We start from the raw sequence: 55,580 nt of genomic DNA on the forward strand, positions 1-55,580 counted from the left end.
CCTTGGGGTGTGACAATTTTCCCTCGAAACCACTTGCGACGGCAACCGGGGTCCCCTATTTAGGAGTCGTTGCGTTGCGGCTCCCCTCATGGCCCAGCGTAACTGGTGCACCTTCGGTGCACCTCCTCCCTGAACCTTGGCCACCTGGAGCACGTCTCCAGGTGGTTTTTTCGTGGCCAGTCCGAAACTTGCTATTCAGCGGCAGCGCGCCAGCGCCCGCGATCGGACGTGCGGCCCATGTCGGCCACATCAACCGCAAGCCTGCGCACCAGTCCGATCAACAGGTCGACCGTCGCGCCAAATCCGGCCCCAGGCTCGGCGAGCCGTGCGTCCAGATAGCAGGTGCGGTCGATCTCAAGCTGAAGACAATGGAGGCCTTCCAGCCGCCGGGCATGCCGTTCCAGCACATAGCCGCCGGCATAAGGTTGATTGTGAGCGGCGCGACGGGCCGATTCGGAAAGAACGGTGAATGCCGTGCCGATGATGCCGCCGTCACATGAAGCGCCGAATCGGTCACCGATAACGAACTCCGGCGCCCCTTCCCCCGGCGATCGGACTGCGAGCGGCGGCATCGAGTGCAGATCGATCAGCAGCACTGCCCCCCAGCGATCGCGAATCTGTTCGAGCGTGGTGGCAAGCGCGCTATGATAGGTCTGGTGAATGGCGCCAATGCGTTCCTGAAGTTCTGCATGGTCCATGCGTCGCTTCCACAATTCCCCCAAGCCCGGCAGACGGCGTGGCACCAGCCCCAGGCCACTGCGGGCACGGCGTCCGAACGTGCTTGGCGTGGCCGAAGCGTCCGCCGGCAGACCGCCCATCATCTCCCAGTCAACATCGTCACACGACCGGTTGAGATCGAGCATGGCGCGCGGTGCATGTGCCACCAGCAGCGCGGCGCCAGTCTCACGCGAGACGGCTTCGCCCAGCAGGTCGGCGTAGCGATCTTCAAGACGGGGCGCTGCAAATGCCGGGTGGCGCATCCGGTCGAGCAGCGATTTGGCATAGGCCCGTCCGGCGTGAGGCACGGCGATCACGACCGGTATCGGGGATGGATCGCGTGTTTTCAATGAATAGGCCGGGACACCGGGATTGCCGGGTATCCACCCGCCTTGCACCAGCGTCGAATCTCCCGCTTGCTTGCCAAACTCCTGCATGACCAAATCGTGCAACCGATTCGCGCCGAAGTCAAAAAAGTGCGATGCCGAAGACTGCAGAATGTTAACCCCGTCAGGTTATGACGTGTTGCTCAGGCGGCGCGCAGATGCCGCGATGTGACTCATACAAACATGCAAAGGTTGGCCATGATCCGGATCCTGCTCGCCGAAGATGAAGAGGCGATGCGCACTTACCTTTCACGCGCGTTGGAAAATGCCGGATTCTCCGTCGCTTCGGTGGATCGTGGTACGGCGGCAATCCCGCTTCTGGAACAGGAGCACTTCGACCTCCTGCTCTCGGACATCGTCATGCCGGAAATGGACGGCATCGAACTCGCGCAGCGCTGCGCTGAAATCAGCCCGACCACGAAAGTCATGTTCATCACGGGATTCGCGGCGGTAACCCTGAAGGCGAACCGCGAGGCACCGCAGGCGCGCGTATTGTCCAAACCGTTCCATCTCAAGGATCTGGTCCTGGAGGTTGAGCGCATTTTCGAAGATGCCGCCTTTGCGGGGTCGCACAAGCCGTGAATTGCAGCGCATCGGAATGTTCCACGCCCGAAGGTTGCAAATACCCCCTTGCCTTGGCCAGATGCCGGGGCTAATGGGCCGCTTCCCGAAGGCGTCAGGGACAACCTGTCCGCCACCGGGACGCATGATGGTGCGGGCGTATAGCTCAGTGGTAGAGCACTATGTTGACATCGTAGGGGTCGCAAGTTCAATCCTTGCTACGCCCACCATCGGCACGAAAACCCCGCTACGGCGGGGTTTTTCATTTGCGGCCCGCTGGAACGATCCCGCCCTGCCCGCCCCCTCGGCCAAGCGCTGGCGCTTTACCCGCCGCCCATACCATTTTAGCGCGGCTTCTTGCGCAGACGCGCCTCTCTGCTAAGGGAAAACGCAACTTATCTCCCCAGCTTGAAAGACAGGACGGACATGGCGAAGATCAAGGTAAAAAACCCGGTCGTCGAAATCGACGGCGACGAAATGACCCGGATTATCTGGGAATGGATCCGCGAACGCCTGATCCTTCCTTACCTTGATATCGATCTCAAATATTACGACCTCTCGGTCCAGAAGCGTGACGAGACGGGCGACCAGATCACGATCGATTCCGCCAATGCCATCAAGCAGTATGGCGTAGGCGTGAAGTGCGCCACGATCACGCCTGACGAACAGCGCGTCGAGGAATTCAATCTCAAGTCGATGTGGAAGTCGCCCAACGGCACGATCCGCAATATCCTTGGCGGTGTGGTGTTCCGCGAACCGATCGTGATCCAGAACGTGCCTCGCCTGGTTCCGGGCTGGACCGATCCGATCGTGGTTGGCCGTCATGCCTATGGCGATCAGTATCGCGCCACCGATTTCCTCGTGCCCGGTCCCGGCAAGCTGCGCCTCGTCTGGGAAGGCGACAATGGCGAAGTCATCGATCGCGAAGTGTTCAAGTATCCTTCGGCAGGCGTTGCCATGGCGATGTACAACCTTGACGATTCGATCCGCGACTTCGCGCGCGCCAGCCTCAACTACGGTCTCAACCTCGGCTGGCCGGTTTACCTGTCGACCAAGAACACCATCCTCAAGGCCTATGACGGCCGGTTCAAGGACCTGTTCCAGGAAGTGTTCGACACCGAAGGCTTCAAGGAAAAGTTCGCCGCAGCCGGCATCGTCTACGAACATCGCCTGATCGACGACATGGTCGCATCGGCGCTCAAGTGGTCGGGCAAGTTCGTCTGGGCATGCAAAAACTATGATGGTGACGTACAGTCCGATACCGTGGCGCAGGGCTTCGGCTCGCTCGGCCTGATGACTTCGGTGCTGATGACCCCGGATGGCAAGACGGTCGAAGCCGAAGCGGCTCACGGCACCGTCACGCGTCACTACCGTCAGCACCAGCAGGGCAAGCAGACCTCGACCAACCCCATCGCGTCGATCTTCGCCTGGACGCGCGGCCTGATGTATCGTGGCAAGTTCGACGAAACCCCCGAAGTGGTGAAGTTCGCCGAAACGCTGGAGCGCGTCTGCATCGAAACCGTCGAAAGCGGCAAGATGACCAAGGATCTCGCCCTGCTCATCGGTCCAAGCCAGGCCTGGATGACCACGGAAAAGTTCTTCGAGGCCATCGTCGAGAACCTCGAAGCGGAAATGGCGAAGGGGGCGTAACCGGCTCTCACCGTCACACACAAAAGGCCCCGGTTCGCGCCGGGGCCTTTTTGTTTTTTGATAACAGTTCTAAACGCGTTTCACCGTGACACACGCGACCCCCTTCCCTAACCTTCGGGTATGGCAGGCAATCTCGAACCGACTACCGCACTTTCCGACGTACTGGTGGTTCTTGGAGCAGCCGGAATCGTCATCCCGGCCTTTGCCCGTCTGCGCATCACGCCGATCATCGGGTTCATTCTGGTCGGGCTTGCCGTAGGACCTTTCGGGCTTGGTTCGCTGGTAAGCCAATATCCCTGGCTCTATCATGTCACGATAACCGATCAGGCCGCGATCACGCCATTTGCCGAATTCGGCATCATCCTGCTCCTGTTCGAGATCGGCCTCGAACTGTCCTTCAATCGCCTGTGGGACATGCGCCGCCTTGTATTCGGGCTGGGCGCGATGGAACTGGGCCTATCGGCGCTGCTGCTTTCCGGCGCGCTGATCGCCACGGGGCTGCCGATCAGCGGCGCATTCGGTCTTGGGCTGGCGCTTGCGCTTTCCTCGACCGCGCTTGTCCTGCCGATTTCCGGGACCCAAGGCCCGGTCGGTCGTGCCGCACTTGCGATGCTGCTGTTCGAAGATATCGCGCTTGTCCCGATCATCTTCCTGCTTGGTGCGTTCGCGCCATATGCCATTGCCGACGCTGGTCCCAGCCTGGGCGAGACACTGATCTACGGCGCACTGGTGGTCGCAGCGCTGCTCGTGTTCGGCCGCATGCTCCTGCCGCGCCTGTTCGCGCAGGCCGCGCAGACGAAAAGCCCGGAACTGTTCCTGGCGGCAACGATGCTCGTGGTCATTGCCTCGGCACTGGCCACGTCGATGGTCGGCCTCTCGCCCATCATGGGCGCGCTGCTGGCAGGCCTGCTCATCGCAGAAACCGAATACCACACCGAAGTCGAGGCGATTAGCAAGCCGTTCAAGGGCCTCGCGCTTGGCGTATTCCTCATCACTGTCGGCATGGGAATCGATCTGCGCGTGGTCTGGGCGCAGATCATGCCGCTCACCGCTGCGGTGCTCGGTGTCGTGGTACTCAAGTCTCTCGTCACCGGCTTTGCCCTGCGCGCGATGGGCAAGAACCGCGCGACCGCGCTCCAGACCGGTATCCTGATGGCCAGCCCATCGGAAACGACACTGATCGTGCTGACCGCCGCTGCAGAAGCCGCACTGATTGACCGCGAGACCGCGCAATTCTGGCAGATCGTCACCGCAATCGGCCTGACGATCACGCCGATGCTGGCCAAGCTCGGCGAAACCTGGGCCGGTCGTCTTCACAAGGAACCGGCCGATGCCGGGCAATCGATGCCGGTCGCCGAACCGGAAGGGGACCGCGTGGTCGTCATGGGGTTCGGCCGCGTCGGCCGCCTGATTTCCGACATGCTGACAGTCCACGGCGCGACCTGGCTTGGCATCGACAGCAATCCGGCGATCGTCAAGGCCGCGCGCAAGGAGAGTCTCCCGGTCCTGTTCGGCAATGTCGACAGCGAGACCGCAATCCAGCGTCTGGGCCTGGACAATGCCCGCGCGATGATCCTGACGATGGACGAACCCGTCCTGATCCTGCGCATGGTCAAGCGCCTGCGCAACGCCCACCCCGATCTGCCGATCATCGTGCGCGCCCGCGATGCCGCCCACGCCGCCGAACTCTACAAGGCCGGGGCCAGCCACGCGGTGCCCGAAACGCTCGAAAGCTCGCTGCAATTGTCCGAGGCCGTGCTGGTCGATCTTGGGTTCCCGATGGGACCCGTCATCGCCTCGATCCACGAAAAGCGCGACGAATTCCGCCAGAAGATCAAGGAAGAGGGCGAATTGAACTCGCTGCCAAAGCTGAAATCTGCGTCTCTGCGAGAACGCGCCTAAAACGAACGCGGCTCGAAAACACTCCACCCGGTGCGCTGGACGAGCCGTTCGAGCGCCAAAGTGCCCAGTTGCGAATTGCCGCTGGCGTTGAGGCCGGGTGACCATACTGCAATACTGGCGACGCCCGGCACGACCGAGAGAATGCCACCGCCCACGCCCGATTTTCCCGGCAGCCCCACATGGAATGCGAAATCGCCCGAATTGTCATAGTGTCCGCATGACATCATCAGCGCGTTGATGCGCCGTGCACGACTGGCCGTAACGATGGAGTGGCCGTCCACGCGCCCGCCGTCCATCAGGTAACGCCCGGCCATGGCCAGCTCGCGGCAGGTCATCGCGAGCGCGCAGAAGTGGAAATAGACGCCAAGAACCCGCTCCACCGGCGCGCGGATATTGCCGAAAGCGCGCATGTAATTGGCCAGCGCCATGTTGCGAAATCCGGTGTCCTGTTCGGCATGGGCCACCGCTTCATCGATCGTGATCGATCCTGCCTCGTCGCCCGCCAGCATGCGCACGAAACGCAGCATCTGCCCGATCGCCTCGCGCGGTTCATGCCGCCCAAGCAACACATCGCACAGCACGATGGCCCCGGCATTGATGAACGGATTGCGCGGAATGCCATGTTCCGTTTCAAGCTGGACGATGGAATTGAAGGCGCTGCCCGAAGGCTCGCGGCCAACGCGCTGCCACAACTGGTCCCCCACTGCACCCAGCGCCTGAGTCAGTGCGAAGACCTTGGAAATCGACTGGATCGAAAAGGCTGCGTCCGCATCTCCGGCCACATGAACCGCGCCATCGGCCATGACCACGGCCATGCCGAACCTGTCCGGCGAAACCTGCGCCAGCGGCGGAATGTACGTTGCCACGGTGCCCCGCTCGGAAACGTCACGCATTTCCGCAGCGATGTCGGCCACGATGCTGGCGATGTCTGGGGCGGCGATGGCGTCCATGGGATTTACCATCGCACGAAGCCCTTCACCCTGCCAGCACAGCCTTCGCCGCGGCAACCGCATCGGCAGCCTTGGCCCCATCCGGCCCGCCGCCCTGCGCCATGTCTGCACGGCCACCGCCGCCCTTGCCGCCCAGCGCCGCGACGCCCGCGCGCACCAGATCGACGGCGCTGACCTTGCCCACAAGGTCCTCGGTCACCGCAGCGGCAATGCTCGCCTTGCCCTCGTTCACCGCGACGATCACCGCCACGCCTGAACCCATGCGCTGCTTGGCCTGGTCGAGAAGCCCGCGCAGGTCCTTGGGGTCCAATCCTTCGAGCACCTGCCCGGAGAACTTCACCCCGCCCACGTCTTCGTCGGCGTGTTCGGATTTGGCCGAACCACCGCCCAGTGCCAGCGCCTTCTTTGCCTCGGCAAGTTCGCGCTCCAGCTTCTTGCGTTCGTCCATCAGCGCGGCCACGCGCGCCTCGACATCCTCAGGCGTCGTGCGCAGAAGCGATGCCGTGTTTTTCAGCGCCTCCTCGCGCGCGATAAACCATTTGCGCGCGCCTTCGCCCGTCAGCGCCTCGATACGCCGCACACCCGAAGATACTGCGCTTTCCGACACTATGCGGAACACCCCGATATCGCCCAGCGCACGTACGTGCGTGCCGCCGCATAGCTCTACGGAATAGTGCTTGTCCGTCGCACGCCCCATGCTGAGCACACGGACCTCATCGCCGTACTTTTCACCGAACAGCGCCATGGCACCCGCCTCGATGGCATCATCCGGCGTCATCAGGCGCGTGGATACGGTCTCATTGGCGCGGATTTCCGCGTTCACTTCGGCCTCGATCGCAGCAATATCGTCGGCGGTAAGCGCTGTCGGCTGCGAGAAATCGAAGCGCAACCGTTCAGCCGCGACCAGCGACCCCTTCTGCGTCACATGCCCGCCAAGACGGTTGCGCAGCGCGGCGTGAAGCAGGTGTGTGGCCGAATGGTTCGCGCGGATCGCATCGCGGCGCTCCACATCGATATCCAGTTTCACCACATCGCCGACCTTGATCGTGCCTGCGTCAACTTTGGCATTATGCGCGTGAAGACGTCCGAGAGGCTTGGCCGTATCTGTGACAGTCAGCGCAAGGCCGTCTGCTCCGGTGATCGTGCCCGCATCGCCGGTCTGGCCGCCACTCTCGCCATAGAATGGGGTCTGGTTGACGATCACGGTGACGGTTTCGCCAGCGCCGACGGATTCGACTTCCTTGCCGTCCTTCACCAGCGCGACGACTTGCGCCTCTCCGGTCGTCGCGGTGTAGCCGGTGAACTCGGTCGCGCCGACGCGCTCGGCGATGTCGAACCACACGTCGCCGTCGGCAGCCTGGCCCGACCCCTTCCACGCAGCCCGCGCCGCTGCTTTCTGCTGCGCCATGGCCGCATCGAAGCCTTCACGGTCCACGCTGATTCCGCGCGCGCGCAGCGCGTCCTCGGTCAGGTCATAAGGGAAACCGTAAGTGTCATAGAGCTTGAATGCGGTTTCGCCGGGAAGTTTGTCGCCCTCTCCCAGCGCGCCCGTGGTTTCGTCGAGCAGCTTCAGGCCGTTCGAAAGGGTGCGGCGGAACTGCACTTCCTCGCGCAGCAGCGTTTCTTCGATCAGCGGCTGCGCACGGCCCAGTTCAGGGTAGGCGGCGCCCATTTCGGCAACCAGCGCCGGCACCAGACGGTGCATCAGCGGATCGCGCGCGCCCAGCAAGTGCGCGTGACGCATCGCGCGGCGCATGATCCGGCGCAGCACGTAACCGCGCCCTTCGTTCGAAGGCAGTACGCCATCGGCCAGAAGGAAGCTGGTCGAGCGCAAGTGATCGGCGATCACGCGGTGGCTGGCGCGCTGTTCGCCTTCGGCCTTGACCGAGGTCAGGCTTTCGGAGGCCGCGATCAGCGCCTTGAACGTATCGGTATCATAGTTGTCATGCTCGCCCTGCAGCACGGCGGCGATGCGCTCCAGGCCCATGCCGGTGTCGATACTGGGCTTGGGCAGGTTGCCGGTGATCTCGCCCGCAGTCTGTTTGAACTGCATGAAAACAAGGTTCCAGATCTCGATGAAACGGTCCCCGTCCTCTTCCGGCGATCCGGGAGGGCCACCCCATATGTGATCGCCATGATCGAAGAATATCTCCGAACACGGGCCGCACGGGCCATCATCGCCCATCGCCCAGAAATTGTCCTTGGTGGCGATGCGGATGATGCGGTCTTCCGGTAATCCTGCGATCTTCTTCCACAGCTCGAACGCCTCGTCATCGGTGTGATAGACCGTGGCAACCAGCTTTTCTTTCGGCAGGCCCCATTCGCGGGTCAGCAGCGTCCACGCATGCGTGATCGCCTGCTCCTTGAAGTAATCGCCGAACGAAAAGTTTCCGAGCATCTCGAAGAAGGTGTGATGCCGCGCGGTATAACCCACGTTGTCGAGATCGTTGTGCTTGCCACCTGCGCGCACGCACTTCTGCGAGGATGTGGCACGGGGTACGACGCGCGTCTCAAGACCCGTGAATACGTTCTTGAAAGGCACCATCCCCGCGTTGGTGAACATCAGCGTCGGATCATTATACGGCACCAGCGGTGCGGACTGCACCACATCATGGCCCTGCGAGCCGAAGTAATCGAGGAAGGACCGGCGGATTTCGTTCGTGGAAGTCATAGCCTGCCGATTAGGCGAGCGTTGGACGTGCTACAAGCACGTTTCATCCATGACTGTAATCGGACGTGGCGGTTACCAGCCAGGCCGCTGCAGGAAAGGCGACCTTTTCGCCATCGCAATGCGCCTCGACCAGTTCAAGCAGACGGCTTTCGAAATCTGCACGATCGGGTTCGGGCAAGGTCCGCATTGCCGATGCTGCAGGACCGATTCGGCGGAACAGTGCCATCGCCTCGGCGACTGCATTCGGCCCTGTTCCTGCAATATAGGAAAAATCCACAGGAGCGAAAGCAACGTCGCGCCAGCCCGCCATGCACAGACGGACGTGATCCGGTTCGGCAAATGCGAACGGTCCGGGGGCGAAAGGCCGGGTTTCCGGTTCGGGGGCCTGCGACAGCAACCCCGCAATGGCCGACGCCCAGGCATTCTCGGACGCGGAACGGAAACACGAGAACACAAATCGCGCTCCCGGTGATGCTGATGCAGCAAGATGCGCAAAAGCCGTCGGCGGGTCGTCGAAGAACATTACCCCGTGGCGGGATATGTACAGATCCGGTGCACCATCCGGCGCAATCCATTCGGCGGCGTTTGCCAGGACAAACGACACCCCGGACATGCCGGACGCGCGTGCCTGTGCTGCCTCGACAAGATCGGGCGAAACATCGACGCCAGTCACGCAGGTATCCGGCCTTGCAAGCGCGATGGCAATGGCAACCTCTCCCGCGCCACAGCCGACATCTACGATCCTGCGGCCGGGTTCGGCGGCGATCGCTGCCAGCAGGCGCGGCGTAAGTTCACTGAACGTGATGTCAGTGCGCTGCCATGCGTCCGCCCAGTTGCGGCCCACGCCCCCCTGCCATTGCGCTTTATCCGTCATGGGTCACTGGTAAGGTCGCGTTGATCGAAGCACAAGTCGCACAAACCCCAACCACTGCGAGGACCAACCGCGCGATCCGCAGCCCTGCAGATATATGCATATGACAACCAAAGCCCGCATGCTCCTGCCGGGGAACACGCGGGCTTCTGGTTCTGGCTGACACCTGCAAAAATCGAAATGCAGGTCGTCGCCTTGAAGGATCAGGTGTCGTCGTCCGCGTCCGGGCCTGACATCAGTCCTTCGGCAACCTGATCGGTGCGGCCACGGATCGCGGCTTCGATGCGGTTGCAGATCTCTGGATTGTCGCGCAGGAAGTTCTTCGAGTTTTCACGCCCCTGCCCGATGCGAATGGAATCGTAGCTGAACCAGGCGCCGGATTTCTCGACAACGCCCGCCTTGACGCCAAGATCGAGAATTTCCCCGATCTTTGAAATACCCTCACCATACATGATATCGAATTCGACCTGCTTGAACGGCGGGGCAACCTTGTTCTTCACCACTTTTACGCGCGTGGCATTGCCGACGATTTCATCGCGGTCCTTGATCTGCCCGGTGCGGCGGATATCGAGACGGACCGAGGCATAGAACTTGAGCGCGTTACCGCCCGTCGTCGTCTCTGGATTGCCGTACATCACGCCGATCTTCATGCGCAGCTGATTGATGAAGATCACCATGCAGCGCGAACGGCTGATCGAGCCGGTCAGCTTGCGCAGCGACTGGCTCATCAGGCGGGCCTGAAGGCCGACGTGGCTGTCGCCCATCTCGCCTTCGATTTCAGCACGGGGCACAAGCGCAGCAACCGAGTCCACCACCAGTACGTCAATCGCGTTCGAACGCACCAGCGTATCCACGATCTCCAGGGCTTGTTCGCCCGTATCCGGCTGCGACACGATCAGTTCATCGATGTTGACGCCCAGCTTGCGCGCATAGACTGGATCGAGCGCGTGTTCCGCATCGATGAATGCCGCCGTGCCGCCGCCCTTCTGTGCTTCGGCGATGACATGCAAGGCCAGCGTGGTCTTGCCTGAGCTTTCGGGGCCATAGATCTCGATCACGCGCCCGCGCGGCAGACCACCCACGCCAAGCGCAATGTCCAGCCCCAGCGAGCCGGTCGAAATGGCTTCAACCTGCATGGTTTCCTTTGAGCCCAGCTTCATTGCCGAACCCTTGCCGAACGCACGATCAATCTGCGCAAGGGCTGCGTCGAGCGCCTTCTGACGATCCATGTCCTTGGTCTTACCTTCCTCGATGAGCTTGAGCTGTGCCGCCATGGCTACTTGTCCCTTGCTAGAGTTGGCTCGCATGAACCGTCAACAAGGGTTATGTACTTGTTCCGTTCTCATGGAACAAGTGGTGAACGAAAATATTTCTCCACTATGGAGGCAACAGTTGCCAAACCTCTATACCGGAAAGCAAAATCCGTCACGGCGCAGCGTCCCGCGCCTGTGGGAAAGGTTCAAAAGGGGGTACGTGAGCAACCACGAGATGCTTCGGAAATGAAAGAACCGGTTGCAACGGCGAATGATTCGCGCCGCTGCAACCGGTCCCGGTCACAATCCAGATCAGGCCCGCAGTCGCCCGCGATCAGACCACGCCGAACGCCAGCATGGCATCGGCCACTTTCTTGAAGCCAGCGATATTGGCGCCTTTGACATAGTCAATATAGCCGCCGCCCTGATCGCCATAGGCAAGGCAGGACTTGTGGATGCCTGCCATGATGTCCTTGAGCATCTGCTGCAGTTCTTCTTCCTTCCACGAACGGCGTTCGGAATTCTGGCTCATTTCAAGCCCGGAAACCGCAACGCCGCCAGCGTTCGATGCCTTGCCCGGCGCGTAGAGGATCTTGGCCGCCTTGAAGACGTGCACACCGTCGAGATCAGTCGGCATGTTCGCGCCTTCGGCCACGGCCTTGCAGCCATTGGCGATCAGCAAGCGCGCATCGTCGCCCAGCAATTCGTTCTGCGTGGCGCAGGGCAGCGCGACATCGCAAGGTACACCCCATGGTGTCTTGCCCGCGTGGAATGAGGCGCCTGGGTAGGCTTCGACATATTCCTCGATCCGGCCACGCCGATGCGTCTTGTGGCTTTTCACCCAGTCGATCTTTTCCTGATCGATCCCGTCCGGGTCATGGATATAGCCACCCGAATCAGACAGCGTCAGCACCTTGCCGCCAAGTTGCACAATCTTCTCTGCGGCATGTGTGGCGACGTTGCCCGAACCGGAAATCACCGCCGTCTTGCCGGCAAGATCCTCACCCCTGGTCGCCAGCATGTTGGCGAGGAAATAGACCGCACCATATCCCGTCGCCTCGGTGCGGATCAGCGAACCGCCCCATTCCAGACCCTTGCCCGTCAGCACGCCCGTAAAATTGTTGGTGATGCGCTTGTACTGGCCGAACATGAAACCGATCTCGCGCCCGCCGACGCCGATGTCGCCCGCAGGGACGTCGATGTCCGCCCCAATATGGCGATAAAGCTCGGTCATGAAGCTTTGGCAGAAGCGCATGATTTCACGCACGCTCTTGCCCTTGGGGTTGAAGTTGGAACCGCCCTTGCCCCCGCCCATCGGCAATCCCGTCAGGGCATTTTTGAAAGTCTGTTCGAACGCCAGGAACTTCAGCACCGATTCCGTTACCGAAGGGTGGAAGCGGATGCCGCCCTTGTAGGGACCGATCGCATTGTTGTTCTGAACGCGCCAGCCACGCTGCACACGAATGTTGCCCTTGTCGTCCTCCCAGCACACCCGGAACGAGACCACCCGGTCAGGCTCCGCAATGCGGCGCAGGATTTGCTGCGAGTGATACTCTTCCTTGTCCTGCATGAACTCGAAGATGTCTTCGGCGACTTCTTGCACCGCCTGGACAAATTCCGGCTGGTATGGATTGCGCTTTTTCACGCCCTCCATGAACGTCGGCAAATCGACATGATCGGAAACGGCCACGATACTCTCCCCTGATCCAAGCCCATTTCGGGCTTCCTGTGGTGGCAGATGCGGCCCGTTTTCCCGCAACTTCTGCCGGGATGGCCGAGTCGCGGTGTTATGGTGGTAAGACTAGCGCCTTTTGCGCGCGGCAAAAGCGGCGATGCGCATTGTTATCGGCGCGGAGGCTTTTCCTCCTTCTTCCTGAACATCCTGTCCAGCGCCGCCTTGACCGATTCACCGGCCGCCGCCTCATCTTTGGCTGGATCGGGGGTGAACGCAGGCTCGTCCGATGTCACAACGTCTTCTGGCAGAATGTCGTCTGCCCTTGTCGCCACGGGCGCGGGCTTCAATGGCCCGACCTGCTTGATCAGGCCCAGCAACTGATCGGCCAGAACCTTGTCCACCGCAGCGGAAATCGTGTCGGTCTTGTAGCGCATGTAACCGCCGACAACGTATTCCCACAAGATGCGTGTGCCCTTGCCCGCAGGACCGTCGACTGGCTTGAACGTCACCGTCATCGTGCCCGTAACAGCCTCGGATTGAAGCGGGCCAAGCCCGCCCGATAGCCGGAGCGCACGATATGGTTCAGCATAAAGCACCCGCATGTGCATCACCGATCCCGGCTTTTGGCCGGCAGGCGCGTCCTTGGGCACTGGCATCTTTTCGCAAAAGCAACCGTTTGCGGTCGGGTCCAGCGTGAGGTTTGCCGCTGCCCCCGAAAATGTATGTGCCCCGCTCCACCATTGGGCGGGCGTCACGAACGCCTTCCACGCTTCCGCAGGCGTTGCGGCCACCTCACCGACCACTCTGGCGACAAAGCCCGCATCGCTCTTCTGGATGACTTCCGCAGATGCAGGAACGGCGAGGCCCGAAAGCCCCGCCGCCGAAATTATCAAAAGCCTGCGCATCGGATCGACACTCCCGTCCGCGCCGGGACGGGCGAACCGGCACGATGATTAGCGCGCCGTGAAGATTGCCTCAATGGCTGCTGTCACGTCGTCCATTTCCGCCATGCCATCGACGCGCGCGACAATGCCCTTCGCGTCGTAGATTGGCAGGATCGGCGCGGTCTTGGCGCGATACTCGGCCATGCGGGTACGCACGGTTTCCTCGTTATCGTCGGGACGGCGCTTGAATTCGTGACCGCCACACTTGTCGCACGTACCTTCAACCGCAGGCTTTTCGAACGTGTCGTGATAACCCTTGCCGCACGAAGCGCAGGTATAGCGCCCGGTGATGCGTTCAACCAGGGCGTCCTCGTTCACTTCAAGCTCGATCACATGGTCGAGTTTGCGTCCGCGGCTGGCAAGGATGGCTTCAAGGGATTCGGCCTGAGGCGCGGTGCGTGGATAGCCATCGAAAATGGCGCCTTGCCCGGCAGGCATTGCGTCCAGCTCATCGCCGATCAATGCCGAAACGATCTCGTCCGACACCAGCTGACCCGCTTCCATGACAGCCTTGGCCTTGAGGCCGACCGGCGTTTCGGCCTTCACCGCTGCCCGCAGCATATCGCCGGTGGACAGTTGCTTCATGCCGTGGCGTTCGACCAGGCGTTGTGCCTGCGTCCCCTTGCCCGCGCCCGGAGGCCCCAACAGGATGATATTCACGAATTCGCTCCCCTCTTGTCTGCGCGCGTCAGCGCAGGCGCCCCTTCAGCTTGGCCTTTTTGATAAGGTCGCCATACTGGTGTGCCAGCAGGTGTGACTGGATCTGCGTGATGGTATCGACCGTCACGTTCACCACGATCAGCAGGCTCGTTCCGCCGAAGAATACGGCCCCCATGCCCGTCTCGGCCATGATCCATTCCGGGACCACGCAAACGACGGTAATATAGGCAGCACCAAGCACGGTGATGCGCGTCAGCACGTAGTCGAGATAATTCGCGGTGTTCTTGCCTGGACGAATGCCTGGAATGAACCCCCCATTTTTCTTGAGGTTCCCAGCCGTCTCTTCAGGATTGAACACAACCGCAGTGTAGAAGAATGAGAAGAAGATGATGCCTGCCGCATAAAGCAGCATGTACAGCGGCTTGCCATGACCCAGATACTGGTTCAGCGTGACGATCACCTGCCCCATCGTGGTGTCGGGCGAGATCGAATTGCCAGCGAACTGGGTGATCGTCAGCGGAAGCAACAGCAGCGAGCTGGCGAAGATCGGCGGGATCACGCCGGCGGTGTTGAGCTTCAACGGCAGGTGGCTGCTATCGGCCTGCATCATGCCGCGCTGCGTCGCCCGCTTGGGATACTGGATCAGCAGGCGCCGGGTCGAACGCTCAAAGAAACAAATCGCCAGGACGAGGGCGATCAGCATGATCACGATGCCGACGATCAGGAACGGCGAGATTGCGCCCGTACGGCCACCGTCAAACAGGTTTCCGAAGAATTTCGGAAGCTGGGCAACGATGCCCGCCATGATGATGAGTGAAACGCCGTTGCCAATGCCGCGAGAAGTGATCTGCTCACCCAGCCACAGCAGGAACATCGTGCCACCGATCAGCGAGATCACCGCGCCGACGCGGAACAGCAGGCCCGGATTGACCACCGCCTGCAAACCACTCGATGCACCGTAAGCCTCAAGCCCGGATGCCAGCACCCAGCCTTGGATCGCTGTGAGGAATACCGCGCCATAGCGGGTGTACTGGTTGAGCTTCTTGCGTCCGCTTTCACCTTCCTTCTTCATCGCGGCAAGCGACGGGTGAAGCGAGGCGGCGAGCTGCACCACGATCGATGCCGTGATATAAGGCATGACGCCCAGCGCAATCAGGCTCATGCGCTCCAGCGAACCGCCGGAAAACGCGTTGAAAATGTCGAGAACGCCACCACGCGTCTGATCGTACAGCGTCTCCATGATCAGCGGGTTCACACCCGGCAGCGGCACGAAGCTGAGGAACCGGAATACGATGAGCGCGCCCACCGTGAACCAGATCCGCTTTTTCAGCTCGGTCGCTTTGGAAAAGTTGGCCAGACTGAGGTTGCTGGCAATATTATCGGCGCGTGATGCCATTTTGGGGGTTCAAGCCTTGCTGTGAGACTGCCTGCGGTGGGAGCGGCAATGCCGATCGCATCCACCATATCGAGCTAGCCCATATAGTGCGAGTTCGCGAAAGTCGAACCCGTGCAATGCCAAAATCCCCGCCCGTGTTGCGGGCGGGGATTGAAATGCTTCACTTGGCCAGCTTGTTGGCCTCGCGGCGAGCCGTCTTCTTCTCGTGCTCGCTCGGCTTGGCTTCGGGCAGCTCAACCGAACCGCCGGTCTTCTGGACCGCTTCGAGCGCGCCCTTGCTGACGCCGTCAACCTTGAACGCAACCTTGGCGGTGAATTCACCCTTGCCAAGCAGGCGTACACCGTCCTTGCCGCCACGGGCGAGACCGGCTGCCTTGAGCGCAGCGTGATCGACCGGAGCCGAGATGTCGAGCTTGCCGGCATCGATCATCTTCTGGATCATGCCGAGGTTTACCTCAGCAAAATCCTTGGCGAAGATGTTGTTGAAGCCGCGCTTCGGAATACGCATGTGGAGCGGCATCTGGCCGCCTTCGAAGCCGTTGATCGATACGCCCGAACGCGCCTTGGCACCCTTCTGGCCGCGACCTGCGGTCTTGCCCTTGCCCGAACCGATGCCACGGCCCACGCGCATGCGCCCCTTGCGGGCACCCTTGTTGTCGGAGATTTCGTTAAGTTTCATGTCGTGCACTCGCTTTCGCTTTTGTCGCGCTGATTTGGGAGATGCGCGCCTAGACTATCGGGCAGCGCTTGTCACCCCTTTGATTAGGCTGGCGGAGGTCCGAGATCTGATCGCTTGATTCCCACTTTCTCGGCAGCTTCGTACCATTTAAGCCGTTCGCCATTAACTGCGCGCCACTGTCGCTCTTCACGATACCGATTATACTTTAGAGGGCTATGCATACGCAAAGCCTCCTCAAATTCTCGCTCCTCCTTCAGATCGGCGAGACGTTCACGTTCAGTCCGCTTATCTTTCGCGATTTGGCCTAACACCCAGAAGACTAATCCGATAATGGCAAGCCAGCCAATTAGTCGAGCGATGTTGTCAAGGAGTTCGATCAAACCACCCACGTACCATCCTCCGAATGGCTATTAACCGCAGCTAATCCAGCAAGGAATCTTAAGACGCCCAACGCTCGCTGAGTTTATTCCCCCAGACGAGATATCAAAACAAAAAATGGGGGCCTCCGTCATTGTGACCGAGACCCCCTTTTTAATGCCACGCAATCAACCTGATCAGTCGATCACTGCAACCATGTGGGGAAGCTTGGCAATGGCGCCGCGCACTTCAGCCGTGTCTTCCAACTCGACGACGCGATGCATCTTGCCCAGGCCCAGACCGATCAGAATCTTCTTCTGATGTTCGGGGCGACGGATCGGCGAACCGATCTGCTTGATCTTGATCGTAGCCATTACCGATTACTCCGCGATGGCATCGGCAGCGGCTTCGGCTTCCACCGGAGTGGCGCCGCCGCGACCGAGCAGATCGGCAACCTTCTTGCCACGACGCTGGGCAACCGACTTCGGCGAAGTCTGGTTGACGAGCGCGTCGAAGGTTGCGCGGATCATGTTGTAGGGGTTCGAAGTGCCGACCGACTTGGTCACCACGTCGGCAACGCCGAGGCTTTCGAAGACTGCGCGCATCGGGCCACCGGCGATGATGCCCGTACCGGCCGGAGCCGTACGCACATTGACCTTGCCTGCACCGAAACGGCCCTTGCCGTCATGGTGAAGGGTGCGGCCTTCCTTCAGCGGCACGCGGACCATCGCGCGCTTTGCAGCGGCAGTGGCCTTGGTGATCGCTTCAGGCACTTCGCGGGCCTTGCCCTTGCCGAAGCCTGCACGGCCCTTGCCGTCGCCGACCACGACCAGCGCAGCAAAGCCGAAGCGCTTGCCGCCCTTGACCGTCTTCGACACGCGGTTGATGTGAACGAGCTTTTCGATCAGCTCTTCACCACCGTCATCGTCGTTGCCGCCACGGCCACCGCGACGATCGTCGCGACGCCCACGGTTTCCGCCGCGATCGTTGTTGCCACCGCGATCGTTGCCGCCACGGCCGCGACCACGGCCACGACCTTCACGCTGCGGCTCACCGCCGGTCGCTTCCGCGACAACGGCGACTTCGCCTTCCAGGTTGGTTTCGTCAGCCATCATCAGAACTCCAGGCCGCCTTCGCGGGCAGCATCAGCCAGCGCCTTGACGCGGCCATGGAAGAGGAAACCGCCGCGATCGAACACAACGGTGGTAACGCCGGCGGCCTTGGCCTTCTCGGCGATTTCGGCGCCAACCTTTGCCGCAGCATCGATGTTCGCGCCAATCGACTTCTCGCCCTTGACCAGCGTCGAAGCCGCAGCGACCGTGCGGCCCTGTGCATCGTCGATGATCTGTGCGTAGATGTGACGGCCTGAACGATGGATCGAGAGACGCGGACGACCGCCCGAACGCGCCTTGAGCGCAGTGCGGACACGCAGCCGACGGCGTGCGAAGAGAGACAGCTTTGCCATTACTTCTTCTTCCCTTCCTTGCGGAAGACAAACTCGCCACGGTACTTGATGCCCTTGCCCTTGTAAGGCTCAGGCTTGCGCCAGCGGCGGATTTCGGCGGCAACCTGGCCGACCTTCTGCTTGTCGATACCCGATATTTCCACCGTGGTGTTGTCAGGGGTCTTGATCTCAATGCCTTCCGGCACCGCGAAATCGACATCGTGGCTGTAGCCAAGCTGCAGCTTCAGGTTCTTGCCCTGCGAATTCGCACGGTAACCAACGCCGGTGATTTCCAGCACCTTGGTGTAGCCCTGCGTTACGCCGGTGACGAGATTGTCGACCAGAGTGCGCTGCATGCCCCAGAAGGCACGCGCCGCTTTGGTGTCGTTCGCAGGCTTCACGGTGATCGTGTCTGCTTCGACGGTGTAGCTGATCTCTTCGCGCAGCGTGAGCGTGAGGGTGCCCTTGGGACCCTTCACGGAAAGCACACCGTTTGCGATGGTGGCGGTCACGCCACTTGGGATCGCTACCGGCTTTTTGCCGATGCGGCTCATCAGAACACCTCCGCGAGCACTTCGCCACCGACGTTGGCGGCACGTGCTTCGGCATCCGAAAGCACGCCACGCGGCGTCGAGACGATGGTGATGCCAAGGCCGTTACGGATCACCGGAAGTTCCTTGGAACCCGAATAGACGCGGCGGCCAGGCTTGGAGACACGGGCAACATGCTTGATCGCAGGCTGGCCTTCGAAATACTTCAGCTCGATGCGAAGCTGCGGATGAGCGCCAGTGACGTCCTCCGAAAAGCCGCGAATGTAGCCTTCGCGCTGAAGGACTTCGAGAACGTGCGCGCGCAACTTCGAAGCGGGCGAAAGGACGGAGTCCTTCTTCGCCTGCTGGCCGTTGCGGATGCGGGTGAGCATATCACCCAAGGGGTCGGTCATTGCCATCGGATGTCCTTACCAGCTCGACTTGGTCAGGCCGGGGATCAGGCCCTTGTTGCCTTTGTCCCGCAGCTCGATCCGGCAAAGGCCGAACTTGCGATAATAGCCGCGCGGGCGACCAGTCGTTGCGCAACGGTTGCGAACCCGGGTCGGGTTTGCGTTGCGGGGAAGCTCGGCCATCTTGAGGCGGGCAATCAGGCGCTCGGTTTCGTCGAGCGACTCATCGTCAGCGACAGCCTTGAGCGCTGCAAACTTCGCCGCATACTTTACGACGAGCTTCTTGCGACGCTCATTCTTGTTGATGGAACTCAGTTTCGCCATGGACTTAAGCTCTCTTCTTCAAATCAGGATCACGCGGCCTGCTGCTCTTCAGCAGCTTCCTGCGGGAACGGGAAACCGAACAGGCGGAGCAGCTCGCGCGCTTCGTCGTCGGTCTTCGCGGTGGTGGTGACGATGATGTCCATGCCACGCACCTTCTCGATCTGGTCGTAGCTGATCTCCGGGAAGATGATCTGCTCTTTCAGACCCATCGCATAGTTGCCACGGCCATCGAACGACTTCGGGTTCAACCCACGAAAGTCGCGGATGCGGGGCATTGCGATGGTGATCAGGCGGTCGAGGAATTCGTACATGCGTTCGCGGCGCAAAGTAACCTTGCAACCGATCGGCATGCCTTCACGCAGCTTGAACTGCGCGATCGACTTCTTCGCCTTGGTGATGACAGGCTTCTGGCCAGCGATCAGCTCCATTTCGGCAGCTGCGGTCGTGACCTTCTTCTTGTCCTGACTCGCTTCGCCCACGCCCATGTTGAGCGTGATCTTTTCGATGCGCGGGATTTCCATCGCGTTCTTGTAGCCGAACTTGGCCTGCATCGCGGCTGCGATTTCGGCATCATACTTCGACCGCATACGCGGCGTATACTTATCAGCCATCGATGGCCTCCCCGGACTTCACGGCCACACGGACCTTCTTGCCGTCCTTGGTTTCAAAGCGGACGCGGGTGGGCTTGCCATCCTTGTCTGCAACCGAAACCTTGGAGATGTGCAGCGGAGCTTCAAAGCGGTCGATGCCGCCCTGCGGGTTCTGCTGGCTGGGCTTGCGGTGACGGGCAGCAATGTTGATGCCGCCGACGACAACCTTTTCATCCTTCGGAAGGACCTGGAGCACAGTGCCGGTACGGCCCTTGTCCTTGCCCGAACGAACGACGACGGTATCGCCCTTCTTGATCTTTGCAGCGGCCATTACAGCACCTCCGGCGCAAGGCTGATGATCTTCATGAAGCCCTTGGCGCGCAGTTCGCGAACCACTGGGCCGAAGATACGCGTGCCGATCGGCTCTTCGTTCTTGCCGACGAGCACGGCAGCATTGCCGTCAAAGCGGATGACACTGCCATCGGCGCGACGCACGTCCTTGGCGGTACGCACGATCACGGCGCGGTGAACGTCGCCCTTCTTGACGCGGGCGCGCGGCTGCGCCTCCTTGACCGACACCACGATGATGTCGCCAACGCTCGCGAACCGACGCTTAGAGCCACCCAGCACCTTGATGCACTGGACGCGCTTTGCGCCGCTGTTGTCCGCGACGTCGAGATTGGATTGCATCTGGATCATTGATCCGGTTCCTTCTCACTGGCTTGCCGGAACCAGTCCGGCAGTTCCAAAACTGTCGCCCGGGCCGAAGCACGGCTTGCGCCGCACTGCAACCCGAAATTCGTCAGACGTCCGCTTCGATCGCGGTGCCCTTGCCGGCCTGAACGACGTCGATAACCTTCCACGTCTTCAGCTTCGAGATCGGCGCGGTTTCTTCGATCCGCACGGTCTCACCGATCTTGAACACATTCGCCTCGTCGTGGGCGTGATACTTCTTCGAGCGGCGGATGATCTTCCCGTACAACGGGTGCTTCACCTTGCGCTCAACCTTCACGACCACGGTCTTGTCGGTCTTGTCGGACACTACGGTCCCGACCAGAATACGTTTGGGCATACTAGCTTCCTTACGCCTGGGCCGACTGAGAACGCTCAGTCTGCAGCGTCTTGATGCGGGCGATGTCGCGCCGAACTTCCTTGATGCGCGCAGGACGCTCAAGCTGGTTGGTCGCACCCTGAAAACGCAGGTTGAACTGTTCGCGCTTCAACTCGGCGAGATCAGCAGAAAGCTGGTCGTCGCTCTTGACGCGAAGGTCTTCGAACTTGGCCATCGTCTTTCCTCCTTACTCGCCGCCAAGGTGCGAAGTATCACCCAGGCGGGCGACGACCTTCGTCTTGATCGGCAGCTTCATCGCAGCGCGGCTGAAAGCCTCCGCAGCGAGTGGACCGGGGACGCCATCCAGTTCGAACAGGATGCGACCCGGCTTCACGCGGGCAGCCCAGTATTCGATCGAACCCTTGCCCTTGCCCTGGCGGACTTCGGCAGGCTTCTTCGACACTGGCACGTCGGGAAACACGCGGATCCACAGACGGCCCTGACGGCGAATGTGGCGGGTGATCGCGCGGCGGGCCGCTTCGATCTGACGCGCGGTAACCCGTTCAGGCTCCATGGCCTTGAGGCCGTAGGAGCCGAAGTTCAGGTCCGTACCACCCTTGGCCAGGCCGTGGATACGGCCCTTGAAGGTCTTGCGGAACTTGGTCTTCTTAGGTTGCAGCATGGTGCTTCTCTACCCTCGATGCTCAGCGTGCCGGACGGACGCCGGAAGTCTGGGCTTCCATCATCAGTCGGTCCTGCGCCATCGGATCGTGACCGAGAATCTCACCCTTGAAGATCCAGGTCTTGATGCCGATCACGCCATAGGCGGTGTGGGCTTCAGCTTCAGCGTAGTCGATGTTCGCGCGCAGCGTGTGCAGCGGAACCCGGCCTTCGCGATACCATTCGACGCGGGCGATTTCAGCACCGCCAAGACGGCCACCGCACGTGATCTTGATGCCTTCGGCGCCAAGACGAAGTGCAGACTGCACCGCGCGCTTCATCGCGCGACGGAACGCAACGCGACGGACGAGCTGATCGGCAATGCCCTGGGCGACAAGCTTGCTGTCGATTTCCGGCTTGCGGATTTCAACGATGTTCAGCTTGACGTCGCTGCTGGTCATCGCGGCAAGCTTCGAACGAAGCTTCTCGATGTCAGCACCCTTCTTGCCGATGATGACACCCGGACGGGCAGCATAGATCGACACGCGGCACAGCTTGGCAGGACGCTCGATCACCACCTTCGAAATCGCTGCCTGCGGCAGGGTCTCGACGATGAACTTGCGGATCGCCAGATCTTCCTTGAGCATCTGCGCGTAATTACGCCCTTCGGCGTACCAGCGGCTGTCCCAGGTGCGGTTGATCTGCAGGCGCAGACCGATGGGGTTGGATTTATGACCCATGATCAGGCCTCCGCTTCTTCGGTTGCTTCGCGCACGACGATCCGAAGGCGCGAGAACGGCTTCAGGATGCGCGTCGACTTACCGCGACCACGGGTGTGGAAACGCTTCATGGTCACCGACTTGCCAACCGAGGCTTCCGCCACGAACAGCGCGTCAACGTCGAGGTTGTGGTTGTTTTCCGCGTTGGCAATCGCCGAAGCGAGAACCTTGCGCGCATCAACAGCCATGCCCTTCGTGGAGAAGGACAGGATGTTCATGGCCTCTTCGGCGGTCTTGCCACGGATCAGCGCGGCAACGAGGTTGAGCTTCTGGGCCGAACCACGGATCGTGGTACCGACGGCCAGCGCTTCGTTGTCACCAACGCGGCGTGGAGCTGCAGGCTTGCTCATCAGCGCTTGCCCTTCTTGTCAGCGGCGTGGCCAGGGAAGGTGCGCGTGGGCGCAAATTCACCAAGCTTGTGGCCTACCATCTCTTCCGAGACGGCAACGGGAATGAACTTGTGACCGTTGTAGACGTTGAACGTCAGTCCAACGAACTGCGGCAGAATGGTCGAACGACGCGACCATGTCTTGATCGGACCCGCACGCGAACCTGCATCCTGAGCCACTTCGGCTTTCTTCAGGAGGTGCAGATCGACGAAGGGTCCCTTCCAGACGGAACGTGCCATGGGGTGTTACCTCTTCTTCTTCGCGTGACGCGAACGGATGATCATCTTGTCCGTCGACTTGTTGTGACGGGTACGGGCGCCCTTGGTCGGCTTGCCCCAAGGCGTGACCGGATGACGGCCACCCGAAGTGCGGCCTTCGCCACCACCATGCGGGTGATCGACCGGGTTCTTGGCGACACCGCGGGTCAGCGGGCGGATGCCCTTCCAGCGGTTGCGACCAGCCTTTGCAAGGTTCTGGTTGGCATTGTCGGGGTTCGACACTGCACCAACCGTGCCCATGCAATCGCCACGCAGGTAGCGCTGCTCGCCTGAGTTCAGGCGAACGATGACCATGCCGCGGTCACGACCGACGAGCTGGACATAAGTGCCTGCCGAACGCGCGATCTGCGCACCCTTGCCCGGCTTCATCTCCACGTTGTGGATGATGGTGCCGACCGGCATCTGCGACAGAAGCATGGCGTTGCCAGGCTTCACGTCGGTCTTTTCGCCAGCGACGACCGTATCACCAACCGCAAGACGCTGCGGTGCGATGATGTAGGTCTGTTCGCCATCCTCATACTTGATGAGGGCGATGAACGCCGTGCGGTTGGGGTCATATTCCAGACGCTCGACGGTAGCCGGCATGTCCCACTTGCGACGCTTGAAGTCGATGAAGCGGTAGGTCTGCTTGTGGCCACCGGCGATGCCGCGCGAGGTCACATGACCCTTGTTGTTGCGGCCGCCGGTCTTGCTCTTGCCCTGGGTCAGCGCCTTGAGCGGCTTGCCCTTCCACAGCGACGACTTGTCGACGAGGATAAGGCCGCGGCGTGCGGGGCTGGTCGGGTTATAGTTCTTGAGTGCCATGGTGCGCGCCTCAAATACCGCTGGTGACGTCGATCGACTGGCCTGGGGCCAGAGTCACGACAGCCTTCTTGAAATCAGAACGCTTGTAGGGCTTGCCCTTCCAGCGCTTGGTCTTGCCGTCCTGGTTCAAGGTGTTCACTTTCGTGACCTTGACGTCGAACAGCGCTTCGACCGCTGCCTTGATCTCCGGCTTGGTCGCCTTGTCGGCAACCTTGAAGACCACGGCGTTGTGCTCGCTGAGCAGCGTCGCCTTCTCGGTGATGTGGGGGGCCACAATCACGTCGTAGTGACGGGTGTCGATCGCTTCCTTAGCCATTGAAGCGCGCCTCCAGCTTTTCGACAGCCGAGCGCGTCAGCACCAGGGTGTCATGCTTCAGGATATCGTAAACGTTTGCACCGATTGCGGGCAGGACGTTGACGCCGAAGATGTTGCGCGCAGCCTTGGCGAAGTTGTCGTTCACCGCTTCACCATCGATCACGAGGACCTTCTTGCCCCAGTTCGCCTTGGCGAGCTGATCGACAAGAACCTTGGTCTTTGCATCGATGTCGAGGCTGTCGACGATCACCAGACCGGCCTTGGCCTTCGATGACAGAGCCATCTTCAGACCGAGCGCACGGACCTTCTTGTTGAGCGAGACGTCGAATTCACGGACGCGGGGACCATGGGCCTTGCCGCCGCCGATGAAGATCGGAGCCTTGCGATCACCGTGACGAGCCGTACCGCCGCCCTTCTGGCGACCGAACTTCTTGCCGGTACGAGCAACGTCCGAACGCTCACGCGCCTTGCGGGCAATGCCGCGACGGTTTTCAAGCTGCCAGGTGACGACGCGGTGCAGAATGTCGGCGCGCGGCTCAAGGCCGAACACGTCATCTGCAAGTTCCACTTCGCCCTTGCCGGCGCTACCGTCCAGATTGAGGACCTGAACCTTCACGACTTAGCCCTCCTGGCCTTCGGCGGTGTCGACAGCCGCGCCGGTATCGGCGGGTGTGTCGGCAGCAGCCGAATCGTTGCTGTTGGCGGCCTGCTTGAGACCGGCGGGATAAGGTGCATCAGCGTGGCGCGAGACCTTGACGGCATCGCGGACGAGCAGCCAGCCGTTCTTCGAGCCAGGGACAGAACCCTTGACGAAAATCAGGCCACGCTCATCGTCAACGCGGACGACTTCGAGGTTCTGCTGGGTGCGCTGCTTGTCGCCCATGTGCCCTGCCATCTTCTTGTTCTTGAAGACGCGGCCCGGATCCTGGCGTTGGCCAGTCGAACCCAGTGCACGGTGCGAGATCGACACGCCGTGCGTTGCACGCATGCCGCCGAAACCCCAACGCTTCATGCCGCCCGCAAAGCCCTTGCCCTGCGTGTTGCCCGAAACGTCGACCATCTGGCCGGGAACGAAGTGCGAAGCGGCAATGGTCGAACCGACATCGAGCGTGGCATCGTCTGCTACGCGAAATTCGGCGACTTCCATCTTCAGCGGCACTTCAGCCTTGGCGAAGTGCTCACGCTGCGGCTTGGCAACATTCTTTTGCTTGGCAAGGCCTGCACCGAGCTGGAGAGCGACGTAACCGTCGGTCTCTGGGGTGCGAACCGAAACCACCTGGCAATTTTCTAGCGAAAGGACCGTGACCGGCACATGCCGTCCATCATCCTGAAAAAGCCGGGTCATCCCGACCTTCTTCGCGATCACGCCGGTGCGCATGATCCATACTCCTCACAGAGGCATGCCGGACCCATTCCGACATGCGTGTTCAGCCCGTATGTGAAGCGCGCCCCCGACCGGGCTGAGTGTCCCTGCTGAAACAGAAACAATCGGGGGACGCTTGCCCGGCTGTGCCAAAAAGGCGGCGCCGGAGGTATCCCATTGTCAACGAGGCTTTTGTTACCCCGGAAACTCTGGCCCTTCATCAAGATGAAGGTCTGGGCCGGACTGAACCGGCCAGAAACTCTGGATCGTTGCGGACGATCCGACCGGAGCGGGCATCTGCCTTGGCAGGGCCGTCAACAAACCCGCTTAAGCGAGCTTGATCTCGACATTGACGCCGGCAGCGAGGTCCAGCTTCATCAGCGCGTCGACAGTGGCAGCGTTGGGCTGCACGATGTCGAGAAGGCGCTTGTAGGTGCGGACTTCGAACTGCTCGCGCGACTTCTTATCGATATGCGGGCCACGGTTGACCGTGAACTTCTCGATGCGCGTCGGAAGCGGAATGGGACCCCGGATCAGCGCGCCGGTGCGGCGTGCGGTATCAGCAATTTCTCCAGTGGCCTGGTCGAGCACACGATGATCAAAGGCCTTGAGGCGAATGCGGATATTCTGGGCGTCCATGTCCGTTTACCGATGCGAAAGAGCAAAACAAAAAAGCCAGTCGACCTGCCCTCTACCCCTGCCCCATCTGAAGCTCGGGGAGAGCGGGCCAACCAACCAATGGCATCTCTGCCAAATAGCGATCAGAAGCAAAAAACCGTCCGGCGGGAAGAGCGAATCTCCCCGCCGGAGCGCGGCCTATATTACTTCGTGATGGTGCTGACAACCCCAGAACCGACAGTCCGGCCACCTTCGCGAATTGCGAAGCGCAGACCCGGATCCATCGCGATCGGAGCGATCAGCTTGACGCCGATCGAAACGTTGTCGCCAGGCATCACCATCTCGGTGCCTTCAGGCAGGACCACTTCGCCGGTCACGTCCGTGGTGCGGAAGTAGAACTGCGGGCGGTAGTTGGCGAAGAACGGCGTGTGACGGCCACCTTCATCCTTCGACAGCACGTAGACTTCAGCCGAGAACTCGGTGTGCGGCGTAACCGAACCGGGCTTGCACAGCACCTGGCCGCGCTCGACGTCTTCACGCTTGATGCCACGAACCAGCGCGCCGATGTTGTCGCCAGCTTCACCCTGATCGAGCAGCTTGCGGAACATTTCAACGCCGGTCACGACGGTCTTCTGGGTGTCCTTCAGACCAACGATTTCGACTTCTTCGCCAACCTTGACGATACCGGTCTCGACGCGGCCGGTCACAACCGTACCACGACCAGAGATCGAGAACACGTCTTCCACTGGCATCAGGAAAGGCTTGTCGGTCGGACGCGGGGGCTGCGGGATGTAGCTGTCGACAGCGGCCATCAGCTCGTTGATCGAGTTCTTGCCGATGTTGTCATCGCGACCTTCGAGAGCGGCGAGAGCCGAACCCTTGATGATCGGAATATCGTCGCCAGGGAAGCCGTACGACGACAGCAGTTCGCGAACTTCCAGTTCGACGAGTTCGAGGATTTCCTCGTCGTCAACCTGGTCGACCTTGTTCATGTACACGACCAGAGCAGGCACGCCGACCTGGCGGGCGAGCAGGATGTGTTCGCGGGTCTGCGGCATCGGGCCGTCAGCAGCGTTCACGACCAGGATGCCGCCGTCCATCTGGGCAGCGCCGGTGATCATGTTCTTCACATAGTCAGCGTGGCCTGGGCAGTCGACGTGCGCGTAGTGACGGTTGGCGGTTTCATACTCGACGTGTGCGGTCGAGATGGTGATGCCGCGCTCGCGCTCTTCGGGAGCCTTGTCGATGTTCGCGTAGTCCGTGAACGTCGCGCCACCGGTCTCGGCGAGAACCTTGGTGATTGCGGCGGTCAGCGTGGTCTTGCCGTGGTCAACGTGACCGATGGTGCCGATGTTGCAGTGCGGCTTGGTCCGCTCAAACTTAGCCTTGGCCATTGTTCAAACCTTCTTTTCGTATGTGTGCAGATACTGCGGGAAATGGACGGCACCCGCTGAATCGAGCGCCGCCCCTAAAGCTATCCGTGGTCTTATGCAAGCTTCGCCTTGACTTCGGCCGCGACGTTGGCCGGAACCTCGTCGTAGTGGTCGAAGAACATGGAGTAGTTTGCGCGGCCCTGGGTGAACGAGCGGAGCTGGTTCACGTAGCCGAACATGTTGGCCAATGGGACCATGGCGGTAACGGCCTGGGCATTGCCCCGGCTGTCGGTGCCCTGGATCTGGCCGCGACGCGAGTTGATGTCGCCGATCACGTCACCAAGGTATTCCTCAGGCGTGATCACCTCCACCTTCATGATCGGTTCGAGCAGCTTGATGCCTGCCTTCTGCGCGACTTCACGCATACAGCCACGGCCCGCGATTTCGAACGCCAGCGCCGACGAGTCGACGTCATGGTAGGCGCCGTCGTAGAGGTTGATTTCGAAGTCGATGATCGGGAAGCCGACGAGCGAACCCGTAGCTGCCGTTTCGCGGAAGCCCTTTTCGATCGCGGGGATATATTCCTTCGGAATGTTACCGCCCTTGATCTCATCGGTGAAGATGATGCCCGAACCGCGCTCGCCCGGCGTGACACGAACCTTCACGCGACCGAACTGGCCCGTACCGCCCGACTGCTTCTTGTGGGTATAATCCACGTCCACAGCCTTGCCGAGGTATTCGCGGTAGGCCACCTGCGGCGCACCGACGTTGGCTTCGACCTTGAACTCGCGACGCATGCGATCGACGATGATTTCGAGGTGGAGTTCGCCCATCCCCTTGATGATCGTCTGGCCCGATTCGTGATCGGTGGCAACGCGGAACGAAGGATCTTCGGCAGACAGGCGATGCAGGGCAACGCCCATCTTTTCCTGGTCGGCCTTGGTCTTGGGTTCCACCGACAGTTCGATGACCGGCTCAGGGAATTCCATGCGTTCAAGGATGATCGGCTGACGTTCGGAGCACAGCGTGTCACCCGTCGTCGTTTCCTTGAGGCCGGCCAGCGCCACGATGTCGCCTGCATAGGCTTCATCGATGTCTTCGCGGCTGTTGGCATGCATCAGCAGCATGCGGCCAACCTTTTCCTTCTTGCCCTTCACCGAGTTCAGGTAGCTGCCCTTGTTGAGCGTACCCGAATAGATGCGGGTGAAGGTGAGCGAACCCACGAAAGGATCGTTCATGATCTTGAACGCCAGCGCCGAGAACGGAGCATCGTCGGCAGTCGGACGGCTGTCCGGCTCGTCGGTGTCGGGGTTCACGCCCTGCACGTCTTCGATGTCGAGCGGCGAAGGCAGGTAATCGACCACGGCGTCGAGCAGGGGCTGAACGCCCTTGTTCTTGAACGCCGAGCCGCACAGCACCGGCACGAAAGCCTGGCCGAGCGTACCCTTGCGGATCAGCGCCTTCAGCGTTGCCACGTCAGGCTCATTGCCTTCGAGGTACGCTTCCATCGCGTCATCGTCCTGCTCGACGGCAAGTTCGATCAACTGGTTGCGGTAGTCCGCAGCCTTGTCGGCCAGGTCAGCCGGGATTTCTTCATAGAAGAATTCGGCGCCGAGCGCTTCGTCCTTCCAGATGATCGCGCGGTTTTCGACGAGATCGACCAGGCCCTTGAAGTCCGCTTCCGCACCGATCGGCAGATACAGCACCGCAGGCTTCGCACCCAGGCGATCGATGATCGTCTGGACGCAATAGTAGAAGTTGGCGCCGGTGCGATCGAGCTTGTTGATGAAGCACATGCGCGGAACTTTGTACTTGTCCGCCTGGCGCCACACGGTTTCCGACTGCGGCTCGACGCCGGCAACGCCGTCAAACGCGGCAACGGCACCGTCGAGCACGCGCAGCGAGCGTTCGACTTCGATGGTGAAGTCGACGTGGCCGGGGGTGTCGATGATGTTCAGGCGGTGATCGTTCCAGATGCAGGTCGTCGCGGCCGACGTGATCGTGATGCCGCGTTCCTGCTCCTGTTCCATCCAGTCCATCGTTGCGGCGCCGTCATGGACTTCGCCGATCTTGTAGGACTTGCCGGTGTAGTAAAGGATGCGCTCGGTCGTCGTCGTCTTGCCGGCGTCGATGTGCGCCATGATGCCGAAGTTGCGATAGCTCTCGAGCGGATGGCTGCGGGCCATGAGATTATCCTTGGGAGTATGGGGGAGCCGGGAAAGGCTCCGCCCATATGGTTACAAGTGTGACCGTTTAAAGACTAACCACCCTTCGACAAGCTCAGGGCGAGCGGTCAATAGGTTACCAACGGTAATGGCTGAACGCGCGGTTGGCGTCGGCCATGCGGTGGGTGTCTTCACGCTTCTTGACCGCGTTGCCACGGTTGTTGGCGGCATCGAGCAGTTCAGCCGACAGGCGCGCAGCCATCGTCGTTTCCGAACGGTTGCGCGCAGCCGTGATCAGCCAGCGGATGGCGAGCGCCTGGGCGCGTTCCGGGCGAACTTCGACCGGCACCTGATACGTAGCACCACCGACGCGGCGCGAACGCACTTCGATCTGCGGCTTCACATTGTTCAGCGCATCATGGAACAGCTGGATCGGATCCGCCTTGGCGCGGGCCAGCATGGTGTCCATCGCACCGTAAACGATGCTTTCTGCGACCGACTTCTTACCATCGAGCATGAGGTTGTTCATGAACTTCGACAGAACCTGATCACCGAACTTCGGATCGGGCAGGATGACCCGCTTTTCCGGACGACGACGACGTGACATCTTGAATTCCTTCCGATCGGATCGACCCTGGGCCGACCCTTTAACCTGCGAGACGTTTCAGCGAGCGAGCAGCCAGAAGGCGCCCTGCCCCGCCAAAGACATCACTTCGGACGCTTGGCGCCGTACTTCGAGCGCGACTTCTTGCGATCCTTGACGCCCTGCGTATCGAGCACGCCGCGCAGGACGTGGTAGCGAACGCCGGGAAGATCGCGGACACGGCCGCCACGGATGAGCACGACCGAGTGCTCCTGAAGGTTGTGGCCTTCACCGGGGATGTACGAGATGACTTCGCGCTGGTTGGTCAGGCGGATCTTGGCAACCTTGCGGAGAGCCGAGTTCGGCTTCTTCGGGGTCGTCGTGTAAACGCGGGTGCAAACGCCGCGCTTCTGCGGGTTCTGCTCCATCGCAGGGACCTTCGACTTGGCCTTCTGCGGTTCGCGGCCCTTGCGGACCAGCTGATTGATAGTAGGCATGAAGTACTCTTCACCTTGGTTGTGACCCAATCGGCAAGGTGAAGAAATCGCGGAATTCGCGAATGCGCGCGGGTTGCAAGGCACCTGCCTTGCCGCCCGTCACATCAACGAACCGAAACGCTCCACCCGGACGCTAGGGGCCGGGTTACTTTGACGGATGGCAGCAAACGGGAGACCCCGCCACGACGCACCGGCAATGTTCAGCTCTGGACCACGACATGGCTGACCAGTCGCGGAAGGATGCGCCCTTAGTTGGATTCGGATGGATGGTCAAGGTGATTGGCGGCTTGGCTCAGTCGACACGAGCGACGATATGCGAGACGATGGTATCGAGCGGATCATCCGACCGGGGCATTACGATATACGCAAACATCTACGCGCGAGCATGATACGTCCCAGCGCTGGACAGTGATTGCATGCCGACATCTGGAATCGGGTTCCGAGAAATCAGGCGCCACACGCAGAGTCCAGCCGGAGGCTGTCTAATACTGCCGAAACCCGGTCGGCCGGACGGAGGGGGTGCGAATTCCGTCCGGCCTTCCGGGGAACTGTCAATCGGTCAGCGCGGCCTCGTCAGCGGTATCGGATGCATGGATGGCACGTGACAGGTTCTTGCCCAGACTTGCCAGACTTCCATCCATCGCTTTCAACCCATGCGAAGTAAGGCGGACGAACGTGCGGCGGCCATCGCGGCCATCGTCTTCGCGTTCAACCAGCCCGCGCGTTTCGAGGATGCGCAGCCAGCGCAAAGCCGTGGTCGGCGGGACATGAGCACCGATGCACGAACTGGTGGTGGGCACACGCCGGTTTTCACGCGCGGCGATGTAGAGATCGAGAAGGATGTCCCAGGTCGGCTCGCCGAACAGATCGGCGGGCAGGAATTTGTGGCGGCGGCGGCGCTCTGCGTACACTTCGCGCGCAATGGCCAGGTGACGCGCACTCACTGCCGGATCGGCGTTGTCGATCACGGCTTCGATGTCGGCATGCGAAAGACGCCGGCTCTGGCTATCGGAATGGACACGTTGCGTGGTGGCCGCGCGCATGGAACGGACAGTCATGTGGATTGCTCCCCCAGGAGTTGGTTTGCTCGGCCCCGGAGACTGAAATTGTTTCGCTTGGCATCGGACCGGTCCCTTCCCCAAGGTGCCGGTCCCGCAGGCAGGCCGATCAGGCCCAGCTGCGATCAGTCCGCCACGCATGGTAGCGGCCAACGCGCTCTTCGCGCCGCACGTGCGCGGCGGTTCCAAGCAGCAGGGCGATAGCCTGGATGTTCAATGGCATCTGGGTCATCGCAAAGTAGCCATAGCGAACGAGGGAAAGTTCGATGATCTTGGACATGTGCCCAAGCACCACAATGATCTGCGCCGCAGTGACCCACATCGGCCAGCCGCGGTTTGCCCGCAACGCGACCCACATCAGGGCTGTCGTAGCCCAGACATCGATCACCAGGTGTCCGGGGTTCACCGCAAAGAATGCAGGCTCCCCGAACATCGCGTGATTGCCAAGGTCAAGCACGGTGGTAGCAACCAGCACGGCCGCGACGAGTCGCTCAGGTTCGCCACCCTTGCGGAAGGCAAAGAATACGACTGCCGCAATCGCGAGACGGAACGTCCAGATCAGCATCATTTCCCGCTGTCAGTCTCAGGAACGGTATGGATATGGCGTTCGGCAATCAGGCTGCGCGGACCATGGTGATAGCGGTATCGTTGGCAAGCGGATCCCTGGCAAGCGAACCCTTGGGCGGGCAATCGTCGACCATGCCGCTGCCCACTTCGCGACCGACTTCAAGCAGCTTGCCATGGACGCGGGCAATTTCGTTGCTCGCTTCGAGCATGGCCTTTTGACTGGCCGCAAGCCGCAGCAGCGCTTCCTGGCCGGTGAAGGCCCCGACCAGTGAATCCCGGCGGGCACGAACCATGGTGGCGAGAAGGTTTGCCTGCCGGATCAGCGCTTCGTCGATCGCGGCTTCGGCTTCGTGAAGATCGCGCGTGATGCGCATGCCGTGAATGGCGACGGAATTGTGATTGGTGTTGTGCATCGTAGCTCCCACCTGCGTATTATCGCAGGCCCCTTATACATTGGGCGGCAGCGCCCCCGCGCCGATCGCCCGTGTTGACGGAAGGAGACGTGCTTCGGACCGTGTGGCCAATCAGCGATCGAGCATCGAAGACAATTGCGCAAACATGCTCAATCCTCCCAGCACGATCAGGATCAGGATCACCGTGATTGCAGCAATATATCCCAGCCGCATCATGGTGCCGTGAGGCCCGTCGAACATCTCCGGGAGGACCTGGTGATAGACAATCCCGTCCGGGATGGCGGGGTTGGCCCCCTCCATCATGTGAACCTGATCCCTGCCTTCGATCCCGGACGCAGGCTGCGCCAGAGGCATGGTCCGGGTTTCGGACGGGCCGACATCCACGTCTTCCCGTTCCGAGACTTCGGCCGGAAGTGGCGGAAATCCTATATGGGAAAGTTCATATACGGGTTGTTCGTATGTCTCGATCAGGCGACGATAGGCTTGAGCAACCTCATTCCGCGAGGCCACGCCAAGTTTCGCACGGGCCAGCATGACGCGCTGATCGACGGTATGCGGGGAAATGCCCAGGAGGCGCGAGATTTCCTTCGAAGTCTTGTGCTGTATGAGCAGGTCAAGAACCTCGCGCTGCTTGCCAGTCAATTCAAGCAACGGGTTTTCGACCAGATCGCCACCTATCATCATTGCGCGCGCACCCCGGCGTAGCCCCCACCCCAGGAAGAAGGTAGCGACCGCGCCTTCGGTTTTGCATTAAAATAACATATTTTCCAATCAGACTTTCGTTAAATTCGAAGTCTCTAGCCCGCCCGTACGTTTAATGAAAAACTAATGATATGCCATCGTTATAACCAAAGTCACGCTATTCGCCCATAGCCGAGTCGTGCACGGTGAATCTTCGCGAATCATGGAGCGGGGATTGTACGGCAACGCACTGACCAGACGGACGGGCAGGATTATATCGACCGGGCGAGCGATTCTCGCGCTGTCATTTCTGCTCGCACTGTGGCTGGACCCGCGTGTGCTGATGCGCGGCGCATCGGGCGGATATGTGCTGGTCAGCGTATACCTGCTGTGGACCGCCTTGCTCATGGTGATTGCGTGGCGCAGCTGGTGGTACGATTTCAGGCTGGCACCGCTGGCGCAAGCGATCGACATCGGCGTGTTCGTCGCAGCGGTGTATTTCACCGAAAGCCCCTTCACCGAATTCCAAAGCCCGTTCCTGGCGTTTGCCGCATTCCTGCTGGTGGCGGCGATGGTGCGGTGGAACTGGCGTGCCACGGTAGTGACCGCAGTGCTGCTGCTGGCGGTCAACATGACTTTTGCCCTGACGATGTATAACCTCGGCCTGGACATCGACCTGATGCGGTTCGTCCGCCGCACCGCTTACATGGTCATGCTTTCGGGCATCCTGATCTGGTTAAGTCTTTCGCGCGGAGGCGGCCACACGGTGACGTTCGACGAACCGCCAGGTCTGCCCGGCGAGCGGCGCGACCAGTTGCTCGATTCAATCGTGATACACGCGGCATCGATATTGGGCGCGCGGCAAGTGGCACTGGCGTTTGCGCCCAGCGAGGAACCTTGGGTGGAAATTCGCCGCCTTACGCCCGGCGGCATCACTCTCGAACGAACAGGACCCGCCGAATTCGGCGATGAACTCCACGCCCCGCGCTCCACCGCGCTGTTCAACGTGGCCAAATCGCGGCTGCTGTCATTCGAGAATCCTGGTTTCGAGGCATGGAACGCTCCGGTCCAATCGGGCCTTGCTGCGCGATACAGCGTAAACGAGGGCATCCTTGTCCCATTGCAGAGTGTTACAGGCACGGGCCAACTGATTGCGTGGGATTGTGATTCACTGAGCGCCGATGATCTGGCGATCCTGCGCACCCTTGCCAACCAGATCGGCCATTCGCTCGACCGCGAGGAAATGGCCAGCCTTGCGCGCAATGCCGCAGAAACAGGGGTCCGCCATGCTGTTGCGCGCGACCTTCACGACAGCGTTGCCCAGTTCCTGGCAGGCACCTTGTTCCGGCTGGAAGCGCTGCGTCGGTGGATCCGCGAGGGGCACGACCCCGAAGGTGAAATCGATTCAATCAAGCAGGCGCTCCGCCGCGAACAGACTCACTTGCGCATCCTCATCGAACGGTTGCGGCGTGGTGAAGAGGGCAACCGCAGTATCGAAATTGCCGACGAACTGCGCGCTCTGCTGGCTGAAGCCGGAACGCACTGGCACATCAGTACCGAACTGGTCCTGCCCGACCAGCCACTGCCGGTTTCGGTTCAGCTGTCACATGAAATTCGGCAACTTGTGCGCGAGGCGATCGCCAATGCGGTGCGCCACGGCAAATGTGGCAAGGTTTGCGTAGAGATATCCGAAGAAGACGGCGTTCTCAGGCTGACTGTTTCGGACGACGGCATCGGCTTTCCCGGCGGCCCTGCTGCAATCCGCCCCCGTTCGATAAGCGAGCGGGTGGAAGCGCCGGGCGGACAATTCGAACTTGACAGCTCGCCCGCCGGCGCGCGTCTCAACATTGCCATTCGTACCGGAGAACCCGCATGATTCCAGTCCTAGTTGCCGACGATCATGGCTTCATCCGCGCAGGCGTGGAAGCTGTACTGCGTGGGACGCGCTTCTCGATCGTCGCGGCCACGGCCAGTGGCGAGGAGACGCTGGATGCGATCAAGACTCACGATCCGGCAATTGTGCTGCTGGATATCAACATGCCGGGCATGAATGGCGTACAGGCCCTGGAAGCCTTGCGCGAACGCGGCGACAAGCGCCCCGTGGTGCTGCTTACCGCCGAAATCAACGACCGCCAGTTGATGGCGGTGATGCGCGCAGGGGTAAATGGAATCGTGTCGAAGGACGGCGCCGAGGACGGGCTGGTAGACGTTCTGGAGAAAGTCCATGCGGGCGAAAAGGCAATAGCGCCAAACTTCCTGCAACGTGCCCTCGACCTTTCGCTCAAGCCGGAATCGCAAGGCCCGCTGGCCAAGCTGAATCCGCGCGAACGCACGATCGCCGCGCTTGTTGCGCGCGGCATGCGCAACCGCGATATCGGCGCCGAACTCGGCATCGGCGAAGGCACGGTCAAGGTCTACCTGCATACGATGTACCAGAAGCTGGGCATCGACAACCGCACGGAGCTGGCACTGCTGGCGGTGAATGAGCAGGATGGGTGAGGTGCGCCGAAGGGAGGAAGGCTTGCCGCCCCGTCCCCTGGCGTATCAAGCTGGCTCCAGCAGCATGCTCGCCGCTGCGGTGTTGCTGATCGGGATGTGGTAGTTGCGGCTGACTTCGTTGAACGCACCATCGCCCATGGCGCCGCGCGCGGCGATCCAGTTGAGAATTTCGACACCTTGCGTACCGGCGAGTTCGGCAACTTCCTCGGCAGTGTGGCCGGTCAGCGCGTCAGGGTTGGCGGCAAGGTTGTCGAGGCAGAACATATCGTAATCGGGGTTCATGAAGCCGGCCCGCGGGCCGTCGAGCTGGTGCGAGAGACCGCCGGTGCCGCACACAAGAATGCGTTCGCCCCCGCCCCATGATCGCAGCGCACGATTGACGGCCCGGCCCAGCGCAAGGCACCGCTTCGGACTGGGCAAGGGATATTGCACGGTGTTGATCGCGATAGGGATCAGCTTGATCGGCCAGCTTTCCGCGCCAGGATATGCCAGTTCGAACGGGATCGACACGGCGTGATCGACCAGCATCTTCTGGCACGTGGTGATGTCAAACTCATCGCGCACCAGGCTGTCGATCACGTGCCATGACAATTCAGGATGTCCGGCGAAGCTCTTGTAGACCGGTAGGCCCCAGCCTTCATCGGCATTGTCGTAAGCCGGTGCCGCGCCGACCGCAAAAGTGGGCATCTTGTCGAGGAAGAAGTTCAGCCCGTGATCGTTCGAGAAGACAACCGCGACATCGGGTTTTGCCTGTGCCAGCCATTCACGGATCGGGGGAAAGCCATCGAAAAACGGCTTCCAGTAAGGCAATTCCTGATCGCCGCGCACGATGGCGCCGCCGATACCGGGGACATGGCTGGTGAAATAGCCGCCGATCACACTGGCCATCATGCGTTCTCCCGGTGGGGGATATTGTCCGCCCAGGCGACGAGCATGGCCTTGAATTCATCGACGGACATGCCAGTCTGCAACGCCCCCAGATCCTGTACGCCAAGACCGAAGATTCCCGCCAGCTTGGCGAGGTAATAGACGTTACCACCCGCATCGAGCATGGCGAGCACATCGCGGTCCGCAACGGCCTTGCGCTGTTCGGGAGTCAGCGCGTACTTCGCACAATAAGCGCCTTCATCTGCAACGAAAGCGTCGCGATTTGCCTTTTCGTTGAAGGAAAAGCACATCGCGTTGAGTTGAAATCCGCGCGTGGCAAGATCGCCGTCGAACAGCGGAATGGCCCGGCGGATCGCCTTTTCCGCTAGTACCGAATCAGATGTCATCTCCATATCTCCCAGCCGGACCTTGGCCTCCGGCGCGCAGGATTTAATATGCGATGCATACAATTCTGCCTTGATCGGGGTCAAACATTGCACCCGATTGCTAACAGGTGACTAAGTAACGTAACGGGCTGTCGGCTCACGTGGTTAATGGCTAGGTTCGGGCCATGCCCCTTACCAATGCCGAACGCCAGCGCCGCTACCGCCAGCGCCTCAAAGCCCGCGCTTCGGGCGGCGCAGTGGTGGAGCAGGCGCGCACGGCGGTTGAGCGCGCCGTACTGGCGCTGTGGGCCTATCACGAACGTCCCGGCCCTTCAGGCGTGGCATGGAGCGCAATCGACGGCTGCCGCACACTGGACGAATATCGTTCAGAACTGGAGCGGTCACCCAGCAACCTGCTGCAGGCGTGCCGCGCGTTCCTTCCCGGATTTGAAGGCTTGACCTGGGACGAGGCCCGCGCCGTGGCAGACGTGATCGAACTGGCAGAAGCCCTGCGTCTTTCGCCTGCCGGCCGGGTCACGCTTCCCCAAGCGGCCTGAGACAGTGGGCAAAAGTGCTTCTGGGATACATAGTTAACACTGATATGGTGGCAACTGTACGCTGTAAAATCCTTGCACCTTTGGGCATATTGACTCTAAAACAATCCAGAATGGACCTTGGCTAACAAGGTAGCCGTCGCACAATTGCGGATGACCGGGAGGCAGGCCTTGAGTGCTGAACAAGCGCGCCATAACCGGCCTGCCCACGCGGTGTTCATGCGCGCAATAATCGCGCATGATCGCAGCATTCTGCAATCCGTGGTGTGGATGGCCGGACTGTTTCTGGTGCCGACCGGAATCCGCGAACTGGTGGATAACGGAACGCTGGGCCTACCATTCGTGACATACTGGCCCAGCCTGCTGATTGCCTCGCTCGTGCTTGAATTGCGTTTTGCGATCATCTTCGCGTGTTTTGCCGCGATTGTGGCGCAGCGCCTTTATGGCGGTGGTGCATGGTTTTATGAAATCACCACACCGCGCATCGTGTTTTTCGCGATGTTCGCGCTTTCAGCAGGCATGATCGTGACGACAGGCGCGACGTTGCGCCGCACATTGCGCGAAATCGAGATCGTTGTCGAAGGCCAGCAACGCTATAATCGCGAGCTGCGCCATCGCGTGCGCAATATGCTGACGCTGATTCAGGCGCTGGCGTCACGCGGACCGAAGGCGGCATCCCCGATCGATTTCTACAAGGAATTCGCGCTGCGGCTGGAAGGGTTGGCCAATGCCAGTGACTTGCTGCAGATTGGCGCCGAGGCTGACGGGCGATTGCCGGAAATGGCGCAGCAAACTGTCGCGCCCTTCGACCGTGACGGCAGGATAAAGCTCAAGGGAGAGCCATGCCTGCTGCCGGGCGATACTTGCATTCCGCTGATCATGGCGCTGCATGAACTGTGCACCAACGCGATCAAGCATGGCGCGCTTTCCTGTGATACCGGCCATGTCGAACTGAGTTGGTTTATCGGGCCGAATGGAACCACGCTTTATCTGCTGTGGGCAGAAAAAGGTGGGCCGCGCGTTGCAAAGCCAACGCGAGAGGGGTTGGGTACGCGACTGCTGATGCCGCAGCCGGGGATCGATGGCGTGGACCTGAATTTCGATCCGGCCGGGGTCTGGTGCGAATTCAGGATCGAAGGCTCTTCGCCAATTGCGCGTTAAAAACCTGCTTCGATGGCAACGCGGATGGCATCGGCGCTGGTCTTGACATCAAGCCCCTTGAGCACGGCCGAACGGTGCATCTTTACCGTGCGTTCGCTCAATGAAAGTTCGTAGGCGATCTGCTTGTTCAGCTTGCCCGCCGCCATGAGGACCAGAATTTCCTTCTGGCGGCGGCTCAGGCGTTCCACGCGGGCAGCAGCGCCACTGCGGCGCGCATCGTTGGCCTGGGCCTGATCCTCGGCGATTTCGACTTGAGATCCGAGGAAGTATTCAACCTCGCCGGCGGCATCGAATATCGGGGCAACCATGACGGCGTTGCGGAAGGGCGTCCCGTCCTTCTTGTAGTTCAGTATCTCGACCATCACCGGCTGCTTGCGCCAGATCCCTTCGCGCAGGATAGCCGCGCGGTCATCCTCTGTCTCCGTTCCACGCAGGAAGCGGCAGTTGCGGCCGATGATCTCGTCACGGGCATAGCCGGTGAGTTCGACAAACGCATCGTTGCAGGCAACGATCGGGTTGTCCGGCAAACGCGGGTTGCTGATGACGGCGGCCGTCGGGCTGGATGCGATCATTTCGGCGATGGACATGGGGGTCATATACGCGTGCCCGGCCCGATTTCCAATGCGTGCCCTTTGGTCCGTGTTGTTACCTGCCATGGCCGCGCGCATCCGAGTGAACATTGCAGCGCCGATTGCTGCCGGAGCGTGTTGACCGATGAACGTCCTTTCTCCTTCCTTAGCCGCCTCTTCCGGCATGGCCGATGTCGTCGGGGAGGACGGCAAGATCGTGGTGCCGACCGACGTGCAGGATGCGATCCGCACACTGATCCGCTGGTCAGGCGACGTGCCGGAGCGCGAAGGCCTGCTCGACACGCCCAAGCGCGTGGCGAGGGCATGGCGCGAATATTGCAGCGGTTATGCAACCGATCCGGGCGCGCACCTTTCGCGAACGTTCGAAGAAGTCGGCGGGTACGACGAGGTCGTTCTGCTGCGCGACATCCCTTTTCAAAGCCACTGCGAACATCACATGGCACCGATTACCGGGACCGCATCGATCGCTTACCTGCCGCGCGACCGCGTGGTCGGCATCTCGAAGCTGGCGCGCGTGCTGCACGGCTTTGCGCAGCGCCTGCAGGTTCAGGAACGCCTGACGGCCGAAGTGGCGCAATGCATCTGGGACAATCTCCAGCCGCACGGCGTGGCTGTGGTGATCGAGGCGCAGCACGGCTGCATGACCGGGCGCGGAGTCAAGACACATGGCGTGGGAATGGTAACCAGCCGTATGCTCGGATGCTTCCTCGACGATGCCAGCAGCCGCAAGGAAGTCCTGGCGTTGATGGGTCGTGGTTGAGCTTCGGACCACCGTGACAATGCGAATTGCTATCATCGGTGCCGGCATGTCCGGCCTGTCCTGTGCTGACCGGCTCAAACATGCCGGGCACAGCGTTGCCCTGTTCGACAAGGGGCGCGGCCCCGGTGGGCGTATGTCGACCCGGCGGATGCACACCCCTTTGGGCGAAGTCCATGTGGATCATGGAGCGCAATACTTTACCGTTCGCGATCCTGCATTCATGGCGCAAGTCGCGCGCTGGTCGGCCAGCGGCGTAGCTGCACCCTGGCCAGCCGCCGGAACCGGCGCATGGGTGGGCGTACCGGGGATGAGCGAAGTCGTCCGCGATCTGGCGCAGCAGCATGACGTTTCATTTGGCTGGCATGTGCGCGGGCTGGTCCGGCGCGATGGCGCTTGGCACCTGACCGGTGACACCTCCACGGGTGAGCGTGTGCAGAGCGGCCCGTTCGACACAGTGATCGTTTCCTTGCCGCCAGAGCAGACAGCCGCGATCGTGGCGCTCCATGACCTGTCGCTTGCCGCAGCGGCGCTTGCCGCACGGTCGCAACCGTGCTGGACCGGCATGTTCGTGTTTGAACAGCGACTGGCCACCGATCGTGACGCAGTTCGCGATTCAGGGCTGATCAACTGGGCCGCGCGCAATTCCGCAAAGCCGGGCCGAGCGGAACCGGAAGCCTGGGTGATACAGGCCAACGCGCATTGGTCGGGCGAGCATATCGAGGAAGCCGCCGACGTGGTGGCCACCCGGTTGCACATGGCGCTTGGCGAAGCGCTTGCGATCGAGATGCCAGCCCCGGTCATGTCTTCGGCCCATCGCTGGCGCTATGCCATGTCGACCGGCAGCGATCTTGGCGCCTTGTGGAGCGAACAATCGCGGATCGGCATCTGCGGTGACTGGCTGCTTGGCCCACGGGTGGAAAATGCGTGGCTTTCCGGCAAGGCTCTGGCGAACAAGATCCTGTCAACAATGCAACAACAAGCCGCATAGCGCTTGTTCAGACATCCCCGGATTTGCCGCCGGGCAGGCATTTCAACTATGGTGAAGACGTTGCCTCTGCCGGCCGGGCTTTTCCTTCATTAAGGCCTCCTCCCAACGCGCGATAGAGTTCAACCATGTTGGCCGCCCTGGTCAGCCGCGCCAATACGAGCGCCTGCTTTGCGGTGTACAGCGTACGCTGGGCGTCGAGCGGTTCGAGGTAGTTGGCGATCCCGGCATCGAACCGGGCCTGCGTGAGACGATAGGCGATCGCGGCATTGCTTTCGAGTGATGCTTGCGCAGTCACCTTGTCGTCAATCGTGCCGCGGCGGGCCAAGGCATCGGAAACCTCGCGGAATGCCGACTGGATCGCACGTTCATAAGCAGCAAGGGCTGCATCGCGTGATGCATTCGCGGCGCCAAGATTGCCTGCAATGCCGCCGCCATCGAAGATCGTCTGCCGGGCATTCCCGCTGACAGACTTCTGGAAGCTGTCCCCATCGAACAACGCGCCAAGGCCGCTGCTGGCAAAACCGAGCAAACCGGTCAGCGAGATCGTGGGAAAAAATGCTGCGCGCGCCGCACCGATATCGGCATATGCGGCGCGCAGATCATGCTCGGCGGCAAGCACGTCGGGGCGGCGCAGCAGTACGGCGGATGAAAGCCCGACCGGCAGCGAGCCACGCAGATAGTCGCCATTGCCCAGCGTCATGGGCAGCAGATCATCCGGCAGTGCATCACCTGCGAGCAGATCGAGAGCGTTGCGCGCCTGCGCCAGACTGGTGCGGAAATCCGCGACATCCGCTTCCGCGCTGTTGACCGCCGTGGTGGCGCTGGCGACATCCAGCCGGGTGCCGATCCCGTTTGCTTCGCGCCGGATATTGAGCGCCAGCGTTTCGCGACGCGAAACAAGCGTTTCTTCGGCAATGCGCAAGGCATCGGCGGTAGCGGCGTGCGTAAGCCAGGCGCTGGCGGTTTCCGCAACCAGCGCGATTTGCGTGGCCTTGCGGCCTTCGTCGGTGGCCAGATAGCTCTGGAACGCTGACGCACTCTGGTTGCGCAGTCGCCCGAACAGATCGATTTCATAAGCGCTGACGCCTGCCTGCACGGAAAAGTTGTCCGTCACCCGGCCTGCACTGGCGCGTGTTTCGGATGCGGTGCCCGTGGTCCCGATCGCAGGAATCAGGGCCGCCCGCTCGACGCGATACAGGGCGCGGGCACGCTCGACGTTGGCAACCGCGATACGCAAGTCGCGGTTGTCGGAAAGCGCCTTGGCGATAACCTGCTGTAGCCGGGCATCGGTGAAGAACAACCGCCAGCCGAGCGCATCGACCGTCGTTTCGCCTTCCGCAAGGGCAGGATAGGCAGGACCTTGCGGCAATTTCGGCGTGACGGGTGCTTCAGGCCGGACATATTTCGGCGCGAGGTTGCACCCGCCCAGCGCCAGCATCGGAAGCACGGCAATGCTCAGGCGAATACGGATCATGCCGGTTCTCCGTGCGGTTCGACCGGACCTTTTGCCTTGCGCCGGAACAGGCCTTTCACCAGCACGAAGAACAGGGGCACGAAGAAGATCGCCAGTACCGTCGCTGAAATCATCCCGCCCATCACGCCTGTACCGATGGCCTTGCGACCGTTCGCGCCTGCTCCGTCCGCGATGACAAGAGGCACGACGCCGGCAATGAATGCAACGCTGGTCATGATGATCGGCCGCAGTCGCAGCCGCGCGCCTTCGAGCGCTGCGGCGACTGGTTCGACACCGCGCTGCATGGCGGCTTCGGCAAATTCGACGATGAGAATCGCGTTCTTGGCGGACAGGCCGATCGTGGTCAGCAGCGCGACCTGGAAATAGATATCGTTGCTGAATCCGCGCACGGTGACCGCCAGCACCGCGCCAATGATACCCAGCGGGATCACCAGCAGCACCGCAACCGGGACCGACCAGCTTTCATAAAGCGCCGCAAGGCACAGAAAAATGAAGAAGATCGAAGCCGCATAGAGCAGCGTCGATTGGCTGGAGGCGGCACGTTCCTGATACGAAAGGCCGCTCCACGCGACCGAGAAGTTGCCATCGAGCCGGGCGGCATTGTCCTCCATGATCTGCATCGCCTCGCCCGAACTCACGCCGGAAGCGCCGCTGCCCTGGAGTTGCTGCGCCGCTATGCCGTTGAAACGATCCAGCCGCACCGCACCTTGGGTCCAGTGCGAAGAAGCGAAGGCAGAGAACGGCGCCATCTGCCCCCCGCTGCCGCGCACGAACCACTGGCCAAGATCGGCCGGTTCATTGCGATAAGGCGCATCACCCTGCACGAACACACGCTTTACACGGCCACGATCGACGAAGTCGTTCACATAAAGCCCGCCCCATGCAATCGACAGGGTCGAGTTGGCACTTGCGGGCGTGATCTGGAACGCCGTGAGAGCATCGTCGTCGATGTCCACCTTCAACTGCGGCGTGTCTTCCAGACCGCTGAGGCGCACTTGCGCGAGGCGCGGGTTCTCTTCGGCCAGCTGCGCGAGTTGACGGCGCGCAGCGGTAAGCGCCTCGCGGCCGGCACCACCGGCATCCTGCAACCACATTTCGAACCCGCCCGAATTGCCGAGACCGCGAATGGGTGGCGGGTCGAGCACGAAGATTTGCGCATCGCGAGATTTGCGGAAATGCGCGTTGAGCCTTTCGGCAATGGCCGTGGCGCTACGATCGCTGCCCGTGCGTTCAGACCAGTCCTTGAGCAGAACGAAGCCCTGCCCCGCATTCTGCGCAGAGCCGGACTGACCACGCCCCATAATCACGAAAACCGCCTTCACATTCTCGCTTTCGGTCTGGTTGATATAGTCCGAAATGCCTGCTGCGATGGCTCTGGTCTGCTCCGCAGTGGAGCCGACCGGCAACTGGTAATTGAGCGAAAGATTGCCCTGGTCCTCGGCTGGCAGGAAACTGGTCGGCAACCGGACGTAAAGCACCACCATCGCCACACCGATGGCCGCGAACACCGCGAGCCATGGTGCCGGGCGTCCGACCACCCGCGCCAGGCGATTGCGATAACGATGTTCGAGACTGGTGTAACCATTGTTGAACGCCGAAAAGAACCGTCCCTTGGGCTTTTCGTGATCGGCGACGGGTTTGAGCAGGGTCGCGCACAATGCCGGGGTAAAAACCAGCGCGACGATCACGGAAAGCACCATCGCGGACACGATGGTAACCGAGAACTGGCGGTAGATCGCCCCGGTTGAACCGCCGAAGAACGCCATCGGTACGAACACGGCGGTCAGAACCAGCGTAATGCCGATCAGCGCCGAGGTGATCTCCTGCATCGATTTGACCGTGGCCTCCAACGGCCCCAGCTTTTCCTCATGCATCACGCGTTCGACGTTTTCGACCACCACGATGGCATCATCGACCAGCAGGCCGATGGCCAGAACCACGCCAAACATCGTCAACGTATTGATCGTGTATCCCGCCAGCGAAAGCACACCGAACGTGCCCAGCAGCACGACCGGCACGGCAATTGCCGGGATCAGCGTGGCCCGCCAGCTTTGCAGGAAGACAAACATCACGATCACGACCAGCACGATCGCCTCGAACAGCGACCAGACGACCTCTTCGATCGAGAGCTTGACGAAAGTGCTGCTGTCGCGCGGGTAGGCGATCTTGTAGCCGGGGGGAAGATCACGCGCCAGTTGCTCTACCGATGCCTTGACCAGATCGGCTGTCTTCATCGCATTCGCGCCTGAAGCAAGGCTGATCGACAGGCCGGTGGCAGACTTCCCGTTGAAGCGGCTCAGCGCGCCATAGTTCTCTTCGCCCATCTCGACGCGAGCGACGTCCTTGAGCTTGACCACCGAGCCATCGACATTGGTCTTGACCACGATGTTGCGGAACTGGTCGGGCGTTTCAAGACGCGAACGGGCGGTAACCGTGGCGTTGAGGCGCTGCCCTTCGGGCGCTGGATTTCCGCCGATTTCGCCAGCGGCAACTTGCGTGTTCTGTGCCTGCAAAGCTGCGGTAATGTCTGACGGGATCAGTTGCACCGCGGCCAGACGCAACGGATCAAGCCATATCCGCATGGCAAAAGACCCGCCGAAAACCTGTGTACTGCCCACGCCTTCGACGCGGGAAATCGGATCCTGGAAATGGGTGGTTAGGTAATCCGAGATGTCCGAATTGGTCGCGCGCCCGGTTTCGTCATAGATGGAAACAACCATCAGCTGGTCGGACTGCGCCTTGTTGACGTTGACGCCCTGTTGCTGGACCACGGCAGGAAGGCGGCTGATCGCACGCGAAATCGCGTTTTGGACCTGCACTTGCGCGGTGTCGGGATCGGTGCCCTTGTCGAAGGTTACGGTGATGCTGGACGAACCGTTGGACGAGTTCGCATTGAAATAAAGCAGCCCGTCAAGACCCTTGAGCTGCTGCTCCAGTATCTGCGTGACGCTGTTTTCAACCGTCGCGGCATCGGCGCCGCCATACGTGGCGTTGATCGAAACCGTGGGAGGGGCAATGTCGGGATATTGCTCGACACCCATGGTGGACACGGCAACCAGGCCCGCCGCCATGATGACGATGGCCATGACCCATGCGAAAATCGGACGGTGCGCGAAGAAACGGGAAATCATCGGCGTTTACTGCGCAGCGGCAGCGGCCGCACCCCTGGTTGTGCTGGACTGTTTCGAACCGGCGGGCACGATCTTGGCCTTCTGGTTTTCACGCGCGTTGATCAGGCCTTCAACGACGATCTTCTCACCCGGCTTCAGCCCGCTGGACACAAGCCAGTTCTGGCCGACCGGCGTATCGGCAACGATTTCACGCTTTTCAAGCAGGCCATCCTTGCCGGCAACCAGTACGCTCGCGCGGCCGCGCGGATCGCGACTGAGGGCTGCCTGCGGCACCAGGATGGCACCCGGCACGGTTCCCTGCCCAACCCGGACACGGACGAACAGCCCAGGCAGGAGATCGCCTTTCGGATTGGGCACCACCGCGCGGACAGTGATCGTGCCGGTTTCGGGATTGACGTCGATATCCGCCGGATTGAGCTTGCCCTTGATCGGATATTCCGAACCATCGGGCAGGATGACCTGAACCGGCGCGGCGCCTGACAACAGCTTCCCGCTTTCGATGGCACGGCGCAATGCAATGAAATCGGCACCCGATTGCTGGACGTTGACATACATCGGATCAAGCCGTTGGACCTTGGTCATCGGATCGGCCTGGTTGGTGGTGACGAGCGCGCCCTTGGTGACCATGGAAATGCCGATGCGGCCCGAAATGGGCGAGGACACGCGCGTAAAACCGAGATTGACCTTCGCGGAAGCCAGGGCAGCGCGCGCCTGCTCAACCGCCGCGCGTGACTGATTGTAGGCCGCGCGCGCGTCGGCGGCATCCTGTTTGCTGACGCCGCCCTGTTCGGCCAGCAGAGCAAACCGCTCCGCCTTCAACTTGTTGGCCTCAACGGTCGCCTGGGCCGCAGCGACCGTTGCCGAAGCCTGCGCCTGACTGGCGGCGTAAATTCGCGAATCGATCTGATAAAGCGGCTGGCCTGCCCGAACATAGGAGCCTTCGGAAAACAGGCGGGCCATGACGAGACCCGCAACCTGTGGCCGTACTTCGGCTATTTCGTAGGCTTCGGTGCGGCCGGAAAGTTCGGTGGTCAATTCCACCGGCCCCGCGCGGGCTATCATCACGCCAACGACCGGGGCAGGTTTCGCCTTCGGTTCGTCGGTCGATCCGCAGGCGGACAGGGTGAGGGCAAATGCACTGGCTGCAACAACGGAAATGGTCGGCAGGCGCAAGGGCTGGAAAATTCTGTGCGGCAAGAACGATCTCACTGGTAACTGGCACCGGTTCGGCTTCGGCGCTCGGTGCGGCATGACGTGCCATTGCGCACAACGCCGGATCACCCTGCCCGGCACCTTGGCAGAACGAATTTATTTTGCATGTCTAGCAGATAGCTGCCCTTGCGCACGTCCCTAATTCGGACAGCCAATAGCTTGCGACACAAAGATACAATTGCCCCGGCGGCCCGTGATTGCACCGATTCGCGGCCAAGCAACCCCAAAATCGAGGAAAAAAGGCTGCCATGGCGCGAAATTCGGTGGAAAGAGTGCGCTGGGGCATGGCTTTGCCCGATAACCATGCGTTAGCCGTGCCATCCCTTTTGAGATGAGGACAGAATACCCATGAACAACAGCGACCTCGCCGACATCATCGCGGCAAGCCACGGCCTTACCAAGGCAGACGCCCGCAAGGCCGTCGACAGCGTGTTCGCCGCGATCACCGACGCCGCTGCAAAGGGCGAAGAAGTTTCGCTGAACGGCTTCGGCAAGTTCAAGGTGAAGAACACCCCGGCCCGCGAAGGCCGCAATCCTTCGACCGGCGCGACCATTCAGATCGCCGCTTCGAACAAGCTGACCTTCGCTGCCGCCAAGGCCGTCAAGGACAAGCTGAACGGCTGAGCCTTAACCGACGCATCGGCCAGGACCGGCGCCCGTAACAATCGGGCGCCGGATCCGCCCCCGCCCCGTCAGGCCATGCGCGGTAAGTACGCGCAGGCGATCTACCGCCGGCCTTGACGCATGACGATATCGGGCGGCAAAAAACCAAGTCAGACAGGCTCACCGGCTGTCCTATCCTTCGGGGGGTTTTCGCACTGAATCGCTGGACCTTGCTGCCGCCATCCCTATTTCTAAAGTTATATTTTGCACTACCTTTATATATTAACCTAAAAAACCATCGAGCAGATTTTGTGACGTGAAGCACACTTCATGGCGATGACATTTGTTGATCGTTCGAAATTCTTTCTCAAGCATTCAGTCGCTTGTCGTCTACTTCCCGAAGATATGTAGGGCGTCCGCAAGCCCACTCCACCCTTCCCCGCTATTAACCATTGCTTAGGTGCGTCTACCTAGGGGTTTTCCCTGTCCGGCGACCATGGCCGGCACTCCGGTGACCGCAATTTATCCAGACGGAATCCGGCTCGGGACTGCCCCGCTTGCTACCGGGGCCTTGGATAGGGGAATTGAGATGAAGAAGGTTATTGCCAGTGCGGTTATCACCGCCGGGCTGCTGGTCGGAGGCAATGCTTTCGCCCAGGCCGCCAACACCGATTCTGCAACGGCCACCGGCTCGGTAACCATCATCCGTCCGCTGACGATTACCAAGAACAGCGATCTGGCGTTCGGCCGCATCGTCCAGCCACGCACGGGAACCGGCACGGTTACGCTGGCGAACACCGGCAATTCGGTTGTCGCAGCAGCAGGCGCGGTTGCGCTTTCGGGCATCACCACCAGCCGCGCCCAATTCACCGTGGACGGCGAAGGCGGCCAGGTCGTCACGACATCGATCCCCAGTTCGGTTACGCTGACCAGCGGTTCGGCAACGATCCCGGTTACGCTGGCGCCAGACTTCGGCAGCACCGTTACGCTTTCGGGCGCGCTGGCCGCTGCGGGCAGTTCAACGCTCAACGTCGGTGGCAGTTTCAACCTGCCCAACACCCAGACGCCCGGTGCCTATACCGGATCGTTCACGGTGACCGTGGCGTACCAATAAGCGGGAAACTGCGCAATTGTTGACGCCTGCGAACACAGGCGCGACCGGTTGCCGAGGGGGACAAAAGGCATGACGCGTTTCATCTTCAGCAAGGTACGCATTTGTGCGGCTGTGCTGGGAACAGCGACGGCTTTCTGGACGGCACCGGCCGCACTCGCGGCCACGGGCGGAACCGCCGCGACGACCGATGCCCTTGCATCGGTCGTCGTGGTGGAGCCGGTGGGTGCGGGCTTTGCCTTCGACATCATCAACGATGCCGTGTCGGCGGTTTTCCTCAACGGCGATGCCGGGGATTCGGTCTCGCTACTGATGTCGCGCCGCAGATCGGAACCCCGCAACGGCCAGCGCAATCCGGGCGGCGTGGTGGTGATGACAAGCGGCGTATACCGGATCGACCTGCTCACCCCCGTAAACGGCGGATTGCGCGCATCGCGCGGTACGTCGGCCGGTGCAGGCTGGAGTGGCGGCAGTTCGATCCTGTTCCTTGCCCAGTTCAACTGAAGGTTTTAACGCCATGAGGCGCACATACGGATTTCTGGCGACAATTCTGGCAGCAGGCCCCGCAATGGCACAGCAGGTGTCGTTGCCGATTGCGCCGCCCAAGGCAGACGCTGCGACAACGCAGACCATCGCGCCGATTGCGGCGGCGGCCAACATCAACCTGACTCCGCGCCGCGTGATCTTCGATCGCAACAAGCGGATTGAAGCGGTATACGTTTTCAATCAGGGCAACAGCACAGTCACCGTCGACGTGGCGCTGGTCGACAATGCGATGCTGCCATCGGGCGAGATCGTGCCGGTATCGCGCCTTTCCGAACGTGATGGCGCAGCGCAGGGCACGGGCACGAAAGTCCGTTCGGCAAAACCCTTCCTGCTGGCAGCACCGAGCCGCCTGACCCTGCCGCCCGGGCAGGGCAAGACCATCCGCGTCCGCGCAACGCTGGCCGATGGCGCGACGACGAGCGAATACCGTTCGCACCTGACCGTAACCACTGTCCCTGCCGCCGATACCGGCCTGACCGCCGAACAGGCCGCGGCATCGCAAAAGGGCGAACTGGTGCTGAGAATCCAGTCGGTTTTCGGAATTTCGATCCCGTTGATCGTGCGCGGTGGCGTGCCCGATGCTGCGGGCGCGATAGGCCCGATCAGCCAGGTTACGACAGCAGAAGGCCCCGCCCTTGCCGTTCCGCTGCGCCGCACGGGCACGACTTCGCTTTATGGCAATATCGAATTGCGCACCGCCAGGGAAGTGGTCGGCGTCGTGCGCGGCGTGGCAGTCTATCCCGAAGTGGATGAACGGCTGGCCGTGGTGCCCCTGTTGCGCCCGCTGAAGCGGGGTGAGACGGTGACCGCAGCATTCGTTTCCGATGAGGCGCGAAAGCCAGAGCCGATCGCCAGCGGGACATTCACCGCGCCCTGACATGACCATCGCCGCCAGCCTCCTGGCCCTGACCACCGCCTTGACGGGCAGTGCGTCAGAAGGATCGGTTGCGCCTGCGCAACCCGCAACCGCTTCTGATGAAGTGGGTGTGCGGCAACTTCCCGCGCCTGCTTTCGGCGCTGATTGCAGCAACGATCTTCTGCTGCTGGTCGTCCAACTCGATCGCATGACGATCAGCGAGGCGCTGACCGCCTATGGCGATCCGGCGGACCCGCTGCTGCCGCTGGGCGAGTTGAGCCGGTTGCTCGAACTGCCCCTTGATGTAGACGTATCGAACGGCGTCGTCTCCGGGCGCATCGGCGAAAGCCAGCGCCCGATCACCATCGATCTGAAATCCGGGCAGGCGCTGATCGGTGGCAAGATCGTGGCGCTGATCCCGCCCGACAGCCTGACAACCGAGACCGACATCTATCTGCGGGCATCGCTGATCGCCCGGCTGCTGCCGGTAAAGGTCACGGCATCGCCCGACGAGATGCTGCTCTCGCTTGAGGCAACCGAGAAACTGCCGGTGCAGATGCAGCGCGAGCGGCTGGCGCGGATGGCCGGGCTTTCGGGGCAGCCGGAGTTGCAGGACGAGGCGCTGCGGGTCGCCACACCCTATCGGTGGCTGGGCCAGCCCGCGTTCGATTTCACCACCGAACTGGGTTATGACAGCGAAGACGTCGGCAAAGATGGCGGGAGGGCGGTCACGCGATTGGAAGGCCGCATTGCGGGCGATCTGTTGCAGACCGGCTTTTCGGCATGGCTGGCAACCGATGACCGCGCCAGACCTTCGGCGGCGCGCGTGGCGTTTACGCGCCGGTCCGAAGACGGTCATCTGCTGGGATCGCTGGGCGGCACGATGGCTGCGGCAGGTGACGTGTTCACACCACCCATGCCGATCGGTGCCCGCAGCACGGGCGGCGCCGGATTCGTATTCTCCTCCACGCGCAATGACGAAGCCAGCGTGTTCCAGCGCATCAATCTGCGCGGCGAACTGCCGGTGGGCTATGACGCAGAACTCTATGTCAATGACATCCTGCGTTCCGCGCAACGCGGATCGACGGCGCAAGGGCGCTACGAATTCAACGACATACCGCTGGTGCGCGGGCGCAACGCGATCCGTATCGTGCTTTACGGGCCGCGCGGTGAGCGGGTTGAACGCACAAGGGTAATCAATGTCGGCGGCGGCCAACTGGCGGCAGGCAAGACCACGCTCGATCTGGGCGTGGTGGCGCAGGACCGCGCGCTGATCGACCTTTCGGACGCCAGCCTTAGCGGGTTTTCACGCGCGCGCGGAGATTTGCGCGCAGTGATCGGGCTGGCCCATGGCGTAAGCGAAGGGCTGACGCTGACTGCGGGCCTTGCGCGCTTTACCGATAGTGGCGGCGTTGTTCGCACGGTGGGAACGGCCGGTACGCGCAATTCGCTGCTGGGCATGGCGATGCAGGCGGACATCGCCAGCGATTTCAAGGCCGGCCGCGCGGTATCTCTGGGATTGGCCGGGCGCGCGCTGGGCATCAGCTTCCTGGGGCGGCATGTGGAATACGCCGGCGGATTCGCCGATGAGGCCAACACCAGCTTCGATCCATCGCGGCCGATGCGCCGCTATAGCGAAGTGGTGTTCGACCTGGCGGTGCCGCTGCCGGGATCGCTGGGCCTGCCGGTTTCAGGCCGGATCGACCGCGCGCAGTTCATCGATGGCGGAAAGAGCGTTACCGCACGGGCACGCACCACGGCCAGTCTGGGCGGTACGCTGCTGGCGATCGGCGCAGACTATAACCACCGTTCGCAGGCCGGATCATCGGACACGCGGATCAACGGCAACATCGGCGCCATGCGCCTGATCGATTACAAATGGCAATTGCGCGCTACCGCCGATTTTCGGATCAAGCCGGGTCTCAAGATGGAAACGCTGGGTCTTACCGCCGATCGCGCGCTGGGTGAGTTCTATTCCATGCGGCTTGGCGCCACGCGGACGTTTTCGAACAGCGATGTTGCCCTTCAGGCAGGCCTTACCGCACGGCTGCCCTTTGCATCGGCCACGCTGGGGGGTGACTGGTCCACCGGGCAGAAGCGCTGGCGCATGGGGCTTCAGCTGAACTTCGGAATCGCGCGTGATCCACTGCGAGGCCGCTATCGCATGACCCCGCCCGGCCCTGCCAATGGCGCAAGCGCGGCGCTGCTGGCGTTCATCGACGCCAACGCCAACGGCCAACGCGATACGGGCGAGGAAGCCGTTCCCGGCGTGACTGTCGAAGGCGGCGGGCTGAAGGCCGTGACCGACGCACAGGGCCGTGCCTTCGTGACCGGATTGGGCGATGGCACGATGACGACGCTGCGCGCGGACATCGCCGGGACTGACACGATGTTCGTCGCAGCGCCGCCGCAGAACATCGTGTTCGCCGCGCGCGCTGGCGGGATGACCACGATCCCCTACCCTTTGGTGCCGACCTCGGAACTGGTCGCCCGGATCAATTTCCGCCGCAAGGATGGCGCGATGAGCGGGCTTTCCGCGGTGAAGCTAAGGCTGCTTGGCCCGAAAGGTGCGGTCGTGCAGGGTATGACCGAATTCGACGGGACGGCAGTGTTCGACCAGGTGAAGCCCGGCCAGTACAAGCTGGAGATCGATCCTGATCAGGCCGCGCGGCTGGGCATGCGGCTGCGCGAACCGGTGCTCGTACAGGTGGGTGCCGATGGGCAGATGATTGACGCATCGGGCGAAGTGGCGTTCAACGAACCGGTGCAGATGGTGACGCGATGATAAGCCGCGCAATCCTTTTCCTGATCGCGCTGCTGTTTGCGGCCACGGCACAGGCGCAGACGTATAGCGTGGATTCGATCACCGATGGCAGCTTCGGCGATATCGTTTCAGCGGCGTCGGGATCATCGACGTTCCGCGCAGCATCTTCGTCGGGCGCGGTAACCCGGCAATCGGGCAGCGCGGTGCGGGTATCGACCAATTCGGTCTATTCGGTCGTCACGATCGGTTGCTCGGCATCCAACCTGTGCAATTCGGCCACGGTCTATGTCACGCTGGCGCTGGCCGGAACCCCGACCGGACGACTTGGTTACATCCCGTCGGTTAACCTGACCAATGGCACCGCGACTGTCACGAACGCCTACAGCGCAGGCAGCTATATCGTGATCAACCTCAGCCCCATTCCTCGCAATGCCTCGCGCACGTTCCTGCTGGGATATGACGTGCCGGTGCTGGGCAACGATTCCGGCCAGCCGACCGGCAACGCGGTGTCATCGTTCCTCATCACCGCATCGCGCCTTTCGGGCGCCGGATCGGATTCACTGGTCGGCAATATCACTGCCAAAGTCATCCGCCCGATAGACATAGCCAAGACCGCCGACCTCCAGTTTGGCAGCGTCACCCGTCCTAGCAGCGGATCGGGCACCCTGACGCTCAGTCCCGCGGGTGTGGCGAGCGTGACCGGTGCAGGCGTACGGCGCATGCCGTCACCCGTTGCCACCCCTGCGGCCTTCACGGTGAACGGGGAAGGCGGACAGGCGGTGACGGTATCGGTGCCCGCCACGGTCACCTTGTCGGGCAGCGCAGGATCGGTGGTAGCGACCACGAGCGCCACCGGCAGCGGATCGCAGGTCTTGAGCGGCAGCACCGGCGGTTCGGGCACGGTTCAGGTAAAAGTCGGCGGCACGATCCCGCTTTCCGGCTCGACCGCCATCGGGACGTTTACCGGAACGCTGGTGGTGACGGTGCAATACAACTAGCGCGAAATTTCCTCGGCATCAGTTTCTGCTTGCCCCCGCGAGTCAGAATACCTAGGGGCCTCTTCGTGTCGGGGAGTAGCGCAGCCTGGTAGCGCATCTGGTTTGGGACCAGAGGGTCGTAGGTTCGAATCCTATCTCCCCGACCACTTTCCCGCATGATCTTTACAGCAGCGCAGATCAGCGCTTCTTGGCGGCGATTGCCTCGATCTCGATCAGGAATTGCGGGGCGACTAGCGCAGCCACCTGAAAGGTGGAGCGGGCGACGGTCGATGGCGTTTCAGCAGTCCTGAAGAAGGTCTTGAAGCCTTCATTGGCGCCGGCAAAATCCATTTTGCCCAGCTTCGGATCAGCCGCGACGAACAGCGTCAGCTTTATCACGTCATCCATTGTATAGCCTTGCCGGGCAAGGATCGCCTTGATCTTGCCAAGAACGCTGATCGTCTGCGCCTTGGTATCGCCATATTCGGGCGTGGCCCCCTCTGCCGGAGGCGCAACCGGCGCAGCAAGCTGGCCTGACAGGAAAATCATGTCGGTTCCGGCCTTCACATCGGCTGCTTCGAGAATCAACGCGGCGGGATTCGGCTGAATCTTGGTGACCTGTGCCGATGCCGCTGGCGCAAGCGCCAGGGCCGACATGGCAAGGCCTGCGCAAATGAAAGACCGGGCGGCGATGGACAATCTGGACAGCATGCCGATTCCTTTGCAACGAATGTTCCGACAGGCTGACGGGGGTTCGCGCAAGTGGCAACCTCCGCTTTGTAGAGCATTCTGATCCACCACCCTTTGTTGCGGTGGCGCGATACGAAAAATACATTATTTTCAATATCATGGTCGACAGAAACCCCACAGCTACCGTCCACTTACGTCAAATGGCGTATGTTGTCGGCGCGCGAACAGGCGCGCTTTCCGATTGTGTTCCCGGCCACTTGAGGCGGAACGCGACAACGATCACCGACCGGGTCGGCTTTTCGCATCGGCGATGGCACAGATTCCGGCGACAGGGGCAACGAGGATCGACACTACAGACAAGGTTTCCCGATGTCCTTTGCATGCGATCCAGTTTCCGGCCTGACGTGTTCCAGTGCCGTATGGCAGGGCACCGGTTTCACCAGTGATCGGTTGCCCGGATGACCGCAAGCCTGCGCATCGCCGTGCTGGGCCTTGGCGCATTGGCTATCGCAGGAACGGCGGCCTTGCGCGCGCAGGACGCGCCCGGCAGCGGACCGACCGCTGTGGAAGTCTCGCCCGAAGGCAGGGAAGTCTATGAGCAGATCTGCCAGGCATGCCACATGGCCGATGCGAAAGGGGGCGGCGTGACCGGCGCCAAAATCCCGGCACTCGCGGCCAATCCGCGCCTTGCCGACAAGGATTACGGCACGATCATCCTGCTGAAGGGCCGGGGCGGGATGCCGTGGTTTTCCGGGATGCTCACCAACGATCAGATGGCGGCCGTGCTGACGTACGTGCGCGGCCATTTCAACGATTACCGTGATCCGGTGACGGTTGCCGATATCG

Annotated in this window: 62 protein-coding genes and 2 tRNA genes (1 of these 64 running past the window's edge); 18 read left to right on the top strand and 46 right to left on the bottom strand. The window is 61.4% G+C overall.

Going from position 1 to position 55,580, the window contains the following annotated elements; translation table 11 throughout:
- Positions 1–191 precede the first annotated feature (191 nt).
- On the bottom strand, positions 192–1,154 hold the full coding sequence (locus LUA85_RS12020; protein WP_231470049.1) for an N-formylglutamate amidohydrolase: 963 nt from the start codon (positions 1,152–1,154) through the stop codon (positions 192–194).
- A 147-nt stretch (positions 1,155–1,301) separates the two neighbouring features.
- Here LUA85_RS12020 and cpdR point away from each other — a divergent pair, with 147 nt between their 5' ends.
- From cpdR to LUA85_RS12040, 4 genes are all read left to right on the top strand, one after another.
- Complete coding sequence (gene cpdR, locus LUA85_RS12025) at positions 1,302–1,685, top strand: cell cycle two-component system response regulator CpdR (protein ID WP_231470051.1); 384 nt, start codon at positions 1,302–1,304, stop codon at positions 1,683–1,685.
- 134 nt (positions 1,686–1,819) lie between these two features.
- A tRNA-Val gene (locus tag LUA85_RS12030) sits at positions 1,820–1,894 on the top strand.
- Between the two features lie 196 nt (positions 1,895–2,090).
- Complete coding sequence (locus LUA85_RS12035) at positions 2,091–3,314, top strand: NADP-dependent isocitrate dehydrogenase (RefSeq protein ID WP_231470053.1); 1,224 nt, start codon at positions 2,091–2,093, stop codon at positions 3,312–3,314.
- 120 nt (positions 3,315–3,434) lie between these two features.
- Positions 3,435–5,216, top strand: a complete 1,782-nt coding sequence (locus LUA85_RS12040; RefSeq protein ID WP_231470063.1) for a cation:proton antiporter — start codon at positions 3,435–3,437, stop codon at positions 5,214–5,216.
- Here LUA85_RS12040 and LUA85_RS12045 read toward each other — a convergent pair.
- From LUA85_RS12045 to LUA85_RS12230, 38 genes are all read right to left on the bottom strand, one after another.
- Positions 5,213–6,178 carry a glutaminase gene (locus LUA85_RS12045; RefSeq protein WP_231470065.1) on the bottom strand — a complete coding sequence of 322 codons (966 nt, stop codon included), beginning with the start codon at positions 6,176–6,178 and terminating at the stop codon, positions 5,213–5,215. The two genes, LUA85_RS12040 and LUA85_RS12045, sit on opposite strands and share 4 nt — an antisense overlap.
- A 13-nt stretch (positions 6,179–6,191) precedes the next feature.
- Positions 6,192–8,837 (bottom strand): alanine--tRNA ligase, encoded by a 2,646-nt coding sequence (gene alaS / locus LUA85_RS12050; RefSeq protein ID WP_231470066.1) that lies wholly within the window; start codon positions 8,835–8,837, stop codon positions 6,192–6,194.
- 43 nt (positions 8,838–8,880) lie between these two features.
- Positions 8,881–9,711, bottom strand: a complete 831-nt coding sequence (locus LUA85_RS12055) for a class I SAM-dependent methyltransferase (RefSeq protein WP_231470068.1) — start codon at positions 9,709–9,711, stop codon at positions 8,881–8,883.
- 200 nt (positions 9,712–9,911) lie between these two features.
- Positions 9,912–10,982: a recombinase RecA gene (recA, locus tag LUA85_RS12060; RefSeq protein WP_231470078.1), complete on the bottom strand. Its 1,071-nt coding sequence runs from the start codon at positions 10,980–10,982 to the stop codon at positions 9,912–9,914.
- A gap of 313 nt (positions 10,983–11,295) precedes the next feature.
- Entirely contained in the window at positions 11,296–12,651 is a 1,356-nt protein-coding gene (gene gdhA, locus LUA85_RS12065; RefSeq protein ID WP_231470081.1) for an NADP-specific glutamate dehydrogenase, read from the bottom strand.
- Between the two features lie 152 nt (positions 12,652–12,803).
- Positions 12,804–13,541 carry an SRPBCC domain-containing protein gene (locus LUA85_RS12070; protein ID WP_231470083.1) on the bottom strand — a complete coding sequence of 246 codons (738 nt, stop codon included), beginning with the start codon at positions 13,539–13,541 and terminating at the stop codon, positions 12,804–12,806.
- 48 nt (positions 13,542–13,589) lie between these two features.
- Positions 13,590–14,240, bottom strand: a complete 651-nt coding sequence (locus tag LUA85_RS12075) for an adenylate kinase (protein ID WP_231470085.1) — start codon at positions 14,238–14,240, stop codon at positions 13,590–13,592.
- A gap of 28 nt (positions 14,241–14,268) precedes the next feature.
- The gene (gene secY, locus LUA85_RS12080; RefSeq protein WP_231470087.1) at positions 14,269–15,636 is read right to left on the bottom strand and encodes a preprotein translocase subunit SecY; all 1,368 of its coding nucleotides are present in this window, start codon (positions 15,634–15,636) and stop codon (positions 14,269–14,271) included.
- Positions 15,637–15,796: 160 nt separating this feature from the next.
- Positions 15,797–16,315, bottom strand: a complete 519-nt coding sequence (gene rplO / locus LUA85_RS12085; protein ID WP_231470089.1) for a 50S ribosomal protein L15 — start codon at positions 16,313–16,315, stop codon at positions 15,797–15,799.
- Between the two features lie 83 nt (positions 16,316–16,398).
- Positions 16,399–16,704 carry a hypothetical protein gene (locus LUA85_RS12090; RefSeq protein WP_231470091.1) on the bottom strand — a complete coding sequence of 102 codons (306 nt, stop codon included), beginning with the start codon at positions 16,702–16,704 and terminating at the stop codon, positions 16,399–16,401.
- A 165-nt stretch (positions 16,705–16,869) separates the two neighbouring features.
- Positions 16,870–17,046 (bottom strand): 50S ribosomal protein L30, encoded by a 177-nt coding sequence (rpmD, locus tag LUA85_RS12095; RefSeq protein ID WP_231470093.1) that lies wholly within the window; start codon positions 17,044–17,046, stop codon positions 16,870–16,872.
- A 6-nt stretch (positions 17,047–17,052) separates the two neighbouring features.
- Positions 17,053–17,784, bottom strand: coding sequence for a 30S ribosomal protein S5 (rpsE, locus tag LUA85_RS12100; RefSeq protein WP_231471859.1), 732 nt, complete (start codon positions 17,782–17,784; stop codon positions 17,053–17,055).
- A gap of 2 nt (positions 17,785–17,786) precedes the next feature.
- Positions 17,787–18,137: a 50S ribosomal protein L18 gene (rplR, locus tag LUA85_RS12105; protein WP_231470095.1), complete on the bottom strand. Its 351-nt coding sequence runs from the start codon at positions 18,135–18,137 to the stop codon at positions 17,787–17,789.
- Positions 18,137–18,670: a 50S ribosomal protein L6 gene (rplF, locus tag LUA85_RS12110; protein WP_231470104.1), complete on the bottom strand. Its 534-nt coding sequence runs from the start codon at positions 18,668–18,670 to the stop codon at positions 18,137–18,139. The genes rplR and rplF overlap by 1 nt, the downstream gene beginning before the upstream one ends.
- A complete protein-coding gene (rpsH, locus tag LUA85_RS12115; protein WP_231470106.1) occupies positions 18,670–19,065 on the bottom strand; it encodes a 30S ribosomal protein S8 in 396 nt (131 codons plus the stop codon). Before rpsH ends, rplF begins: the two co-directional genes overlap by 1 nt.
- Positions 19,066–19,074: 9 nt before the next feature.
- Positions 19,075–19,380, bottom strand: coding sequence for a 30S ribosomal protein S14 (gene rpsN, locus LUA85_RS12120; RefSeq protein WP_231470118.1), 306 nt, complete (start codon positions 19,378–19,380; stop codon positions 19,075–19,077).
- Between the two features lie 29 nt (positions 19,381–19,409).
- On the bottom strand, positions 19,410–19,991 hold the full coding sequence (gene rplE / locus LUA85_RS12125) for a 50S ribosomal protein L5 (RefSeq protein WP_231470120.1): 582 nt from the start codon (positions 19,989–19,991) through the stop codon (positions 19,410–19,412).
- Positions 19,984–20,301, bottom strand: a complete 318-nt coding sequence (rplX, locus tag LUA85_RS12130; RefSeq protein WP_231470122.1) for a 50S ribosomal protein L24 — start codon at positions 20,299–20,301, stop codon at positions 19,984–19,986. The genes rplE and rplX overlap by 8 nt, the downstream gene beginning before the upstream one ends.
- Positions 20,301–20,669 (bottom strand): 50S ribosomal protein L14, encoded by a 369-nt coding sequence (gene rplN / locus LUA85_RS12135; RefSeq protein WP_231470124.1) that lies wholly within the window; start codon positions 20,667–20,669, stop codon positions 20,301–20,303. The genes rplX and rplN overlap by 1 nt, the downstream gene beginning before the upstream one ends.
- A gap of 103 nt (positions 20,670–20,772) precedes the next feature.
- Positions 20,773–21,042 carry a 30S ribosomal protein S17 gene (gene rpsQ, locus LUA85_RS12140; RefSeq protein WP_231470133.1) on the bottom strand — a complete coding sequence of 90 codons (270 nt, stop codon included), beginning with the start codon at positions 21,040–21,042 and terminating at the stop codon, positions 20,773–20,775.
- A gap of 10 nt (positions 21,043–21,052) precedes the next feature.
- Positions 21,053–21,256 carry a 50S ribosomal protein L29 gene (gene rpmC / locus LUA85_RS12145; RefSeq protein ID WP_183611280.1) on the bottom strand — a complete coding sequence of 68 codons (204 nt, stop codon included), beginning with the start codon at positions 21,254–21,256 and terminating at the stop codon, positions 21,053–21,055.
- A 12-nt stretch (positions 21,257–21,268) separates the two neighbouring features.
- Positions 21,269–21,703 (bottom strand): 50S ribosomal protein L16, encoded by a 435-nt coding sequence (gene rplP / locus LUA85_RS12150; RefSeq protein WP_231470141.1) that lies wholly within the window; start codon positions 21,701–21,703, stop codon positions 21,269–21,271.
- A 22-nt stretch (positions 21,704–21,725) separates the two neighbouring features.
- On the bottom strand, positions 21,726–22,421 hold the full coding sequence (rpsC, locus tag LUA85_RS12155; RefSeq protein WP_231470143.1) for a 30S ribosomal protein S3: 696 nt from the start codon (positions 22,419–22,421) through the stop codon (positions 21,726–21,728).
- Between the two features lie 2 nt (positions 22,422–22,423).
- Positions 22,424–22,810 (bottom strand): 50S ribosomal protein L22, encoded by a 387-nt coding sequence (rplV, locus tag LUA85_RS12160; protein WP_231470159.1) that lies wholly within the window; start codon positions 22,808–22,810, stop codon positions 22,424–22,426.
- On the bottom strand, positions 22,810–23,088 hold the full coding sequence (gene rpsS / locus LUA85_RS12165; RefSeq protein ID WP_231470161.1) for a 30S ribosomal protein S19: 279 nt from the start codon (positions 23,086–23,088) through the stop codon (positions 22,810–22,812). Before rpsS ends, rplV begins: the two co-directional genes overlap by 1 nt.
- A 6-nt stretch (positions 23,089–23,094) precedes the next feature.
- A complete protein-coding gene (rplB, locus tag LUA85_RS12170; RefSeq protein WP_231470164.1) occupies positions 23,095–23,931 on the bottom strand; it encodes a 50S ribosomal protein L2 in 837 nt (278 codons plus the stop codon).
- A gap of 10 nt (positions 23,932–23,941) precedes the next feature.
- Positions 23,942–24,247 (bottom strand): 50S ribosomal protein L23, encoded by a 306-nt coding sequence (locus LUA85_RS12175; RefSeq protein ID WP_054107588.1) that lies wholly within the window; start codon positions 24,245–24,247, stop codon positions 23,942–23,944.
- On the bottom strand, positions 24,240–24,863 hold the full coding sequence (gene rplD, locus LUA85_RS12180) for a 50S ribosomal protein L4 (RefSeq protein WP_231470166.1): 624 nt from the start codon (positions 24,861–24,863) through the stop codon (positions 24,240–24,242). Before rplD ends, LUA85_RS12175 begins: the two co-directional genes overlap by 8 nt.
- A gap of 3 nt (positions 24,864–24,866) precedes the next feature.
- The gene (rplC, locus tag LUA85_RS12185) at positions 24,867–25,625 is read right to left on the bottom strand and encodes a 50S ribosomal protein L3 (RefSeq protein ID WP_231470168.1); all 759 of its coding nucleotides are present in this window, start codon (positions 25,623–25,625) and stop codon (positions 24,867–24,869) included.
- A gap of 312 nt (positions 25,626–25,937) precedes the next feature.
- Positions 25,938–26,249 carry a 30S ribosomal protein S10 gene (rpsJ, locus tag LUA85_RS12190; RefSeq protein ID WP_039334374.1) on the bottom strand — a complete coding sequence of 104 codons (312 nt, stop codon included), beginning with the start codon at positions 26,247–26,249 and terminating at the stop codon, positions 25,938–25,940.
- A gap of 182 nt (positions 26,250–26,431) precedes the next feature.
- Positions 26,432–27,622, bottom strand: coding sequence for an elongation factor Tu (tuf, locus tag LUA85_RS12195; RefSeq protein WP_231470169.1), 1,191 nt, complete (start codon positions 27,620–27,622; stop codon positions 26,432–26,434).
- Between the two features lie 92 nt (positions 27,623–27,714).
- Positions 27,715–29,787, bottom strand: a complete 2,073-nt coding sequence (gene fusA / locus LUA85_RS12200; RefSeq protein WP_231470178.1) for an elongation factor G — start codon at positions 29,785–29,787, stop codon at positions 27,715–27,717.
- A gap of 115 nt (positions 29,788–29,902) precedes the next feature.
- On the bottom strand, positions 29,903–30,373 hold the full coding sequence (gene rpsG / locus LUA85_RS12205) for a 30S ribosomal protein S7 (RefSeq protein ID WP_231470196.1): 471 nt from the start codon (positions 30,371–30,373) through the stop codon (positions 29,903–29,905).
- A gap of 101 nt (positions 30,374–30,474) precedes the next feature.
- On the bottom strand, positions 30,475–30,846 hold the full coding sequence (rpsL, locus tag LUA85_RS12210) for a 30S ribosomal protein S12 (RefSeq protein ID WP_054107594.1): 372 nt from the start codon (positions 30,844–30,846) through the stop codon (positions 30,475–30,477).
- Between the two features lie 551 nt (positions 30,847–31,397).
- Entirely contained in the window at positions 31,398–31,904 is a 507-nt protein-coding gene (locus LUA85_RS12215) for a winged helix DNA-binding protein (RefSeq protein ID WP_231470198.1), read from the bottom strand.
- Between the two features lie 109 nt (positions 31,905–32,013).
- The gene (locus LUA85_RS12220) at positions 32,014–32,472 is read right to left on the bottom strand and encodes a hypothetical protein (RefSeq protein ID WP_231470200.1); all 459 of its coding nucleotides are present in this window, start codon (positions 32,470–32,472) and stop codon (positions 32,014–32,016) included.
- A gap of 46 nt (positions 32,473–32,518) precedes the next feature.
- Positions 32,519–32,896, bottom strand: coding sequence for a hypothetical protein (locus LUA85_RS12225; protein WP_231470202.1), 378 nt, complete (start codon positions 32,894–32,896; stop codon positions 32,519–32,521).
- A gap of 99 nt (positions 32,897–32,995) precedes the next feature.
- On the bottom strand, positions 32,996–33,568 hold the full coding sequence (locus LUA85_RS12230) for a helix-turn-helix transcriptional regulator (protein ID WP_231470205.1): 573 nt from the start codon (positions 33,566–33,568) through the stop codon (positions 32,996–32,998).
- 196 nt (positions 33,569–33,764) lie between these two features.
- Here LUA85_RS12230 and LUA85_RS12235 point away from each other — a divergent pair, with 196 nt between their 5' ends.
- Both LUA85_RS12235 and LUA85_RS12240 read left to right on the top strand, forming a co-directional pair.
- Positions 33,765–35,441 carry a sensor histidine kinase gene (locus tag LUA85_RS12235; protein WP_231470207.1) on the top strand — a complete coding sequence of 559 codons (1,677 nt, stop codon included), beginning with the start codon at positions 33,765–33,767 and terminating at the stop codon, positions 35,439–35,441.
- Positions 35,438–36,064, top strand: a complete 627-nt coding sequence (locus LUA85_RS12240) for a response regulator transcription factor (protein ID WP_231470209.1) — start codon at positions 35,438–35,440, stop codon at positions 36,062–36,064. The genes LUA85_RS12235 and LUA85_RS12240 overlap by 4 nt, the downstream gene beginning before the upstream one ends.
- Before the next feature lie 45 nt (positions 36,065–36,109).
- Here LUA85_RS12240 and LUA85_RS12245 read toward each other — a convergent pair whose 3' ends face one another.
- Positions 36,110–36,952, bottom strand: a complete 843-nt coding sequence (locus LUA85_RS12245) for a class III extradiol dioxygenase family protein (RefSeq protein WP_231470217.1) — start codon at positions 36,950–36,952, stop codon at positions 36,110–36,112.
- A complete protein-coding gene (locus LUA85_RS12250) occupies positions 36,952–37,338 on the bottom strand; it encodes a protocatechuate 4,5-dioxygenase subunit alpha (protein ID WP_231470219.1) in 387 nt (128 codons plus the stop codon). Before LUA85_RS12250 ends, LUA85_RS12245 begins: the two co-directional genes overlap by 1 nt.
- A gap of 164 nt (positions 37,339–37,502) precedes the next feature.
- Between LUA85_RS12250 and LUA85_RS12255 the strand changes: the two genes are divergently transcribed.
- Together LUA85_RS12255 and LUA85_RS12260 are read left to right on the top strand one after the other, a co-directional pair.
- On the top strand, positions 37,503–37,874 hold the full coding sequence (locus tag LUA85_RS12255) for a hypothetical protein (protein WP_231470221.1): 372 nt from the start codon (positions 37,503–37,505) through the stop codon (positions 37,872–37,874).
- Between the two features lie 168 nt (positions 37,875–38,042).
- Positions 38,043–39,032, top strand: a complete 990-nt coding sequence (locus tag LUA85_RS12260) for a sensor histidine kinase (protein WP_231470223.1) — start codon at positions 38,043–38,045, stop codon at positions 39,030–39,032.
- On the opposite strand, the gene LUA85_RS12265 is transcribed toward LUA85_RS12260, so the two are convergent.
- A complete protein-coding gene (locus tag LUA85_RS12265) occupies positions 39,029–39,619 on the bottom strand; it encodes a LuxR C-terminal-related transcriptional regulator (RefSeq protein WP_231470225.1) in 591 nt (196 codons plus the stop codon). The two genes, LUA85_RS12260 and LUA85_RS12265, sit on opposite strands and share 4 nt — an antisense overlap.
- A 166-nt stretch (positions 39,620–39,785) precedes the next feature.
- Here LUA85_RS12265 and folE point away from each other — a divergent pair, with 166 nt between their 5' ends.
- Positions 39,786–40,382 (top strand): GTP cyclohydrolase I FolE, encoded by a 597-nt coding sequence (gene folE, locus LUA85_RS12270; protein WP_231471860.1) that lies wholly within the window; start codon positions 39,786–39,788, stop codon positions 40,380–40,382.
- A 19-nt stretch (positions 40,383–40,401) separates the two neighbouring features.
- Positions 40,402–41,370: an NAD(P)/FAD-dependent oxidoreductase gene (locus tag LUA85_RS12275; protein WP_231471861.1), complete on the top strand. Its 969-nt coding sequence runs from the start codon at positions 40,402–40,404 to the stop codon at positions 41,368–41,370.
- A 46-nt stretch (positions 41,371–41,416) separates the two neighbouring features.
- Here LUA85_RS12275 and LUA85_RS12280 read toward each other — a convergent pair whose 3' ends face one another.
- Genes LUA85_RS12280 through LUA85_RS12290 form a run of 3 tightly spaced genes read right to left on the bottom strand, consistent with a single transcriptional unit; the run spans position 41,417 to position 47,172 of the window.
- Positions 41,417–42,844, bottom strand: coding sequence for an efflux transporter outer membrane subunit (locus tag LUA85_RS12280; protein WP_231470227.1), 1,428 nt, complete (start codon positions 42,842–42,844; stop codon positions 41,417–41,419).
- Complete coding sequence (locus LUA85_RS12285) at positions 42,841–45,975, bottom strand: efflux RND transporter permease subunit (RefSeq protein WP_231470229.1); 3,135 nt, start codon at positions 45,973–45,975, stop codon at positions 42,841–42,843. Before LUA85_RS12285 ends, LUA85_RS12280 begins: the two co-directional genes overlap by 4 nt.
- 6 nt (positions 45,976–45,981) lie before the next feature.
- Positions 45,982–47,172: an efflux RND transporter periplasmic adaptor subunit gene (locus LUA85_RS12290; RefSeq protein ID WP_231470231.1), complete on the bottom strand. Its 1,191-nt coding sequence runs from the start codon at positions 47,170–47,172 to the stop codon at positions 45,982–45,984.
- A gap of 363 nt (positions 47,173–47,535) precedes the next feature.
- On the opposite strand from LUA85_RS12290, the gene LUA85_RS12295 reads away from it, so the two are divergent.
- From LUA85_RS12295 to LUA85_RS12325, 7 genes are all read left to right on the top strand, one after another.
- On the top strand, positions 47,536–47,811 hold the full coding sequence (locus tag LUA85_RS12295) for an HU family DNA-binding protein (RefSeq protein ID WP_231470233.1): 276 nt from the start codon (positions 47,536–47,538) through the stop codon (positions 47,809–47,811).
- 568 nt (positions 47,812–48,379) lie between these two features.
- On the top strand, positions 48,380–48,904 hold the full coding sequence (locus LUA85_RS12300; RefSeq protein WP_231470234.1) for a DUF4402 domain-containing protein: 525 nt from the start codon (positions 48,380–48,382) through the stop codon (positions 48,902–48,904).
- 69 nt (positions 48,905–48,973) lie between these two features.
- Positions 48,974–49,405 (top strand): hypothetical protein, encoded by a 432-nt coding sequence (locus LUA85_RS12305; protein ID WP_231470236.1) that lies wholly within the window; start codon positions 48,974–48,976, stop codon positions 49,403–49,405.
- A gap of 13 nt (positions 49,406–49,418) precedes the next feature.
- Positions 49,419–50,324 carry a hypothetical protein gene (locus tag LUA85_RS12310; RefSeq protein ID WP_231470238.1) on the top strand — a complete coding sequence of 302 codons (906 nt, stop codon included), beginning with the start codon at positions 49,419–49,421 and terminating at the stop codon, positions 50,322–50,324.
- Between the two features lies 1 nt (position 50,325).
- Complete coding sequence (locus LUA85_RS12315; protein WP_231470240.1) at positions 50,326–53,088, top strand: hypothetical protein; 2,763 nt, start codon at positions 50,326–50,328, stop codon at positions 53,086–53,088.
- Positions 53,085–54,065 (top strand): DUF4402 domain-containing protein, encoded by a 981-nt coding sequence (locus LUA85_RS12320; protein ID WP_231470243.1) that lies wholly within the window; start codon positions 53,085–53,087, stop codon positions 54,063–54,065. Before LUA85_RS12315 ends, LUA85_RS12320 begins: the two co-directional genes overlap by 4 nt.
- Positions 54,066–54,134: 69 nt before the next feature.
- A tRNA-Pro gene (locus tag LUA85_RS12325) sits at positions 54,135–54,211 on the top strand.
- Positions 54,212–54,242: 31 nt separating this feature from the next.
- Here the strand turns inward: LUA85_RS12325 and LUA85_RS12330 are convergent.
- The gene (locus tag LUA85_RS12330) at positions 54,243–54,755 is read right to left on the bottom strand and encodes a Rid family hydrolase (RefSeq protein ID WP_231470245.1); all 513 of its coding nucleotides are present in this window, start codon (positions 54,753–54,755) and stop codon (positions 54,243–54,245) included.
- A 437-nt stretch (positions 54,756–55,192) separates the two neighbouring features.
- On the opposite strand from LUA85_RS12330, the gene LUA85_RS12335 reads away from it, so the two are divergent.
- A protein-coding gene (locus LUA85_RS12335) for a cytochrome c (RefSeq protein WP_231470247.1) crosses the window boundary here: on the top strand, positions 55,193–55,580 show its 5' portion. It continues 53 nt past the right edge of the window; the window shows 388 of its 441 coding nt (coding positions 1–388); the start codon lies at positions 55,193–55,195; its stop codon lies off the right edge, out of view.

Origin of the sequence: Novosphingobium sp. CECT 9465 (assembly GCF_920987055.1) — a bacterium.
Lineage (GTDB): Bacteria > Pseudomonadota > Alphaproteobacteria > Sphingomonadales > Sphingomonadaceae > Novosphingobium.

Coding starts and splice junctions, on each gene's coding strand:
- LUA85_RS12020 (WP_231470049.1), bottom strand. CDS start 1,154: ATGCAGGAGTTTGGCAAGCAAGCGGGAGATTCGACGCTGGTGCAAGGC.
- cpdR (WP_231470051.1), top strand. CDS start 1,302: ATGATCCGGATCCTGCTCGCCGAAGATGAAGAGGCGATGCGCACTTAC.
- LUA85_RS12035 (WP_231470053.1), top strand. CDS start 2,091: ATGGCGAAGATCAAGGTAAAAAACCCGGTCGTCGAAATCGACGGCGAC.
- LUA85_RS12040 (WP_231470063.1), top strand. CDS start 3,435: ATGGCAGGCAATCTCGAACCGACTACCGCACTTTCCGACGTACTGGTG.
- LUA85_RS12045 (WP_231470065.1), bottom strand. CDS start 6,178: ATGGTAAATCCCATGGACGCCATCGCCGCCCCAGACATCGCCAGCATC.
- alaS (WP_231470066.1), bottom strand. CDS start 8,837: ATGACTTCCACGAACGAAATCCGCCGGTCCTTCCTCGATTACTTCGGC.
- LUA85_RS12055 (WP_231470068.1), bottom strand. CDS start 9,711: ATGACGGATAAAGCGCAATGGCAGGGGGGCGTGGGCCGCAACTGGGCG.
- recA (WP_231470078.1), bottom strand. CDS start 10,982: ATGGCGGCACAGCTCAAGCTCATCGAGGAAGGTAAGACCAAGGACATG.
- LUA85_RS12070 (WP_231470083.1), bottom strand. CDS start 13,541: ATGCGCAGGCTTTTGATAATTTCGGCGGCGGGGCTTTCGGGCCTCGCC.
- secY (WP_231470087.1), bottom strand. CDS start 15,636: ATGGCATCACGCGCCGATAATATTGCCAGCAACCTCAGTCTGGCCAAC.
- rplO (WP_231470089.1), bottom strand. CDS start 16,315: ATGAAACTTAACGAAATCTCCGACAACAAGGGTGCCCGCAAGGGGCGC.
- rpmD (WP_231470093.1), bottom strand. CDS start 17,046: ATGGCTACGATCAAGATCAAGCAGATCGGTTCGCCGATCCGTCGCCCC.
- rpsE (WP_231471859.1), bottom strand. CDS start 17,784: ATGGCTGACGAAACCAACCTGGAAGGCGAAGTCGCCGTTGTCGCGGAA.
- rplR (WP_231470095.1), bottom strand. CDS start 18,137: ATGGCAAAGCTGTCTCTCTTCGCACGCCGTCGGCTGCGTGTCCGCACT.
- rplF (WP_231470104.1), bottom strand. CDS start 18,670: ATGAGCCGCATCGGCAAAAAGCCGGTAGCGATCCCAAGTGGCGTGACC.
- rpsH (WP_231470106.1), bottom strand. CDS start 19,065: ATGGCAATGACCGACCCCTTGGGTGATATGCTCACCCGCATCCGCAAC.
- rpsN (WP_231470118.1), bottom strand. CDS start 19,380: ATGGCGAAACTGAGTTCCATCAACAAGAATGAGCGTCGCAAGAAGCTC.
- rplE (WP_231470120.1), bottom strand. CDS start 19,991: ATGGCTGATAAGTATACGCCGCGTATGCGGTCGAAGTATGATGCCGAA.
- rplX (WP_231470122.1), bottom strand. CDS start 20,301: ATGGCCGCTGCAAAGATCAAGAAGGGCGATACCGTCGTCGTTCGTTCG.
- rplN (WP_231470124.1), bottom strand. CDS start 20,669: ATGATCCAGATGCAATCCAATCTCGACGTCGCGGACAACAGCGGCGCA.
- rpsQ (WP_231470133.1), bottom strand. CDS start 21,042: ATGCCCAAACGTATTCTGGTCGGGACCGTAGTGTCCGACAAGACCGAC.
- rpmC (WP_183611280.1), bottom strand. CDS start 21,256: ATGGCCAAGTTCGAAGACCTTCGCGTCAAGAGCGACGACCAGCTTTCT.
- rplP (WP_231470141.1), bottom strand. CDS start 21,703: ATGCTGCAACCTAAGAAGACCAAGTTCCGCAAGACCTTCAAGGGCCGT.
- rpsC (WP_231470143.1), bottom strand. CDS start 22,421: ATGGGTCATAAATCCAACCCCATCGGTCTGCGCCTGCAGATCAACCGC.
- rplV (WP_231470159.1), bottom strand. CDS start 22,810: ATGAGCAAGCCTGCAGCTCCACGCCGCGTTGGTGACAACGAAGCGCTG.
- rpsS (WP_231470161.1), bottom strand. CDS start 23,088: ATGGCACGTTCCGTCTGGAAGGGACCCTTCGTCGATCTGCACCTCCTG.
- rplB (WP_231470164.1), bottom strand. CDS start 23,931: ATGGCACTCAAGAACTATAACCCGACCAGCCCCGCACGCCGCGGCCTT.
- LUA85_RS12175 (WP_054107588.1), bottom strand. CDS start 24,247: ATGGCTAAGGAAGCGATCGACACCCGTCACTACGACGTGATTGTGGCC.
- rplC (WP_231470168.1), bottom strand. CDS start 25,625: ATGCGCACCGGCGTGATCGCGAAGAAGGTCGGGATGACCCGGCTTTTT.
- rpsJ (WP_039334374.1), bottom strand. CDS start 26,249: ATGGACGCCCAGAATATCCGCATTCGCCTCAAGGCCTTTGATCATCGT.
- tuf (WP_231470169.1), bottom strand. CDS start 27,622: ATGGCCAAGGCTAAGTTTGAGCGGACCAAGCCGCACTGCAACATCGGC.
- fusA (WP_231470178.1), bottom strand. CDS start 29,787: ATGGCCCGCAGCCATCCGCTCGAGAGCTATCGCAACTTCGGCATCATG.
- rpsG (WP_231470196.1), bottom strand. CDS start 30,373: ATGTCACGTCGTCGTCGTCCGGAAAAGCGGGTCATCCTGCCCGATCCG.
- rpsL (WP_054107594.1), bottom strand. CDS start 30,846: ATGCCTACTATCAATCAGCTGGTCCGCAAGGGCCGCGAACCGCAGAAG.
- LUA85_RS12215 (WP_231470198.1), bottom strand. CDS start 31,904: ATGACTGTCCGTTCCATGCGCGCGGCCACCACGCAACGTGTCCATTCC.
- LUA85_RS12220 (WP_231470200.1), bottom strand. CDS start 32,472: ATGATGCTGATCTGGACGTTCCGTCTCGCGATTGCGGCAGTCGTATTC.
- LUA85_RS12230 (WP_231470205.1), bottom strand. CDS start 33,568: ATGATGATAGGTGGCGATCTGGTCGAAAACCCGTTGCTTGAATTGACT.
- LUA85_RS12240 (WP_231470209.1), top strand. CDS start 35,438: ATGATTCCAGTCCTAGTTGCCGACGATCATGGCTTCATCCGCGCAGGC.
- LUA85_RS12245 (WP_231470217.1), bottom strand. CDS start 36,952: ATGGCCAGTGTGATCGGCGGCTATTTCACCAGCCATGTCCCCGGTATC.
- LUA85_RS12250 (WP_231470219.1), bottom strand. CDS start 37,338: ATGACATCTGATTCGGTACTAGCGGAAAAGGCGATCCGCCGGGCCATT.
- LUA85_RS12255 (WP_231470221.1), top strand. CDS start 37,503: ATGCCCCTTACCAATGCCGAACGCCAGCGCCGCTACCGCCAGCGCCTC.
- LUA85_RS12265 (WP_231470225.1), bottom strand. CDS start 39,619: ATGTCCATCGCCGAAATGATCGCATCCAGCCCGACGGCCGCCGTCATC.
- folE (WP_231471860.1), top strand. CDS start 39,786: ATGGCCGATGTCGTCGGGGAGGACGGCAAGATCGTGGTGCCGACCGAC.
- LUA85_RS12275 (WP_231471861.1), top strand. CDS start 40,402: ATGCGAATTGCTATCATCGGTGCCGGCATGTCCGGCCTGTCCTGTGCT.
- LUA85_RS12280 (WP_231470227.1), bottom strand. CDS start 42,844: ATGATCCGTATTCGCCTGAGCATTGCCGTGCTTCCGATGCTGGCGCTG.
- LUA85_RS12285 (WP_231470229.1), bottom strand. CDS start 45,975: ATGATTTCCCGTTTCTTCGCGCACCGTCCGATTTTCGCATGGGTCATG.
- LUA85_RS12295 (WP_231470233.1), top strand. CDS start 47,536: ATGAACAACAGCGACCTCGCCGACATCATCGCGGCAAGCCACGGCCTT.
- LUA85_RS12300 (WP_231470234.1), top strand. CDS start 48,380: ATGAAGAAGGTTATTGCCAGTGCGGTTATCACCGCCGGGCTGCTGGTC.
- LUA85_RS12305 (WP_231470236.1), top strand. CDS start 48,974: ATGACGCGTTTCATCTTCAGCAAGGTACGCATTTGTGCGGCTGTGCTG.
- LUA85_RS12310 (WP_231470238.1), top strand. CDS start 49,419: ATGAGGCGCACATACGGATTTCTGGCGACAATTCTGGCAGCAGGCCCC.
- LUA85_RS12315 (WP_231470240.1), top strand. CDS start 50,326: ATGACCATCGCCGCCAGCCTCCTGGCCCTGACCACCGCCTTGACGGGC.
- LUA85_RS12320 (WP_231470243.1), top strand. CDS start 53,085: ATGATAAGCCGCGCAATCCTTTTCCTGATCGCGCTGCTGTTTGCGGCC.
- LUA85_RS12330 (WP_231470245.1), bottom strand. CDS start 54,755: ATGCTGTCCAGATTGTCCATCGCCGCCCGGTCTTTCATTTGCGCAGGC.